52 protein-coding genes and 2 tRNA genes (1 of these 54 running past the window's edge) are annotated in these 57,671 nt (G+C 44.9%); 43 read left to right on the forward strand and 11 right to left on the reverse strand.

What is annotated here, in order from left to right:
- Positions 1-150: 150 nt before the first annotated feature.
- From R7D93_RS16495 to R7D93_RS16515, 5 genes are all read left to right on the forward strand, one after another.
- Positions 151-227 (forward strand) — tRNA-Asp (locus tag R7D93_RS16495).
- Positions 228-262: 35 nt separating this feature from the next.
- Positions 263-339, forward strand: a tRNA-Trp gene (locus R7D93_RS16500).
- A gap of 475 nt (positions 340-814) precedes the next feature.
- A complete protein-coding gene (locus R7D93_RS16505) occupies positions 815-1,147 on the forward strand; it encodes a DUF1904 domain-containing protein (protein WP_005381768.1) in 333 nt (110 codons plus the stop codon).
- 12 nt (positions 1,148-1,159) lie between these two features.
- Positions 1,160-1,996 carry a penicillin-insensitive murein endopeptidase gene (gene mepA / locus R7D93_RS16510; RefSeq protein WP_017633932.1) on the forward strand — a complete coding sequence of 279 codons (837 nt, stop codon included), beginning with the start codon at positions 1,160-1,162 and terminating at the stop codon, positions 1,994-1,996.
- 323 nt (positions 1,997-2,319) lie between these two features.
- The gene (locus R7D93_RS16515) at positions 2,320-2,628 is read left to right on the forward strand and encodes a hypothetical protein (RefSeq protein ID WP_005381765.1); all 309 of its coding nucleotides are present in this window, start codon (positions 2,320-2,322) and stop codon (positions 2,626-2,628) included.
- A 42-nt stretch (positions 2,629-2,670) separates the two neighbouring features.
- Here R7D93_RS16515 and R7D93_RS16520 read toward each other — a convergent pair whose 3' ends face one another.
- The 3 genes from R7D93_RS16520 to rdgC all read right to left on the reverse strand — a co-directional run bounded on the left by R7D93_RS16520 (position 2,671) and on the right by rdgC (position 5,408).
- Positions 2,671-2,925 (reverse strand): YfhL family 4Fe-4S dicluster ferredoxin, encoded by a 255-nt coding sequence (locus tag R7D93_RS16520; RefSeq protein WP_005381763.1) that lies wholly within the window; start codon positions 2,923-2,925, stop codon positions 2,671-2,673.
- Positions 2,926-2,927: 2 nt separating this feature from the next.
- Complete coding sequence (gene yegQ, locus R7D93_RS16525; RefSeq protein WP_005381754.1) at positions 2,928-4,328, reverse strand: tRNA 5-hydroxyuridine modification protein YegQ; 1,401 nt, start codon at positions 4,326-4,328, stop codon at positions 2,928-2,930.
- 165 nt (positions 4,329-4,493) lie between these two features.
- On the reverse strand, positions 4,494-5,408 hold the full coding sequence (gene rdgC / locus R7D93_RS16530) for a recombination-associated protein RdgC (RefSeq protein WP_005381753.1): 915 nt from the start codon (positions 5,406-5,408) through the stop codon (positions 4,494-4,496).
- Positions 5,409-5,632: 224 nt separating this feature from the next.
- Here rdgC and phoB point away from each other — a divergent pair, with 224 nt between their 5' ends.
- From phoB to R7D93_RS16545, 3 genes are read left to right on the forward strand one after another with little or no spacing between them, the layout of a single operon-like run.
- On the forward strand, positions 5,633-6,322 hold the full coding sequence (gene phoB, locus R7D93_RS16535) for a phosphate regulon transcriptional regulator PhoB (protein ID WP_005381752.1): 690 nt from the start codon (positions 5,633-5,635) through the stop codon (positions 6,320-6,322).
- A 40-nt stretch (positions 6,323-6,362) separates the two neighbouring features.
- On the forward strand, positions 6,363-7,661 hold the full coding sequence (gene phoR / locus R7D93_RS16540; protein WP_005383667.1) for a phosphate regulon sensor histidine kinase PhoR: 1,299 nt from the start codon (positions 6,363-6,365) through the stop codon (positions 7,659-7,661).
- A complete protein-coding gene (locus R7D93_RS16545; protein WP_017821959.1) occupies positions 7,661-8,620 on the forward strand; it encodes a PstS family phosphate ABC transporter substrate-binding protein in 960 nt (319 codons plus the stop codon). Before phoR ends, R7D93_RS16545 begins: the two co-directional genes overlap by 1 nt.
- Before the next feature lie 34 nt (positions 8,621-8,654).
- Here the strand turns inward: R7D93_RS16545 and ppx are convergent, their stop codons facing one another.
- Both ppx and ppk1 read right to left on the reverse strand, forming a co-directional pair.
- Positions 8,655-10,160, reverse strand: a complete 1,506-nt coding sequence (gene ppx / locus R7D93_RS16550) for an exopolyphosphatase (protein WP_213868845.1) — start codon at positions 10,158-10,160, stop codon at positions 8,655-8,657.
- Entirely contained in the window at positions 10,144-12,234 is a 2,091-nt protein-coding gene (ppk1, locus tag R7D93_RS16555) for a polyphosphate kinase 1 (RefSeq protein WP_005381748.1), read from the reverse strand. Before ppk1 ends, ppx begins: the two co-directional genes overlap by 17 nt.
- A gap of 207 nt (positions 12,235-12,441) precedes the next feature.
- Between ppk1 and R7D93_RS16560 the strand changes: the two genes are divergently transcribed.
- The 4 genes from R7D93_RS16560 to phoU are packed head-to-tail and all read left to right on the forward strand — an operon-like array spanning position 12,442 to position 17,900.
- A complete protein-coding gene (locus R7D93_RS16560) occupies positions 12,442-14,646 on the forward strand; it encodes an ABC transporter permease subunit (protein ID WP_213868843.1) in 2,205 nt (734 codons plus the stop codon).
- Between the two features lie 30 nt (positions 14,647-14,676).
- Positions 14,677-16,350: a phosphate ABC transporter permease PstA gene (gene pstA, locus R7D93_RS16565; protein WP_025768855.1), complete on the forward strand. Its 1,674-nt coding sequence runs from the start codon at positions 14,677-14,679 to the stop codon at positions 16,348-16,350.
- 2 nt (positions 16,351-16,352) lie between these two features.
- Positions 16,353-17,171 carry a phosphate ABC transporter ATP-binding protein PstB gene (gene pstB, locus R7D93_RS16570; RefSeq protein WP_005381745.1) on the forward strand — a complete coding sequence of 273 codons (819 nt, stop codon included), beginning with the start codon at positions 16,353-16,355 and terminating at the stop codon, positions 17,169-17,171.
- Between the two features lie 30 nt (positions 17,172-17,201).
- Positions 17,202-17,900, forward strand: coding sequence for a phosphate signaling complex protein PhoU (gene phoU, locus R7D93_RS16575; RefSeq protein ID WP_005381744.1), 699 nt, complete (start codon positions 17,202-17,204; stop codon positions 17,898-17,900).
- 62 nt (positions 17,901-17,962) lie between these two features.
- Here phoU and ppk2 read toward each other — a convergent pair whose 3' ends face one another.
- From ppk2 to R7D93_RS16590, 3 genes are all read right to left on the reverse strand, one after another.
- On the reverse strand, positions 17,963-18,739 hold the full coding sequence (gene ppk2, locus R7D93_RS16580) for a polyphosphate kinase 2 (protein ID WP_170890783.1): 777 nt from the start codon (positions 18,737-18,739) through the stop codon (positions 17,963-17,965).
- Between the two features lie 70 nt (positions 18,740-18,809).
- On the reverse strand, positions 18,810-19,553 hold the full coding sequence (locus R7D93_RS16585; RefSeq protein WP_148299889.1) for a copper homeostasis protein CutC: 744 nt from the start codon (positions 19,551-19,553) through the stop codon (positions 18,810-18,812).
- A 283-nt stretch (positions 19,554-19,836) separates the two neighbouring features.
- Complete coding sequence (locus R7D93_RS16590; RefSeq protein ID WP_005381738.1) at positions 19,837-20,448, reverse strand: peroxiredoxin C; 612 nt, start codon at positions 20,446-20,448, stop codon at positions 19,837-19,839.
- Positions 20,449-20,647: 199 nt separating this feature from the next.
- Between R7D93_RS16590 and R7D93_RS16595 the strand changes: the two genes are divergently transcribed.
- The 3 genes from R7D93_RS16595 to aceA all read left to right on the forward strand — a co-directional run bounded on the left by R7D93_RS16595 (position 20,648) and on the right by aceA (position 25,222).
- Positions 20,648-21,553 carry a hydrogen peroxide-inducible genes activator gene (locus R7D93_RS16595; protein ID WP_005383681.1) on the forward strand — a complete coding sequence of 302 codons (906 nt, stop codon included), beginning with the start codon at positions 20,648-20,650 and terminating at the stop codon, positions 21,551-21,553.
- A 606-nt stretch (positions 21,554-22,159) separates the two neighbouring features.
- A complete protein-coding gene (gene aceB, locus R7D93_RS16600; protein WP_225496926.1) occupies positions 22,160-23,788 on the forward strand; it encodes a malate synthase A in 1,629 nt (542 codons plus the stop codon).
- A gap of 120 nt (positions 23,789-23,908) precedes the next feature.
- Positions 23,909-25,222: an isocitrate lyase gene (aceA, locus tag R7D93_RS16605; RefSeq protein ID WP_005381733.1), complete on the forward strand. Its 1,314-nt coding sequence runs from the start codon at positions 23,909-23,911 to the stop codon at positions 25,220-25,222.
- A gap of 123 nt (positions 25,223-25,345) precedes the next feature.
- Here the strand turns inward: aceA and R7D93_RS16610 are convergent, their stop codons facing one another.
- The gene (locus tag R7D93_RS16610; protein WP_017820562.1) at positions 25,346-25,795 is read right to left on the reverse strand and encodes a CBS domain-containing protein; all 450 of its coding nucleotides are present in this window, start codon (positions 25,793-25,795) and stop codon (positions 25,346-25,348) included.
- A gap of 325 nt (positions 25,796-26,120) precedes the next feature.
- Here R7D93_RS16610 and R7D93_RS16615 point away from each other — a divergent pair, with 325 nt between their 5' ends.
- From R7D93_RS16615 to secF, 6 genes are all read left to right on the forward strand, one after another.
- Positions 26,121-27,287 (forward strand): trypsin-like serine protease, encoded by a 1,167-nt coding sequence (locus R7D93_RS16615; protein ID WP_225496924.1) that lies wholly within the window; start codon positions 26,121-26,123, stop codon positions 27,285-27,287.
- A gap of 268 nt (positions 27,288-27,555) precedes the next feature.
- Entirely contained in the window at positions 27,556-28,608 is a 1,053-nt protein-coding gene (gene queA, locus R7D93_RS16620) for a tRNA preQ1(34) S-adenosylmethionine ribosyltransferase-isomerase QueA (protein WP_005381728.1), read from the forward strand.
- 147 nt (positions 28,609-28,755) lie between these two features.
- Complete coding sequence (gene tgt / locus R7D93_RS16625; RefSeq protein WP_005381727.1) at positions 28,756-29,892, forward strand: tRNA guanosine(34) transglycosylase Tgt; 1,137 nt, start codon at positions 28,756-28,758, stop codon at positions 29,890-29,892.
- 177 nt (positions 29,893-30,069) lie between these two features.
- Positions 30,070-30,399, forward strand: coding sequence for a preprotein translocase subunit YajC (yajC, locus tag R7D93_RS16630; RefSeq protein ID WP_005381725.1), 330 nt, complete (start codon positions 30,070-30,072; stop codon positions 30,397-30,399).
- Between the two features lie 21 nt (positions 30,400-30,420).
- Positions 30,421-32,277: a protein translocase subunit SecD gene (gene secD / locus R7D93_RS16635; RefSeq protein ID WP_005381724.1), complete on the forward strand. Its 1,857-nt coding sequence runs from the start codon at positions 30,421-30,423 to the stop codon at positions 32,275-32,277.
- A gap of 14 nt (positions 32,278-32,291) precedes the next feature.
- Positions 32,292-33,239: a protein translocase subunit SecF gene (gene secF, locus R7D93_RS16640; RefSeq protein WP_005383689.1), complete on the forward strand. Its 948-nt coding sequence runs from the start codon at positions 32,292-32,294 to the stop codon at positions 33,237-33,239.
- Between the two features lie 209 nt (positions 33,240-33,448).
- Here the strand turns inward: secF and suhB are convergent, their stop codons facing one another.
- The gene (suhB, locus tag R7D93_RS16645) at positions 33,449-34,252 is read right to left on the reverse strand and encodes an inositol-1-monophosphatase (RefSeq protein ID WP_005381722.1); all 804 of its coding nucleotides are present in this window, start codon (positions 34,250-34,252) and stop codon (positions 33,449-33,451) included.
- 231 nt (positions 34,253-34,483) lie between these two features.
- Here suhB and trmJ point away from each other — a divergent pair, with 231 nt between their 5' ends.
- From trmJ to R7D93_RS16745, 20 genes are all read left to right on the forward strand, one after another.
- Positions 34,484-35,203, forward strand: a complete 720-nt coding sequence (gene trmJ, locus R7D93_RS16650) for a tRNA (cytosine(32)/uridine(32)-2'-O)-methyltransferase TrmJ (protein ID WP_005383693.1) — start codon at positions 34,484-34,486, stop codon at positions 35,201-35,203.
- A gap of 125 nt (positions 35,204-35,328) precedes the next feature.
- Positions 35,329-35,835, forward strand: coding sequence for a Fe-S cluster assembly transcriptional regulator IscR (gene iscR, locus R7D93_RS16655; protein ID WP_005381720.1), 507 nt, complete (start codon positions 35,329-35,331; stop codon positions 35,833-35,835).
- A 28-nt stretch (positions 35,836-35,863) separates the two neighbouring features.
- Positions 35,864-37,078: an IscS subfamily cysteine desulfurase gene (locus R7D93_RS16660; RefSeq protein ID WP_005381719.1), complete on the forward strand. Its 1,215-nt coding sequence runs from the start codon at positions 35,864-35,866 to the stop codon at positions 37,076-37,078.
- 38 nt (positions 37,079-37,116) lie between these two features.
- On the forward strand, positions 37,117-37,500 hold the full coding sequence (gene iscU, locus R7D93_RS16665) for a Fe-S cluster assembly scaffold IscU (RefSeq protein WP_005381718.1): 384 nt from the start codon (positions 37,117-37,119) through the stop codon (positions 37,498-37,500).
- A gap of 70 nt (positions 37,501-37,570) precedes the next feature.
- Positions 37,571-37,894 (forward strand): iron-sulfur cluster assembly protein IscA, encoded by a 324-nt coding sequence (iscA, locus tag R7D93_RS16670; protein ID WP_005381717.1) that lies wholly within the window; start codon positions 37,571-37,573, stop codon positions 37,892-37,894.
- Positions 37,895-37,949: 55 nt separating this feature from the next.
- Positions 37,950-38,465, forward strand: a complete 516-nt coding sequence (hscB, locus tag R7D93_RS16675) for a co-chaperone HscB (RefSeq protein WP_005381716.1) — start codon at positions 37,950-37,952, stop codon at positions 38,463-38,465.
- A gap of 21 nt (positions 38,466-38,486) precedes the next feature.
- Positions 38,487-40,340, forward strand: coding sequence for a Fe-S protein assembly chaperone HscA (gene hscA, locus R7D93_RS16680; RefSeq protein ID WP_213868839.1), 1,854 nt, complete (start codon positions 38,487-38,489; stop codon positions 40,338-40,340).
- Between the two features lie 13 nt (positions 40,341-40,353).
- Positions 40,354-40,692 (forward strand): ISC system 2Fe-2S type ferredoxin, encoded by a 339-nt coding sequence (fdx, locus tag R7D93_RS16685; RefSeq protein WP_005381713.1) that lies wholly within the window; start codon positions 40,354-40,356, stop codon positions 40,690-40,692.
- 44 nt (positions 40,693-40,736) lie between these two features.
- Complete coding sequence (iscX, locus tag R7D93_RS16690) at positions 40,737-40,931, forward strand: Fe-S cluster assembly protein IscX (RefSeq protein ID WP_005381711.1); 195 nt, start codon at positions 40,737-40,739, stop codon at positions 40,929-40,931.
- Positions 40,932-41,092: 161 nt separating this feature from the next.
- Positions 41,093-42,391 carry an aminopeptidase PepB gene (gene pepB / locus R7D93_RS16695; RefSeq protein ID WP_005381709.1) on the forward strand — a complete coding sequence of 433 codons (1,299 nt, stop codon included), beginning with the start codon at positions 41,093-41,095 and terminating at the stop codon, positions 42,389-42,391.
- A 95-nt stretch (positions 42,392-42,486) separates the two neighbouring features.
- A complete protein-coding gene (gene ndk, locus R7D93_RS16700) occupies positions 42,487-42,912 on the forward strand; it encodes a nucleoside-diphosphate kinase (protein ID WP_005381702.1) in 426 nt (141 codons plus the stop codon).
- A 373-nt stretch (positions 42,913-43,285) separates the two neighbouring features.
- Complete coding sequence (locus R7D93_RS16705) at positions 43,286-44,413, forward strand: bifunctional tRNA (adenosine(37)-C2)-methyltransferase TrmG/ribosomal RNA large subunit methyltransferase RlmN (protein WP_017633913.1); 1,128 nt, start codon at positions 43,286-43,288, stop codon at positions 44,411-44,413.
- Between the two features lie 435 nt (positions 44,414-44,848).
- Complete coding sequence (gene rodZ / locus R7D93_RS16710) at positions 44,849-45,799, forward strand: cytoskeleton protein RodZ (protein WP_005383707.1); 951 nt, start codon at positions 44,849-44,851, stop codon at positions 45,797-45,799.
- Between the two features lie 6 nt (positions 45,800-45,805).
- Positions 45,806-46,924, forward strand: coding sequence for a flavodoxin-dependent (E)-4-hydroxy-3-methylbut-2-enyl-diphosphate synthase (gene ispG, locus R7D93_RS16715; RefSeq protein ID WP_005381699.1), 1,119 nt, complete (start codon positions 45,806-45,808; stop codon positions 46,922-46,924).
- A 26-nt stretch (positions 46,925-46,950) separates the two neighbouring features.
- Positions 46,951-48,219 carry a histidine--tRNA ligase gene (hisS, locus tag R7D93_RS16720; RefSeq protein ID WP_005381698.1) on the forward strand — a complete coding sequence of 423 codons (1,269 nt, stop codon included), beginning with the start codon at positions 46,951-46,953 and terminating at the stop codon, positions 48,217-48,219.
- A gap of 126 nt (positions 48,220-48,345) precedes the next feature.
- Positions 48,346-48,960: a YfgM family protein gene (locus R7D93_RS16725; protein WP_005381697.1), complete on the forward strand. Its 615-nt coding sequence runs from the start codon at positions 48,346-48,348 to the stop codon at positions 48,958-48,960.
- A 12-nt stretch (positions 48,961-48,972) separates the two neighbouring features.
- Positions 48,973-50,133, forward strand: a complete 1,161-nt coding sequence (gene bamB, locus R7D93_RS16730; protein WP_151514538.1) for an outer membrane protein assembly factor BamB — start codon at positions 48,973-48,975, stop codon at positions 50,131-50,133.
- Positions 50,134-50,300: 167 nt separating this feature from the next.
- Entirely contained in the window at positions 50,301-51,797 is a 1,497-nt protein-coding gene (gene der / locus R7D93_RS16735; RefSeq protein ID WP_017820569.1) for a ribosome biogenesis GTPase Der, read from the forward strand.
- A 59-nt stretch (positions 51,798-51,856) separates the two neighbouring features.
- The gene (locus R7D93_RS16740; protein ID WP_213868849.1) at positions 51,857-52,732 is read left to right on the forward strand and encodes an alanyl-tRNA editing protein; all 876 of its coding nucleotides are present in this window, start codon (positions 51,857-51,859) and stop codon (positions 52,730-52,732) included.
- Between the two features lie 309 nt (positions 52,733-53,041).
- Complete coding sequence (locus R7D93_RS16745) at positions 53,042-53,266, forward strand: zinc ribbon domain-containing protein (protein WP_031780210.1); 225 nt, start codon at positions 53,042-53,044, stop codon at positions 53,264-53,266.
- Positions 53,267-53,279: 13 nt separating this feature from the next.
- Here the strand turns inward: R7D93_RS16745 and xseA are convergent, their stop codons facing one another.
- Positions 53,280-54,611, reverse strand: a complete 1,332-nt coding sequence (gene xseA / locus R7D93_RS16750) for an exodeoxyribonuclease VII large subunit (protein ID WP_213868837.1) — start codon at positions 54,609-54,611, stop codon at positions 53,280-53,282.
- A gap of 231 nt (positions 54,612-54,842) precedes the next feature.
- Here xseA and guaB point away from each other — a divergent pair, with 231 nt between their 5' ends.
- A complete protein-coding gene (gene guaB / locus R7D93_RS16755) occupies positions 54,843-56,309 on the forward strand; it encodes an IMP dehydrogenase (RefSeq protein ID WP_017633908.1) in 1,467 nt (488 codons plus the stop codon).
- Positions 56,310-56,408: 99 nt separating this feature from the next.
- A protein-coding gene (guaA, locus tag R7D93_RS16760; protein ID WP_005381685.1) for a glutamine-hydrolyzing GMP synthase crosses the window boundary here: on the forward strand, positions 56,409-57,671 show its 5' portion. It continues 291 nt past the right edge of the window; 1,263 of the gene's 1,554 nt are visible here — the first part of the coding sequence; the start codon lies at positions 56,409-56,411; its stop codon lies off the right edge, out of view.

Below are 57,671 nucleotides of genomic sequence, written 5' to 3' on the forward strand. Positions count from 1 at the left end.
ACTCAGAAGTGAAACGAAATAGCGCCGATGGTAGTGTGGGGCTTCCCCATGTGAGAGTAGGACATCGCCAGGCTTTATTTTTATTTTCACTTTTTTGAAAAGTGAAGACAAAAGCGGACGCTTGCTTATTAAAGCGAGTGATACCACTGCGGAGTGGTAGTTCAGTTGGTTAGAATACCGGCCTGTCACGCCGGGGGTCGCGGGTTCGAGTCCCGTCCACTCCGCCACTTATTTGAGCGTCGTCTCAATAAACACGAATTACAGGGGTGTAGCTCCAATTGGCAGAGCAGCGGATTCCAAATCCGCGTGTTGGGAGTTCGAATCTCTCCACCCCTGCCATAATCTAAAGCCTCAGCAGTAATGCTGGGGCTTTTTTGCATCTGAAGAAAAGAGAAGCTGACTAGTTGGAAGAGTTGTCGATTCCTCTGATACCAAAGTATCGGGGGATTGAAAGTTCATATCTCCGGGATATTGGTCCACTTCACCTATCCCCCATGTTCATAAGCTCTGGCTTAGGTCAGGGGCTCTTTTATTCCTAACGTATAGTTTCGACGTCAGGTGTATGTTTATCCAACGAATATGGCATACCTTTGCTTCAGATAGTTTTATTTTTTAGTAATGTAATTATTAAATGTTGATGTATCGCTTTGCTCTTTCTGTTTTACCTTCGAATTTTCATAACGCTTTTTCTTCGTTATCGAGCACATCTGATTCACAATCTATTGAAAGGTCAGTGGTTACATTGGCTTGGATGATTACTGACTTGGTTCCTGTTATCATCATGCATTGATGCTAATAATTAGGAAGTAAGTTTATGCCACATTTTCGATTCCGTGCTGTAGAGCCACAAGCTGTTCAGGCATTATCAAAACCTCTTACGGATGAACTTCAGCCTCTAATGGACTGTCCGCGTGAGGATTTTACTTTTGAGTATATCTACACTACGTTTTTCAATGAGGGTGAGGTGAGTGCTGCATATCCTTTTGTCGAAGTGCTTTGGTTCGACCGTGGCCAGGAAGTGCAAGATGAAGTTGCCAAGCTTATTACGCAACAAGTGCGCGGTATCGCTGGTGCCGACATTGATGTTGCAGTTATCTTTTCCGCCTTATCTCCTAAAGCTTATTACGATAATGGCGAACACTACTAAAGGTTAAAGGCTATGAGGCTGAGTTTCATTGTAACTTTGGGTTTATGTTTCTCAGCTTCAGTATGTTCTACTCCTTGGGAGTCTGCGGTTAATCCTACCCGAAACTCTTCCTCCTCTATTGGTAGTTATGCTAACGGTTGTTTAGATGGTGCATTACCCTTGCCTCTCGATGGCGTTGGTTATCAAGTCTTACGTAGTAAAACGAAGCGCTACTATGGGCACCCTAAAACGATAGAGTTTATTGAAAATCTGGCGCTTAAAGCTCATCAAAATCTCAACACCACTCTGTTGATTGGTGATTTGTCTTTACCTAGAGGTGGAAGGTTCTCCTCTGGTCATTCTAGTCATCAAACCGGGTTAGATATCGATATCTGGTTAAGACTTGCTGACCAACCGCTTTCTTATAACGAATTACAACTTCCTAAGCCCATGAGTGTGGTGGATTTAAAAGGTTATTCCATACTTAATCATCGCTGGGAAGAACGGCACTTTAAGCTAATTCGGTACGCTTCAAAAAGTAAGGATGTTGCACGAATTTTTGTACATCCTGTTATTAAGGAGCAACTTTGCTTGCAAGAAAACGGCAAAGATCGTTCTTGGTTACGTAAAGTACGTCCATGGTGGGGGCATCATTACCACTTTCACGTCAGGTTGTCTTGTCCTGATTCGAGCGACTATTGTGTTGATCAAGCACCACCTCCAGTAGGCGATGGCTGCGGTGTGGAGCTTGCAAGTTGGGCCCCGAAAGCAAAACCTATTGATACCCCTCCACGGGTAAAAACAACCTCTAAGCCCAAACGAAAAAAAGTCGTTCCACCTCAATGCTTGCCGCTTATCAATCCTAATTAGTGTTACTCTTCAGGTTTATCTGTACTTGGTGATCTCTTTTATGAAACTGGAGAAACATCATACTTTTGTCTACATTGAATAGTACCAATACAAAAACTAACCCAATTAGTTTTGGGGACATATTATAGAAATCTAAATTAAACAAAGAGTTGTAGTATGGGTAAGTTGTAACTTCTCTGTTTAGAAAAAGATCTTTCGTCACGATACTCTGGTTTCTTAGCAATATGTCTGTCAGTTGGCTAAAAAGCGATAACAACGCAGACAAGTGTGTAAGGCAGGGATATGCCCTTTTCCTGTTAGAAGAGTAAATCAAGGACAAAACCATGACTATGATTTGTGCAAAAGAATTTGCAGAGTGGTTAAGACACAGATTTAGCAGTGATACTAAAGGAGTCTCTTTGACTCGAGAGGATGTGAATCATCTGACTGGGCGTCAACGCCTTGATCCGGGTTTTGTTAATGATGTGCATTATGAGCTGATGCAATATGGGATGGCTTTCGTTACTGATACGAGCCGAGAAAACTTTTATTTAATACCTGTTTCTCAAGCGGAGAATTGGCGTGAGAGACTAGAGTATCATTTTGAAAAAGAGCTATTCTGCAATATTATCCCTATTGAAAAATCAGGTTGAGAAAAGGTTCAACTTTGATGTCAAAGTTGAACCTAATTGCTCTTATGCTAACCCTTGAATAATCACGAATTTTTCAAGCAACTGCTCTTCAGTTTCGACATGGTTCGGATCAGTGATTATGCATTTTGTAATTGGACACACTGACTGACAGGTCGGCTTTTCGTAATGCCCCTTACACTCTGTACATAGCGCTGGATCAATTTCGAAAATGCTCTCTCCCATACTGATTGCCCCATTGGGGCATTCGGGATCACACATGTCGCAGTTAATGCATTTATCAGTAATGAGCAAGGCCATGGTTACTTACCAGTCGGGTTACGGGTGTCCTGCCCTGAGTTTAGATTACGCATTAATAGGCCATATTCTAAATCTAGCTCTGCTGGTACTGGAATGAATACAAAGTGACCGTTTCCTTTCGCGTCTTCAATAGACTCTGATTTGCGGTTTTCCATTGCCTCTAGCGTGAAAACAATATTGCCTTTTGGCGTCATTAGTTCAAGGCTATCACCGACAAGAAACTTATTTTTTACTTCTACTTCAGCCATGTCACCACGACGTTTGCCAGTGAATTCACCAACAAACTGTTGAGCATCAGAGACTGAGTAACCGTAATCGTAGTTTTGGTAAGTATCGTGTGTGTGACGGCGTAGGAAGCCTTCAGTGTAGCCACGGTGAGCTAGGCTTTCTAGTGTACCCATTAGGCTTTCATCGAATGGCCGACCTGCTACAGCATCATCAATTGCTTTACGATAAACTTGAGCGGTACGTGCGCAGTAGTAGAAAGATTTAGTACGACCTTCAATTTTCAATGAGTGAACACCCATCTTAGTTAAGCGTTCAACGTGCTGAACCGCTCGTAGGTCTTTAGAGTTCATGATGTAAGTACCATGCTCATCTTCGTAAGCCGCCATTTTTTCTTCTGGACGGTGCGCTTCAGAAAGCAGAACGACTTCATCTGTTGGTTTGCCGCGACCAATTGTGGTTTCAGGACGCTCGTCTTGTACTTCGACAGGCTGTGCTTCCGTCGGGTCGAATTTCTCTACGATGTCACCAGCGTCGTTTTCTTTACCCTCTTCAACTTTGTATTCCCAGCGGCATGCGTTAGTGCAAGTGCCTTGGTTAGGGTCACGTTTGTTGATATAGCCAGAAAGTAGGCAACGACCAGAATAAGCCATGCATAATGCACCGTGAACGAATACTTCAAGTTCAGTTTCAGGGCAATGCTCACGAATTTCTTCGATTTCTTCTAGAGATAGCTCGCGAGAAACGATCACACGTTCCACGCCATTCGCTGCCCAGAACTTAACGGTCGCCCAGTTTACAGCGTTCGCTTGTACAGAAAGGTGAATTGGCATTTCTGGGAAAGCTTCACGAACCATCATAATTAGGCCTGGATCTGACATGATCAATGCGTCAGGACCCATCTCTACGATTGGCTTAAGATCACGGATGAAGGTTTTTAGCTTCGAGTTGTGTGGTTGAATGTTACATACCACATAAAGCTTTTTGCCTAGGGCGTGGGCTTCATCGATACCGATTTTTAGGTTCTCGTGGTTGAACTCGTTGTTACGTACGCGAAGGCTGTAGCGAGGTTGGCCAGCGTAAACTGCATCTGCCCCGTAGGCGAATGCGTAACGCATGTTTTTCAGGCTGCCCGCTGGAGATAGTAGCTCAGGCACGAATGCTTTCTCAGTTGTCATTGCTCAATTCTCTTTTATCTGATCACAAGTCAGGCCAATTCCACCTAATGGAAATGGGGCGCAAATTTTACGTCAAAATGTGAACTGTGACTAGGGTAATTGTGCTTCAGATAGAAAAACGCCCTCAAAAAAAGTGAGGGCGTTATGGTTAACCTTTATACAATATTATGCGTTAGGATTCGGTAAGCCGCCTAGCGCATCGTATAGGTTGGGAAGGAAAGCACTGAACTCTCCACACATTAGAGAGAAGTCTGCATCAAATCGAGCTGCTTGATCTTCACGTGGAATATCATCGTTTTGATCTTTCAATTCATCAGAGAATTTTAGACGTTTGATGCCCGCATCTTCCGTCATAATGAACTCAATACGATCTTGCCAATTAAGCGCAAGTTTCGTCACGACTTTATCCGCAGCGATGTGGTTGCGGATTTCATCAGTGGTTAGCTCTTGCTTCTTACAGCGAATCACACCACCTTCTTCAAGTACGGATTTTAGCTCAGCTTCGTCCATCATGCTGATACCTTGAGGTGTGTCACCGCTTTTCACCCACTCGGTTAGCGTAGTTTCAATCGCCACTTCTGGAATAGCAGGAACAACAGGTAGACTACCCATGGTTTTACGAAGCAATGCTAATACATCTTCTGCTTTTTTATAGCTGCTTGCATCAACAAGGATAAAACCTTCTTTTGGCATGATGAGCACGTGAGTGTGGCTGCTGCGGCTGAATGCGCGCGGCAGTAAATCCATTACGATGTCATCTTTCAGGTTGTCTTTCTCTTTCTTCTTCAGAGGACGACCTTCTTGCGCTTCCATTGCTTCTACTTTTGCATTCAATGATTCTTTGATCACAGAGGCAGGTAGCATTTTCTCTTCTTTCTTGGCGCAAATCAGAATGCGGTTTTCTGACACGTGAGTCATCATATCGCCATGTCTACCCATTGCACTGACCCAGCCAAATTTCTGTTTGTCTTGACTGCCACACGGGGTGAATCGGAATTCAGACAGCTGAGTTTCTAGTTGTTCGGCGTTAAAAGTAACCTCGCGGTTAACGCGGTATACCAGACAGTTTTTAAACCACATAAATCTTCTCTAGGCTTGATGACAAGGGACTAATCATAGGGAATTTTTGTGCTGATGTCTTAATAGAAATGAAAAATATCCGAATGAACCTCAAAAGAAAGTTATATGAAAATTTGTTTTCAAAGGTCACAAAAGTGTCATAATTGGTAGTGATAATGCTTATGCAAAGAGAGGCGCTTTGTCTCTTAAATTCATTAGCTCAACGAACATAAGGTTACTCAATTATGTCTAGAAGGATTCTGGTTGTTGAAGACGAAGCTCCTATTCGCGAAATGCTGTGCTTCGTACTTGAGCAGAAAGGTTACCAAGCGGTAGAAGCGGAAGATTACGATACTGCAGTAACCAAACTGGCTGAACCCTTCCCTGATTTAGTTTTACTGGATTGGATGTTACCAGGCGGTAGTGGCATTAACTTCATCAAACATATGAAGCGAGAGGAATTAACGCGCAACATTCCAGTTGTGATGCTTACCGCTCGTGGTGAAGAAGAAGATAAAGTGCGCGGTTTAGAAGTCGGTGCGGATGACTACATTACTAAGCCATTCTCTCCTAAAGAGTTGGTTGCACGCCTAAAAGCGGTGATTCGTCGCGTTACCCCTACTGCACTAGAAGATGTAATTGATGTACAGGGATTGAAGCTTGACCCTGTATCGCACCGTGTTACGGCTAATGATGCGCCATTAGACATGGGTCCAACAGAATTTAAGATGCTTCATTTTTTCATGACGCATCAAGAACGCGTATACAGCCGTGAGCAGCTATTAAACAATGTTTGGGGCACTAACGTGTATGTCGAAGACCGTACGGTCGATGTTCACATTCGCCGCCTGCGTAAAGCATTGGAAGCTGCAGGGCATGATAAGCTGATCCAAACTGTTCGTGGTGCTGGATACCGCTTCTCGACGAAGGCATAAATTAACACGCAGCTTATCGGTACCATTTCTGGAGTTATGAGTGGTTGAAAGATTAACGTGGAAAAAGCTGGCTTGGGAGCTGGCTTTTTTTTACACCCCATGGGTGATAGTAGGTTGGATATTCGGTTATATGCCGTGGTTGCTTTTGGCTGCTACGGCATTGCAGCTTGTGTGGCATTTGCATAACCAAGTACGTTTATCTTCTTGGTTATGGGATGAAAAACGCCTCACGCCACCGTCAGGTAGCGGTAACTGGGAATCTTTGTTCAATGGGTTGTATCGCTTACAACAGCGCCAACGCCGCAAACGAAAAGAACTTACTAATCTTATTCGTCGATTCCGAAATGGTGCAGAATCGCTACCCGATGCGGTAGTGGTATTCCGTGCTGAAGGAAATATTGTTTGGTGCAACAAGCTGGCTCAGCACTTACTGGGCTTCCATTGGCCAGAAGATTCAGGTCAACCTATCTCCAATCTCATTCGTACACCTGATTTTATCAAGTACCTCAACAAGAAAGACTTCTCAGAGCCATTAGAAATGCGTTCACCACTCAACGTCGAACGCATGCTGGAATTGCGTATCGTACCGTATACCGAGGGTGAGCACTTGATGGTAGTGCGTGATGTGAGCCAATTAAAACAACTTGAGGGAATGCGTCGCAACTTCTTTGCCAACGTATCTCATGAACTGCGTACACCAATGACGGTGCTACAAGGTTATTTGGAGATGACTGAAGACCCTGATATGGTCGTGGGTCCAATGTGGAGCAAAGCTCATGGTGTCATGACGGAGCAGCTTAACCGCATGAACAGTTTGGTGAACCAACTACTGACACTATCTAAAATTGAAGCGGCACCTATGCATGAGCTTGAGGAAGTCGTGAATGTGCCCGCGATGCTTGAAGTGTTAGAAAAAGAGGCGGTTAGCCTTAGTGGGGACAACCAACATAAATTGAAATTTGATGTTGATGCTAGCCTACGCGTGCTGGGCGATGATGACCAGTTACGTAGTGCTATCTCTAACCTCGTTTATAATGCCGTCAAATACACACCGCCTGGTGCGAACATTAATGTTCGTTGGTTCCAGACCTCTCAAGGCGCATGCTTAGAGGTGGAAGATAGTGGTGATGGTATTGAACCTCAGCACCTCCATCGACTTACTGAGCGTTTTTATCGAGTGGATAAAGCAAGATCACGTGATACTGGAGGAAGTGGTTTAGGGCTTGCCATTGTAAAACACGCGCTGAGTCACCATGACTCTCATTTAGAAATTCACAGTGAAGTAGGCGTGGGCAGTAAGTTTTCTTTCGTATTGCCTGAGCGTTTGGTGGTGAAATAATGGCTTTACGATTGGCAAAAACATTCAGTTTATTCGCGCTTGTTTGTTCCTGTATGGCTGGCGCTCAAGATAAACCATTGCCGAGTTATCATAAAACGACGGGGATTGTCGGGAACTTGCTCTCTGTTGGCTCCGATACACTTGCGGGTATGACAACGCTTTGGGTTGAAGAGTTTAAATCCATTTACCCGAATATTAATGCGCAAGTCCAAGCGTCTGGCTCTTCTACTGCCCCCCCAGCATTGACCGAACAAACAGCTCAGTTTGGTCCCATGAGCCGCCCTATGCGTTTAAGAGAGGTTGAAGCGTTTGAACGTGAACATGGCTACAAGCCAACTGCGCTCAGGGTCGCCATCGATGCAATCGGTATTTTTGTTCATCAAGATAATCCAATTCAAGGGCTTAACTTTAGTCAGTTAGATGCTTTGTTTTCTGCCACGCTACGCTGTGGTGAAAGTCAATTTGTCACAAACTGGCAGCAACTCGGTCTTGAATCACAGTGGGCAAAGCGAAACGTCCAGTTGTTTGGTCGTAACTCCGTTTCTGGAACTTACGGTTACTTCAAAAGCAATGCCTTGTGTGGCGGCGATTTCAAGACCCGAGTTAACGAGCAGCCAGGCTCCGCGTCAGTTGTGCAAGCTGTAGCGTCAACCATCAGTGGAATTGGTTATTCCGGTGTCGGTTATCGAGTGGCAGGCGTGCGCTTAGTCCCTGTGGCTAAAATGGGAAATGATTACGTGACTCCAACGCGAGAACATATTGTTAGTGGTAAGTACCCACTATCACGTTACTTATATGTTTACGTGAATAAGCACCCTGATTACCCATTAACACCAATTGAAGCTGAGTTTATTCGCTTTATCTTTTCTGCTCAGGGACAAGCGTTGGTTGAGAAAGATGGTTATGTGCCCATTACGGCAGACTTTGCAGAAGAAGAGTTAAAAAAAGTCGGCCTGTAAGCCGACTTTTTATTTAGGTATGGACAGTACGAGATCAGAAAGTGAGTGTCCACTTCGCGCTGTCCCAACGTTCTTGTTCTTCCTGTAAATCCGCGTGAAGTAATTTATTGTTTTCTAGCCATACTTCATCTGTGCAGGTGAGAATCCATTCGTCATTTTTGATAGATAAGGTGATATCAGGCAATGGATCTTCATTACGCTGCCCATTTAATACGATAGAAAGTCGTAATATTTTGATAAGGCTTATAACGTCACTCTGTTTATAGAGGTTGAAATCTGGTAGTTCTTGCAATTTGAGCGCTTTACGCTGGAAGCGAGCTAATGTTGCAAGCACTAATTGCTGCTCACGGTTGAAGCCTTGTAGGGTGGAGTGCAACAGAATATAAAAAGAGTGGCGATGGAAACTACGCAAGTTGATACTTAATCCGACTTCATGAAGCAACGCTGCCCACTCTAGTAAGTCAAATAACTCACTCTTTTTCTTAATGCCTAGTTCAGAGCGTACCTGACATAACATCTCACGTGCATGCCCCTTAACACGAGCGGCATGCTCTAAGTCGACTCGGTGCTTGTTGGCTAAATTTTCTGTGGTGCGCATGCGAATATCGGAGCGTGCGAAACGTTCTTCCATTTCGTACAACAGGCCTTCGCGTAGAGCACCATCGGAGAAAAACATTTGCTCAATGCGAAGCGCTTTGAAAATCGCGGACAAAATCGCTACGCCTGCTGCGAATACGGGTTTACGTTCTTCTGTTAGACCAGTCAGTTCAATATCTTCAATTGAATCAAATTTACACAGAGTTTCGATAAGTGTATCCAATCGACTCGCTGTGATCAGGCCATCTTCAAAACCTAATCCTACTAGCACTTCTTGAATCGCTTTGATGGTTCCTGATGAGCCGAGAGCAATATCCCAGCCCTTTTTACGATATGTTGAAGCGATGGACTCGAGTTTTTGTTCGGCCGCTAACATCGCCTTGCTGAAGTTTTTTCCTGACAGTTTGCCGTTTTTAAAGTATTGCTCTGTAAAACTGACGCATCCCATCTGTTTACTGTTGAGAAGCTCAGGCTCAAATTCTTGTCCAATAATCATCTCGGTACTGCCGCCTCCGATATCGATGACTAGTTTGGAGTTGGATTCTACTTGAGTGTGCGCGACGCCTAAGTAAATCAGGCGGGCTTCTTCTTCTCCAGGGATAATTTCTATTGGGAAAGGCATCACTTCTTTCGCACGCTCGATGAAAAGGTGGGCATTTTTAGCGCGTCTTAGTGTGTGTGTGGCGGCGATACGTACATTTGACTCATCAAGCCCTTGCAACCTTTCAGCGAACATGGCTAAGCATTCTAGCGCACGCTCCATTGCGGCGTGACTTAAGTTCAATTCACTGTCGAGTCCTGATGCTAAGCGAACACGTTGTTTATGACGACTAACCAGTTGTAGGTCACTGCCGACAACTTTGGCCACCACCATATGGAAACTGTTTGAGCCGAGGTCTATCGCGGCAATGTAGCGAGTATCTTGTTCAAGTATTTGAGGCATCTGAATTTTGTTTTCTAGTTTGCTTTTCTATATTTTTAAGATAGTCATAGATAGCGATTTGAGAGCGAACTTTTTTGCGATTACCTCGTGGTACGTAAGCGTTACTCATTTCTTTATCTATTAAACGAGCCTTTACTGTATCGGTAAAATGGATATTCGTTATATCAATAATTCTCTGTTTCAAACGTGGATCACGGACTGGTACTGCTACCTCGATACGGTGATCAATATTTCTTGTCATCCAGTCTGCGGAGGAGATATAAACTTGCGGATCGCCATCATTGTGGGTGATTACCACGCGAGGGTGCTCAAGAAAGCGGTCAACAATACTGATGATGCGAATATTGTCGCTGATCCCCTCAATGCCCGGTACTAATGAGCACATGCCTCGAATGATCATGTTTATTTTTACACCGGAAGTACTTGCTCCATAAAGCTTATTGACGATGCCTTTATCGACTAGGTTATTGACCTTGATCGTAAGAGCGGCTTTTTTCCCTAGCTTGGCATTCGCAATTTCATTATCGATTAAGCGGTAGATTTGGGTTCGAGAATTCCGAGGAGATACCATAAGGTGATTGAACTTCACTGGTCGGTATGGGTTCTCAATGTAACCGAAGACATTACGGACTTCATTAGTGATTTCTTGATCTGCCGTAAGCAGGGAGAAGTCGGTATAAATTCGTGCCGTCTTCTCATGGAAGTTGCCTGTGCCGATGTGTGCGTAGCGAATAATTTCTTCACCTTCGCGGCGGCTAATCATCAGTAGCTTTGAGTGAATCTTAAGACCAGGCGCACCAAAGATGACGTGCACACCCGCTTCGGTTAATACTTTTGACCATTCGATATTGGCTTCTTCATCAAAGCGAGCTTGCAGTTCGACGACCACAGTGACATTTTTGCCGTTATGCACCGCATCAATTAAAGAGTTCATCAAGCGAGAATCTTTCGCGACGCGATAAATGTTAATCTTGATACTAAGTACTTTGGGATCGAAGGAGGCTTGGCGCACTAACTCACTAATGTGGTCAAAAGTGTGATAGGGATAATAGAGCAGAATATCTTTCGCTTTAATCGCGTCAAAGCTGTTGGCATAACCTTCGAAATCGGCACATTTCATTGGCGGGAGAGGTTTATTTTCAAGATATTCTCGTCCAACATTTGGAAACCCGATGAAGTCTTTAAAGTTGTGATAGCGTCCGCCGGGGATAAGATTATCGTAGTTAGAGATATTAAGTTTGTTACACAGAAACTCTAACATTTGAGGCGGCATATCGCGTTCGTAGACGAAGCGAACGGGCTTTGCTGTCAGTCGCTGATTGACACCCTCTGACATTTGTTCAAGCAAGCTGTACTCGATTTCATTGCGTAAATCGTATTCAGCGTCACGCGTCATTTTCATCGCATAGCCGCTAAGCTCATCATAATCAAAAAAGCCTTTGAACAGCTCGTCCAAACAGTGGCGGATAATATTATCAAGTAAGATGATGGTTTTTCGACGCTTTCCTTTCTGTTCTGGTACCATCACAAAGCGGGGAAGGTGATCGGTCGGAATTTCGATCAGAGCGTACTGGTAATGTTCTTCTTTACGCAGTTCTACGGCGATGTAAGCGTACTCGTCTTTGAGAAATTGCAGAACATCGATCTCGTCTTTCATTAGGAGGGGAGTGATATGCGGCATTACCTCTCTACGGAAGTATTTCGCGATCCACTTTTGTTGCGATTCATCCAGTTGTTGCTCGTTGACCAAGAAAATGCGACGTCGCGCCATTTCTCGAATCAACTCGCTGTAAAGCTCATCAAATTGTTCGTTAAGCTTTAGTGCTTTCGACTGCATTTTGGTTAACAGTCGTTTAGGGCTATCACTGCCACCGCGCTCTTGGCTGATTAGGATTCTGCGCTTCACGTCCGCAAAGCGTACTTTGTAAAATTCATCTAAATTGTTGGAAAAGATCCCAAGAAAGCGAATACGTTCGATCAAAGGGACGGTTTTATCGGCAGCTTCTTGTAATACTCGTTCGTTGAAAGACAACCAACTCAGCTCTTTTTCTATATATAGTTTTTCTGCGCTCATAACCTTACCTAGCCAAAAGTGAAGTAACACGTACTCATCTTGGAAAAATGGATGAGTGAGAACATTATGAGATTTTCATTACAGATTTATTTCATACCACGCATTGCATAAGAGTTGTATTCTTTTCAGGTGTTTAATGTGATCTGTAATATAATTGTCATCTTAACGACATATTCTAGTACTAAGTCAAAAAAGGTAGAGATTTAAATGGCACAAGCCGAGTTTTCATTGCAGGAAAAAGATAAGAAACGACTGATAAAAGATCGTTTAGTTCGACTTGCAGTGACATCCGGTGGTGTCGGCGTACTCGCGGCGCTTATTTTGATCTTTGTCTACCTCGCTATGGTGATCATTCCGCTTTTTTCTGATGCGGAGATCAAAACCAACCAAGCCATTCGAGCCACTCATATTGAAACACCACTTGCGATTTCAGTGGATGATTACGCTCAGCTCGCGTTCGTTCTAACCCAAAGTGGTGAGATTCAATATTTGTCGATGGACGATCCTACGAAACCTGCGGTGTATTCACAGCAAATCGTCCAGAAACCCGTCGCTTTCTCTCAATCTGCTCCTGGGCTAGGTTGGTATGGATTTGTTGATGGGCAGGGTAAAGCGAACCTTTTCAAGCCAGAATTTAATGCCACATTGAGAGAAAATACACGTCCTCCGGAAGTGATTGAGCTAGACACCAGCATGGATCTGACACTAAGTACGCCTCAAGATCCTGTGACTCAGTTTGTATTTGCAGCTTCGACGCCCTTACCAACGGTTGTTTGGCAGACACAAAGCGGTGAAGTGAAAGCTCGCTGGCAAGTGGCTTCGTCTTTGGGTACGCCTCCTACAACGATTGATTTTACGTTCTCTTCAGGTTTTGATACGCCTCAGCAAATGTTATTGACACCTGACGGTGAAACGCTTTATTTGCGCGATGGCTCTGAGTTGATCGTGTTAAAGAAAACCGCACGTAAATTTGCTGTGCGAGAGGTGGTCGATCTCACTCAAGGTGATAAGAAGCATTCCGTTCGTACGATAGACTTATTGGCTGGTGCTTACTCGCTTTTGGTGACGCACAACGATGGTCGGGTGTCGCAATGGTTTGATACGCTGCAAGAAGAAAAACGCACGTTAACGCATATTCGTGATTTTAAATTGGCGTCAGAGCTTAAGTATTTGTTGCCGGATTCTCATCGAAAAGGATTTTATAGCTTTTACACCAACGGCACGTTGCAAAGCCATTATACAACCAGTGAAAAACTGGTGTTGTTTAAGCGTGCGTACAATCAAGCGCCCGCAATCGCAGCAATGTCTAACAATGAACGCTACTTAATCACTTGGCAAAATAATGCGTTAAATGTTGCGGAAGTGGACAATGCCTATCCGGAAATTTCATTGTCTTCATTATGGCAAGAAGTGTGGTACGAAGGGTATCCTGAGCCTGAATTTGTGTGGCAATCGACTTCGGCGAGCGATAACTTTGAGGCTAAGTTCAGCCTAGTACCTATTGCGTTTGGAACGATAAAAGCGGCGATGTTTGCGATGCTGTTTTCAGTACCGCTCGCAGTGCTAGGTGCTATTTATACGGCTTACTTTATGTCGCCACGCATGCGTCGTGTAGTAAAACCGTCGATTGAGCTAATGGAAGCACTGCCAACGGTGATCATAGGTTTCCTCGCGGGATTGTGGTTCGCGCCTATTGTCGAAGATCATTTGATTACGATCGTCGTTATGCTGTTTGTTTTGCCCTTGAGCACCATGATTATGGGCGGGCTATGGGCATTAATACCGCAACCTTTGCGGAATCGTCTGCCTAATGGTTGGCATGCTTTAGTGCTCATGCCTGTCATATTGGTACTGATTGGGCTTGGAGTGTGGATTTCGCCTACGATTGAGCAGACGTTCTTTGGTGGCGATATGCGCTTATTCTTAACCGAGCATGGTATTGGTTACGATCAACGCAATGCATTGGTGGTGGGGTTAGCGATGGGGTTTGCTGTTATCCCGACGATTTTTACCATTGCCGAAGATGCCATTTTCTCTGTACCGAAGCATTTATCGGATGGCTCTTTGGCATTAGGGGCCACGCCTTGGCAAACTTTAATCTATGTTGTCTTGCTTACTGCAAGCCCAGGTATTTTTTCTGCCATTATGATGGGCCTGGGACGCGCTGTTGGCGAAACCATGATTGTATTAATGGCAACGGGCAATACGCCATTAATGGATTGGAATATTTTGGAAGGATTGCGCAGCCTGTCGGCGACCATCGCCGTTGAGTTGCCAGAGTCGGAAGTTGGAAGTTCGCATTATCGCCTGCTGTTCCTAGCTGCATTGATTTTATTTGTGTTTACGTTTGCAGTAAACGCGCTTGCGGAGTGGGTTCGTCAGAGACTGAGAGATAAGTACCGTGCGTTGTAATAATGGTTTGAATAAAGAGCGAGTAATAACGTGTTAAATTGGATTCGTTCTGGCGCACCGTGGATATGGCTAACAGGCGGTGCAGTCAGCATCAGTTTGTTGTCGGTATTAGGGTTGTTACTCCTTATCGGCTGGAAAGGCCTGACTTACTTTTGGCCAGCGCCTTTGTATCAGTGGAATGTTGCAGCGCTGACTCCTGTACAAGGTGAAGTGCTACATGAAAATACTATTCTGATTGGTCAAGTGTATGAGCGCAGCTTTGTACCGAAGAGTTATTTGCCTGAAAGCGCAGCACAACAGTTAGAAGACGATGAAGATTTTGCCACGCGACTCAACATCAAAATCGCTAACCGAGAGTTGTATCCCGCCGATTTTATCTCCGTATTGCAAATGCAGTTGGATGAGCCCACGACGCCAAAAGAGTGGGCGGTGATAGAGCGCAGTAGCGGTGGTTATTTCTTTGGTAAGCTGGTGGCGTTTCAAGATGGCGATAATATATACACCAGTGATATTCAATCGATACTAAATAAAAAGCTTGATGATGCAGAAACTCTGCGCCATGAGATTGATTCTTTGGTGGTCGATCAGCTTAAAGAGCTTGGTTGGAAGCTAGAGCAGTTGCGATTAGAAAAGCGCAAGCATGAATTGAATGACACGCTGACAGAAAGCTTCTTAAAGGAAAATCAGACGAAAAAAGAGCAGATAGAAAAAGCGCTTGCGACGTTAGATTTGCAACTTGATGGTTTACGACTTCAGCTCTCTGACTATGCCTTGATTGCCGAGGATATGACGGGGTCACAAGTATCGATTCCGCTCGAAGACATTTTGGACTACTGGTATCCAAACCAAATGTCACTGCCTGATAAAGTCATGCATTGGGGAAAACAGGTTTGGAAGTTTTTATCTGAAGATCCAAGAGAGTCTAACTCCGAAGGAGGCGTGTTCCCTGCGATATTTGGTACGGTTTTCTTAGTACTCATCATGTCGATCATTGTGATGCCACTCGGGGTGATCGCCGCTATCTATCTACATGAATACGCTAAGAATAACGCTCTAACCAGAGTTATTCGTATTGCGGTTATAAACCTAGCGGGTGTTCCATCGATTGTTTATGGCGTGTTTGGTTTAGGTTTCTTCGTTTATACGATTGGTGCCTCTATCGACAACGTATTCTATGCGGAGAAGCTACCGGCACCAACCTTTGGTACGCCGGGTTTGTTATGGTCTGCACTAACTCTTGCCGTGCTGACGCTTCCAGTTGTGATTGTGACTACTGAAGAAGGTTTAACTCGTATTCCGAGCTCAGTACGACATGGTTCTCTGGCGCTTGGTGCAACTCAGTTCGAAACACTATGGCGTGTGGTTTTACCTATGGCGACGCCAGCTATTATCACAGGTTTGATCCTTGCGATTGCACGTGCAGCTGGCGAAGTAGCGCCACTGATGCTGGTGGGGGTCGTGAAATTGGCATCCAGTTTACCGGTTGACGGACAATTCCCTTATGTGCATTTGGATAGAAAGTTCATGCATTTAGGTTTTCACATTTACGATGTTGGCTTTCAAACCTCCAACATCGAAGCGGCGCGACCATTAGTTTATGCTACCTCTTTCTTACTCGTGACAGTGATTGTCGGGCTAAACTTAACAGCAATCAGTATTCGCAATAATTTACGAGAAAAATACAGAACGTTAGGACAAGATTAAGTATGTTTAATTTTGATAGTACATTAGGTTATGAGCCACCATTGGATGTTCATAATTTAACGGATGAACAAACAGCCATCTCAATCGAGAACCTTAATCTGTTCTATGGTCAAACTCAGGCGCTGCATGATATTTCGATGCGAATTCCCAAAGGGCGAGTCACCGCTTTTATCGGTCCTTCAGGGTGTGGAAAGTCGACGTTATTACGTTGCATCAATCGCATGAACGACTTAGTGGAAGGGTGTCGAGTCACAGGCAAAGTGCGTCTCCATGGCAAGAATGTTTATCATCCTAATGTCGATGTTGCGACACTTCGACGCCGAGTGGGGATGGTGTTTCAAAGACCCAATCCATTTCCTAAGTCTATTTATGAAAATGTAGTTTATGGCTTACGCTTACAAGGTGTAAAAAACAGCCGCAGTTTAGATGACGCAGTGGAGCGATCCTTGCGCTCGGCGGCGTTGTGGGATGAGGTAAAAGACCGCTTGCATGAGAACGCATTTGGTTTATCTGGTGGTCAGCAACAGCGCTTGGTCATTGCGCGTGCGGTGGCGATTGAGCCGGAAGTCCTGTTATTGGACGAGCCAACATCAGCGTTGGATCCAATCTCAACTTTAACTATTGAAGAGCTTATCAATGAGCTGAAGACTCAATATACTGTCGTTATCGTTACCCATAACATGCAACAAGCGGCGAGAGTGAGCGATCATACTGCATTCATTCATATGGGTAAGTTAATTGAATACTCTGACGCGGACTCGATCTTCACTTCGCCAATGAAGAAACAGACCGAAGATTACATTACGGGTCGCTACGGTTAAGTCGCGACTCTATACGGAATAAGGAACATCATGCACTTTGGACGTCATATTTCAGGACAATTTAACGTAGAGCTAGAATCGATTCGTACTCATGTATTAACCATGGGTGGCTTGGTAGAACAGCAGCTTTCGTATGCTATTCAAGCCTTGCATAAAGAAGACATCGAACTGGCGCGTAAGGTTGTGCGTGACGATCATAAAGTGAATGCGATGGAAGTCTCGATCGATGACGCTTGCACACGCATTATTGCTAAGCGTCAGCCAACGGCAAAAGACTTGCGCTTAATTATGGCTATCATCAAAACGATCACTGATTTAGAACGTATCGGTGACGTGGCGACACGTATTGCTTACGTTGCCATTGAAAGCCCATCATCAAAAGAACGACAATTCCAAGTGTCGTTAGAGCCTCTCTGCCGTCAGGCAATTAATATGCTGCATCAGGTTTTAGACGCGTTTGCCCGTATGGATGTAGAAGCGGCAGCAGAGGTGCACAAACAAGATGACAAACTAGACGCCGAGTATGAAGCGGTGATTCGTCAGTTGATGACATACATGATGGAAGATCCAAAAAATATCCCTAATATTCTGCAAGTGATGTGGTCTGCACGCGCGATTGAACGCGTGGGGGACCGCTGCCAGAACATCTGTGAATACATTATTTACTTTGTGAAAGGGAAAGATGTACGCCACCTAGGTGATCAAAGTATTGATGACGTACTGAAGTAACTGACTTCAACAAATAGACCAGCTTTTAGGCTGGCCTATTTATTAGAGAGAAGGAAAGCACGTCAATATTTATCAGGAACGAAGGTCTGATCATCAATGGGCGCTCTGACGTAACCTTCTTTATTGAGTTCAGGTAATTCGATGGGTGAGTACTCAAGTGCTTTGTAGTCAACCTGGCTTAGTAAATGACTGATACAGTTCAAGCGCGCTTTCTTTTTGTCATCAGAAGGGACGACCCACCAAGGGCAGTTTTTCGTGTCTGTATAGGCAAACATCTTATCTTTTGCTTCCGAATACTCCGCCCAGCGATGACGTGACTCTAAATCCATTGGGCTGAATTTCCAACGTTTGATCGGCGTATTAATTCGACCTAGAAAACGTTTTTCCTGCTCTTCGTCTGAAACCGAAAACCAATACTTAATCAGAATAATCCCAGATCGTTGCAACATTCTCTCGAATTCAGGGCAAGAGCGTAAAAACTCCTCGTATTCGTCTGGAGTACAGAACCCCATGACTTTTTCGACACCTGCTCGGTTATACCAACTTCGGTCAAATAAAACGATTTCACCAGCAGATGGTAAATGAGCGACGTAACGTTGGAAGTACCATTGCGTTTTTTCTTTTTCTGTCGGTGCAGGCAGAGCCACTACGCGACAAACACGCGGGTTTAGCTTTTCTGTAATTCGCTTTATCACTCCGCCTTTGCCCGCAGCATCACGTCCTTCAAACAGAACCACCACTTTTAACCCTTTGTGTTTGACCCACTCTTGAAGTTTTACGAGCTCAACTTGAAGGTTTTTGAGCTCCTTTTCGTATTCCTTTTTCTTCAATTTAGACATACACATTTCCTCACTCCTTGATAAACAATATGTTAGCACTCAAAAGCTATGCGCGTGAGGTTACGGTGGTCTATTTGAGAGCTGCTACGACATCGGTAATGGCTTGTGTACTTGTGATGGGGATTAAAAAATCATCGACATCGGATGCGCCCATTTTGCTTTGTTCAGCAACAAAGGTCATTTGGCTAGGGCGTGTGGTTTTGCCTGACAGATGGATTTCAGGAACTTGAGTGTCTTCTACTAGCTCACGTACGTTACTCGCATTAACGCCAGCACCCGCCATGATTGCTATGCGTCCTTGGGCTTGCTTAACCAAAGCTCTAAGCACATCGATCCCTTGTGGTGCTGAAGGCGCAAGACCGGAGGTTAAAATACGTTCACAACCTAAGCTGATCACTTCTTCCAAAGCTTTTTCAGCGTCACGACACTGGTCAAAGGAACGATGGAAGGTCACGCCTAAGCCAAGCGCTTGAGCAAATTCACACAGCGCAGCCGCGTAAGGCATATGAATATCACCGTCTTGAGTGAGCACGCCGAACACGACACCGCTCAAGCCTGATTGGTGAGCTGCTTCAATATCCCAACGCATCATTTCGATCTCTTCTTCATTGTAGAAGAAGTCACCTTGGCGTGGGCGGATCATGGCATAAACTGGAACACTAGAAAGCTTAGCCGCTTGCTGCATAAAGCCATAACTGGGTGTTAGTCCGCCTAAAGCCAAAGAGGAGCAAAGTTCAATCCGAGTGGCGCCGCCAGCAATGGCGTAGTGCAGAGATTCAATATTATCAATACAGACTTCTAGGTGAGTAACCACGTTCATTCATCCTGCTAACGTTACAAATAAGTGTTGTGGCTAAGATATTAACAGGGCCAGTAAGCAGAATCTGTATGGAGGGGATGATAAATAGAGGTAAAGTTTACGCTAAAGCGTTACCTCATTTTGGCGGTTTATCTGAAGGAAAAAGAAAGCCCAGAGCAGAGGCTCTGGGCTTTGATAGGACTTTACTTAGACTGATTGGCGTTTGCGGTTTTCCGCATTAGCTTATTGCTTTATATACATCCAACCATCACACCCGTTGAGCTAGGGTGAAGGTCTATTATTTTTTGCCTAGGTCAGCTGCGTGCTCAGATAGGAACGCTGCAACACCTTTTGGAGATGCGTCCATACCTGCTTTACCTTCTTCCCATTGTGCAGGACATACTTCGCCGTGCTTCTGGTGGAAGTTAAGAGCGTCAACCATGCGTAGCATTTCGTCGATGTTACGGCCTAGTGGTAGGTCGTTAACTACTTGGTGACGTACAACGCCTTCTTCGTCGATTAGGAAAGAACCACGGAAAGCAACGCCTGCTTCTGGGTGCTCAACGTCGTAAGCTTTACAGATTTCGTGCTTAACGTCAGCAACTAGTGGGTACTTAACTTGACCGATACCGCCATCTTCGATAGCAGTGTTACGCCATGCGTTGTGAGAGAACTGAGAATCGATAGAAACACCGATTACTTCAACACCTTTAGCTTGGAAGTCAGCTAGACGGTTGTCGAATGCGATTAGCTCTGATGGGCAAACGAAAGTGAAATCTAGTGGGTAGAAGAATACTACTGCTTTCTTACCTTTAGTGAACTCTGCAAAGTTGAAGTTTTCAACGATTTCACCGTTACCTAGAACAGCTGCTGCAGTAAAATCAGGGGCTTGACGACCTACTAGTACCATTTTTTTGCTCCTAAAAAGTATGGTTAGCTCCAAACCGAATTCAGTTGTGTCGGTTTGGTTCGTGTTTGTACGAGACAAACTATAGTACAGATTGTAGTATTGAAAAAAGCGAAATAAATAGATTGAGTTAATCGAAAAAAACGATAATAACAAAACTCTTAACTCGATCACTGGAACGGCGGTAGATACAAATACAGTTATGAATAAATGGCCCAGTTTGAAGCAGTTACACTATTTAGTCACACTGCATGAAACAAGACATTTTAGTGACGCTGCAGAGCGTTGTTTTGTCAGTCAGTCGACTTTAAGTAAGGGTATTCAAAACTTAGAGGAATTGATTGGTTGTCCCTTATATGAAAAGAAAGATAAGAAAAGTCCACTGGTTTTTACCCAAACAGGAGAAATGGTAGTAAAGCAGGGGCGAGAGCTGTTAGCAAAAGGGCAAGATTTGGTCGAGCTTGGACGTATGTGCCAAGGCGACGATATGCAAGGCCAGCTAAAAGTAGGATGTATACCAACAATTGCTCCGTTTTTACTGTGTGATTTGGTACAAGAGGTGAACTACCGTTTTCCACAACTGAATCTTTTATTAAGAGAAGACACGACGACAAACTTACTCCAAGCGCTCAGACATGGTGAGCTGGATGTGCTTATTTTAGCGTTACCAGTCGAAATTGATGGGATGGAAAGCCGAGTAGTGGGTAAGGATCCGTTTCGAATGGTTATAAGCGCTAATCAAGCCCAATCGGTCCCTGTGCCGATTCGTTACGCGGATTTACCTGACGAATCCGTCTTTCTACTAGAGAAAGAACATTGCTTAACGGAACATGCGGTATCAGCGTGTAAATTAACAGACAAAGAAAAAATCAATCCGTTTACGGCAACCAGCCTCCATACACTGGTGCAAATGGTTGCGAATGGTTTGGGAACAACGTTCATTCCTCAAATGGCTATCGACCATGGCTTGCTGCATAACCAGAATTTAGTCGTGATCGATCCTCCAGGTAAACAAGCTTATCGCGAAATCGGCTTAGTTTGGCGTCCGAGCTCGTCAAGAACGAAAACATTTAATCAACTTGCAGAAGTCGTTTCAGAGCTGCTTTAGCTATTAGTATTAGCCCTTACTTCTCCATTATTTATCTAAAAGCGCACTGGAAACAGTGCGCTTTCTAGTATTTTATTCTGTTGGTAAACTTTGACTTGTAAAATTTTACAGCTCTTCTTTGATGAAGCTTTCATAAAATAGTGAAATTTCACAATGTTAATTTTACACAAAGCCCTGCATACCTTGTTTGACCCCTGTTTAAATACATCTCTTCAGCCCTTGTGAATACAAGGTGTTTGTTTACCAGTCTATATTCATACGCTTGTTTGAAATGATAAAACGACTTTAAATTTAATGTAATTTTATTACGTAATAACTTACAAAATAAGGCGCTTGATAGATGGTTTTTACCTTGCGGAATAAAACTTTGAATTTTCTCTTTTGTTTATATTGGGGGTTTAACTAAACCCCTTGTTGATATAGCTTATTTAAAGGCCGATACGACTTATGTCTAGATTGAAAATACACGTAGCATTACGCAATCTATCGACATGGCTAGACGAGTTGAACACAAAGTTAAAGGATGTAATTTGTTGTTCATAACTTACAAATGTAGCTTTACGCTGACTGCCCAAGATTGATAAAGCACGTTAAGGATGAATGATTATGCTTGCTCAGACAGAACAAAAAACACAACAACTAAAGCAAACCCAAGGCATGCTTGAGGTGAATGGAGTCGTTGCTCCAGAACATCAAGCAATTTTCCCTGTTGAAGCCCAAACCTTTTTATCTCTACTGTGTGAAAAATTTGCCGGACGTGTTGAACAGTTGCTAGAAGCAAGAGAAGAGAAGCAAGCACGTATTGATGCTGGTGAGCTACCAGATTTTCTACCAGAGACACAAGACATCCGTGAAGGAAGTTGGAAGATCCTAGGAATCCCACAAGATCTGCAAGATCGCCGTGTGGAGATTACCGGACCAACTGACCGCAAGATGGTGATTAACGCACTGAATGCGAATGTAAAAGTGTTCATGGCAGACTTCGAAGATTCAATGTCTCCTGCATGGAGTAAAGTGCTGGATGGTCAAATTAACTTGCGCGATGCTGTTAATGGCACCATCAGTTACACCAATCCTGGCAATGGCAAACATTATCAGCTGGAAGATGACCCAGCGGTGTTGATCTGCCGTGTTCGCGGCCTTCATTTAAAAGAAAAACACGTTACGTGGCACGGTCAGATCATTCCAGGTGCGCTATTCGATTTCGCTCTGTATTTCTATAACAACTACAAAGCGTTACTTCAAAAAGGCAGCGGTCCTTATTTCTACCTTCCAAAACTGCAATCGCATCACGAAGCGAAGTGGTGGAGCGAAGTGTTCCATTTCACGGAAGACTATTTCGGTTTGGATACAGGCACCATCAAAGCGACTGTGCTGATTGAAACCTTACCAGCGGTATTTGAAATGGACGAGATTCTGTTCTCGCTTAAAGAACACATCGTTGGTTTGAACTGTGGTCGCTGGGATTACATCTTTAGCTACATCAAAACATTGAAAAAACACTCAGACCGAGTACTGCCAGATCGCCAAGTGGTAACGATGGACAAGCCATTCTTAAACGCTTACTCGCGATTATTGGTACGTACTTGCCATAAACGAGGTGCTTTCGCGATGGGAGGAATGGCCGCATTTATCCCAGCTAAAGACCCGAAACAGAATCAAAAAGTATTAGACAAGATCCAGACTGACAAATCGTTAGAAGCTAACAACGGCCACGACGGTACTTGGGTGGCTCATCCAGGTTTGGCTGACACTGCTATGGAAGTCTTTAGTGCTGTGCTGGGTGAACGCACCAACCAGTTGGATGTGAGCCGTGCAGAGGATGCGCCTATTACAGCAGCTGAACTGCTTGAGCCTTGTGAAGGCGAGCGCACTGAAGGCGGAATGCGCCACAATATTCGCGTTGCGCTGCAATACATCGAAGCTTGGATTTCTGGCAATGGTTGTGTGCCGATTTACGGACTGATGGAAGACGCAGCAACGGCAGAAATCTCACGCGCCTCTATCTGGCAATGGATTCAACACGGCAAGTCGCTAGACAACGGATTAAAGGTCACTAAAGAGCTGTTCGAGCTCTATCTCAAAGAGGAGATTGAAGTCGTGAAGCAAGAAATTGGCGAGCAGCGCTACCATGCGGGTCGATTTGAAGAAGCAGCAGACTTAATGGCAAGGCTCACGACGAGCGATGAACTGACCAACTTTTTGACAGTTCCTGGTTATGACTACCTGGATTAATAAAGAATAACTGTAACACCAATAACGTGAAGGATTTTCAAGGCAGATAGGGAAGTACTGCCTGAGAACGGAAACTCAACGCACACGCATAAAGTGCAAATTATAAAGAGGGATAGACCAATGACTAACTTAACTCGCCGCCAACAAATTGAAGCTCTTGAAAAAGACTGGGCAACTAATCCACGCTGGAAAAATGTGAAGCGTACTTACACTGCCGAGGAAGTGGTGGAACTGCGTGGCTCTATGGTGCCTGCAAACACAATTGCACAACGTGGTGCAGACAAACTTTGGTCACTGGTCAACGGTAGTGCGAAAAAAGGTTACGTAAACTGTCTTGGTGCGCTAACGGGTGGTCAAGCGGTTCAACAAGCTAAAGCAGGTATTGAAGCGATTTACTTGTCAGGCTGGCAGGTAGCGGCGGATAACAACACCGCCTCGACGATGTATCCAGACCAATCTCTTTACCCAGTAGATTCTGTACCGTCAGTAGTAAAACGCATCAACAACTCATTCCGTCGTGCAGACCAAATTCAGTGGGCTGCTGGTAAGACGCCTGAAGATGAAGGTGGTATTGATTACTTCCTACCTATCGTAGCGGATGCTGAAGCGGGCTTTGGTGGTGTGCTTAACGCTTACGAACTAATGAAATCGATGATCGAAGCCGGTGCCGCGGGCGTTCACTTTGAAGACCAGTTAGCATCGGTGAAAAAGTGTGGTCATATGGGTGGTAAGGTATTAGTTCCTACGCAAGAAGCGGTACAAAAGCTCGTTGCAGCTCGTTTGGCTGCTGACGTAGCGGGTACAACAACATTAGTTATTGCTCGTACTGATGCGAATGCGGCGGATCTCATTACTTCAGATTGCGACCCATATGATAAAGACTTTATTGAAGGTGAGCGTACTCAAGAAGGTTTCTACCGCGTTCGCGCGGGTATCGACCAAGCGATTTCTCGCGGTCTGGCTTACGCACCATATGCAGACTTGATTTGGTGTGAAACGGCTACGCCATGTTTGGAAGAAGCACGTAAGTTTGCAGAAGCAATTCACGCTGAATACCCAGATCAATTGTTGGCGTACAACTGCTCGCCTTCATTCAACTGGGAGAAAAACCTAGATGCAGAAACTATTGCTAAGTTCCAACAAGAGCTTGCAGACATGGGCTACAAGTACCAATTCATCACGCTAGCAGGCATTCACAACATGTGGTTCAACATGTTTGAACTGGCGCACGCTTACGCTCAAGGTGAAGGTATGCGTCATTATGTTGAGAAAGTTCAGCGTCCTGAATTCCAAGCAGCTGAAAAAGGCTATACGTTTGTTGCGCACCAACAAGAAGTAGGTACAGGTTACTTCGATAGAATGACCAATACTATCCAAGGTGGTAACTCTTCAGTGACAGCATTGACAGGTTCGACCGAAGAAGACCAATTCTAATTGGCAGAGAAACACTTCCTTAATCAGCGTCAGTAATGGCATTTTGAGCGGCAACCCTGCCGCTCTTTTTTCGTTTAACCGGTGTAAAAACGAAACTTACACCAAAGAGAATACGCTTGCGTACTACTCTTCCTGCTCGATTTCTTCAGGTTCCACTTCTTCTTGTAGTTCCAATAAGTTAATCGCAATCGTCACGAAGTCACTATCAGTAATAATGCCGACCAATCGACCTTTGGTGACAACAGGTAGACAGCCAACTTTATGCTTTTGCATATAGATAGCGCTCTCTTTGAGCCCCGCGATAGGCTCTGCCGTCATGATATTGGTGTGCATCATTTCGTAGAGCGGTGTGTCTAAAGTAAAAGATTGTTCAGCCTCATCTGGGTGCAAGCTCGATTCTTGAGCAGCAAGAATGTCGCGTTGAGTCACCAAGCCTTGTAAGTGGTTATTGGCATCAACAACCGGAATATGTCGAATATCAAGCGCATCCATCATGCTTTTTGCATCACGCAAGGTGTGCGTGCGCAGTAAGGTATGAGGATTACGAGTCATCATGTCTTCAACCTTGATCATAGAGACCTCCAGCGGCATTGTCCTTCTCCATTGTCCTTCTCTTAAATATAGAGAATATTTTTCTGTATATCTGGGAGCTAACTCGTTTTTCATCAATTAAATAGCACAATGCTGATGGGCTGCGTAATCTGTGTTTTATTGGTGTTTTTATTAATTTGAATAAGTCGGTTTGTGTGCGAGTCAGTTGGCATTTTTAGTTGATATTGAATGTGTCCCCAAGGTAATCCAATGAATTGAATCGCACATTTTTATTCGCTGGATTTTCCAAGATTCTTCTCTCGAAGAAGATACGTCCAGGCTTACCAAATTGAAGACAGCAACCTAGATGAAACGAACAACGTGTAACAAACTTATTGCGCTGGCAGTGGCGGCATTCAGTGTGCCATCAACACAGGCGATTGTGTTAGGAGATGAACAAACCGATCCTGTTGACCGCGTTACTTTGCGAGCAAGTAATATGGCAGAGTTTCCGCTGTGTGGGGGAACGATGCTGACAGAGCAATGGGTACTGACTGCGGCGCACTGTGTGGTGATGGGACAAGGAACCAATGAAGCAACCTATTATGTGACCCCGCCGGGTGAGCTGTCGGTGAATGCGAATGTGTATGAACTTAATTCTGCAGGGCTTGATAACTTCTATCCGGTGTCTCACGTTGTGGTTCATCCGGATTACACCCGGATTTCAAAAGCTGAGACCGACAGTAATGGCAACGTGAAACCTATCCAAACCGGTTTAGATTCAGACATCGCGTTGCTGTATCTCACGCGCCCAGTGGCAAACGCGAGCTTTGCTGACCTAGCGAGTAAAGTTGACATGGAGAGTATCGAAGCACGTTTGGCGGCGGACTGGAACGATAATTACCTGACCAATCAACGTGTCGAAAATGTGCAAGTGTTTGGATGGGGGTCTACTCAGCCGGATGCTTCTGAACCTTCTAATACGCTCAAAACCACCATTAGCACATTTTTACCCATCGACAAATGTTATGAGCGTTTAGAAATTGGCAGCAGTTTTCCGGGGGTCATTGATTCAAGAGACAACCAAACCAAAATTTGTACGCTACCAACACAAAACCATGTATTGGAGCCAGATAGCCATACTCAATATGGCAACTCTGCATGTAAAGGTGACAGTGGTGGCCCGTTGGTCGATGTGGCGACCGGCAAACAAATTGGTATTGTTAGTGGCGGCCCCCTTATTCTACCAACGTGTGGCTCTTTGACGATCCCAAGTTTCTACACCAAGGTGAGCCACTATTACGACTGGGTACAGTCTTACATCACTGCCGATGCGCCACCAAGTCGTTACATCATTGCGCCGAATTTTATCAAAAGTGCTAACAATGAAAGTGGTGACAATAAAGAGTGTCACGATGGCATTGCGACCAATAACTGTGATTTCAAAGGCTCAGATGATGAAGGTGGCAGTCTAGGGTTTTGGTTATTGGGTTTATTCGTGCCGTTATTCTTGTGGCGAAAGCGTGAGGTTTGATAGGGCGATTGGAATGCCAAACTAATAAGCAGCGGTATACGTTGCTTTGCTTTTTTCATGTTCTCTCTTTGGGGCTCAAATTAAAAATAGTGCCAAGTCATCGAGGCTTTTCACGTTTTATTACACTCTTCACCATGGCTTTTACTGCTATATTCTGGTGATTTGCTTGCTATTGCAGCATGTAAACATATACTAGTCTGCTGCGAAAAACTCGTCGCAATTTTATCGTCGCCTAGACGTGATTTGACCAATAGATAAGACAAGTAACATGCAAGTATCAGATTTCCATTTCGACCTTCCAGATGAACTCATCGCTCGCTACCCTCAACCAGAGCGTACCGCTAGCCGACTGCTGCAAATGGACGGCAATACCGGAGAGCTCATTGATGGCACATTTACTGATGTATTGGGCCAAGTTCAACCCGGTGACTTAGTGGTGTTTAATAATACACGTGTTATTCCTGCTCGTCTTTTTGGCCGCAAGGAATCGGGCGGTAAATTAGAAGTGCTAGTGGAGCGCATGTTGGATGAGAAAAGCATCCTCGCGCACGTTCGTTGCTCTAAATCACCAAAACCAGGTACAACCATTATTGTTGGCGAGAATGATGAATATTCAGCAGAGATGGTTGCACGCCATGATGCTTTATTTGAACTGAAATTTAGTTCTGATAAGACGGTACTAGAAATTCTGGAAGAAATCGGCCATATGCCGCTTCCTCCTTACATCGACCGTCCAGACGAAGATGCAGATAAAGAGCGTTACCAAACGGTATATAATCAAAAGCCAGGTGCGGTTGCGGCACCTACAGCGGGCCTTCACTTTGATGATGTTCTCTTGGAGAAAATCAAAGCGAAAGGTGCAGAGTTTGCTTACGTTACTTTGCACGTTGGGGCGGGTACATTCCAGCCGGTAAAAGTGGAAAATATCAACGATCACCACATGCATGCCGAGTACGTAGAAGTACCACAAGAAGTCGTCGAAGCAATTAAAGCGACGAAAGCGCGCGGCGGACGAATTATTGCTGTTGGTACCACATCTGTGCGTTCACTTGAAAGTGCAGCGCAAGACGCATTGCAAAAAGGGACTGAGCTGGCCCCATTCTTTGGCGATACAGAAATCTTTATTTTCCCTGGTTACGAATATCAGTTGGTGGATTGCTTGATCACAAACTTCCACTTGCCTGAATCAACACTGATCATGTTGGTGAGTGCATTTGCTGGATACGAGAACACCATGAATGCTTACAAACATGCGGTGGAAAACAAATACCGTTTCTTCTCGTATGGCGATTCAATGTTCATCAAGAAGAAAACGGCGTAGTTAAAAATAGATTTACGAGTGCTAGCAGTAAGCTAGGAAATAAAGCATCCATTGCTTTATCTCTCGCAAGGAAAAGCGACCGCTCCTTAAAGTAGGGTAGAGCCCTAAACACTCAGTCAGACTGTTTCTCTGACACCCGGAGGCATCGTGAAATTAAAATTCGATCTTAAGAAGAAAAACGGCAATGCACGTCGTGGTCAACTGACTTTCGAACGCGGCACTGTTCAAACTCCTGCGTTCATGCCAGTAGGTACTTACGGTACCGTTAAAGGTATGACACCAGAAGAAGTAAAAGGTACTGGTGCAGAAATTCTGCTAGGTAATACGTTCCACCTGTGGCTACGTCCTGGTCAAGAAGTGATGAAAATGCACGGTGACCTGCACGATTTTATGAACTGGCACGGTCCTATTCTTACTGATTCAGGCGGCTTCCAAGTATTCAGCCTTGGTAAGATGCGTACGATCACTGAAGAAGGTGTTCACTTTCGTAACCCAGTAAACGGTGACAAAATTTTCATGGACGCAGAAAAGTCGATGGAAATTCAAAAAGACCTAGGCTCTGACATCGTTATGATTTTTGACGAGTGTACGCCTTACCCAGCGACACACGATGAAGCGAAGAAATCGATGGAAATGTCATTACGCTGGGCACAGCGTTCACGTGACCACTTCGAGAAGCTAGAAAACCCAAACAACCTATTTGGTATTGTTCAAGGTGGTGTTTACGAAGATTTACGTGATGTGTCGGTAAAAGGTCTAACGGAAATCGGTTTTGATGGTTATGCGGTTGGTGGTTTGGCAGTAGGTGAGCCTAAAGAAGACATGCACCGTATTCTTGAGCATACTTGTCCTCAACTTCCTGAAGACAAACCTCGCTACTTGATGGGCGTTGGTAAGCCAGAAGATTTGGTTGAAGGTGTTCGTCGTGGTATCGACATGTTTGACTGTGTAATGCCAACGCGTAACGCACGTAATGGTCACTTATTTGTGACTGGTGGTGTGATCAAGATCCGTAATGCGAAACATAAAACGGATACAACACCATTGGATCCGCATTGTGACTGTTACACTTGTCAAAACTACAGCAAGTCGTACCTTCACCATTTAGAGCGTTGTAATGAAATCTTAGGCGCTCGCTTGAATACAATCCATAACCTGCGTTACTACCAGCGTCTGATGGAAAGCATTCGTAAAGCAATTGATGAAGATCGCTTCGATGAATTTGTTACTGAGTTCTATGAGCGTCGTGGCCGTGAAGTGCCACCACTAGCAAAAGAGCAGTAATTGAAAAACTAAAAGAATTAAAGCCTTTGGCATGTCGCCAGAGGCTTTTGCTAATAAAGTAGGCTAACGCACGTTATTTTTGAGAGAGCGATCTCTATTAGTTACTCTCAGACTTGAATCTAAAATGCGAAAGCCCAATTTGTTTGATTATCAATAAAATATAATGAGGATGTTTTAATGTTTATTTCTCAGGCTCACGCAGCAGCAGAAGGCGCGCCAGCAGGCGGTGGTTTTGAAATGCTAATCATGCTTGGCATGTTCGCAGTGATCTTTTACTTCATGATTTATCGCCCACAAGCGAAACGCGTAAAAGAACACAAAAACCTAATGGCTTCTATGGGCAAAGGCGACGAAGTTTTAACTAGCGGTGGCCTAGTGGGTAAAATCACTAAGATTGCTGAAGACAATGACTACATTTCAATTGAGCTTAACGCGAACAATGAAGTAGTAATCAAGAAAGACTTCATCACTGCAGTGCTACCAAAAGGTACGCTTAAGTCTCTATAAAACAGCTAAAGGATCCTCGCTGTGCTAAACCGTTATCCATTATGGAAGTACTTGATGGTGCTTTTTGCCATCATCACCGCTGCGTTATACGCACTTCCAAATATCTACGGTGAAGATCCGGCTATTCAAGTTACAGGGGCGCGTGGCGCCTCTGTAGATATGTCAACGCTGGATGCTGTCACTACTGCTCTTAACAAAGAGCAACTTTCTCATAAATCCATTGCTCTCGAAGATGGATCAATTCTTGTTCGTTTTAACGACACTGACACACAAATCAGTGCTCGTGATGTCATCAGCGAAGCGCTAGGCAAAGACACAATTGTTGCACTTAACCTTGCACCTTCTACACCCGATTGGCTAGAAGCGATTGGCGCGTCACCATTGAAGCTAGGTCTTGACCTTCGCGGTGGTGTTCACTTCTTAATGGAAGTGGATATGGATGCAGCGATGGAAAAGCTTGTTGGTCAACAAGAAGAAGCTTTCCGTAGCGAACTTCGTGACGCCAAGATTCGTTACCGTGCAATCCGCCCTTCTGGAAAAGAAGCGGTAGAAGTGTTGTTACGTAACGAAGAGCAATTAGCAGAAGCGAAAGCAACGCTAGAAAAGAATCACCCGGACATGATTTTTGTCGATTCTGATTCAAATGGCCGTTACGCTCTTACTGCCACCTTTACTGAGCAACGTTTACAAGAGATCCGTAACTATGCTGTTGAGCAAAACATTACGATTTTACGTAATCGTGTCAACGAACTAGGTGTTGCGGAACCATTGGTTCAACGTCAAGGTGCTAGTCGCATTGTAGTTGAACTGCCTGGTGTTCAAGACACTGCTCGTGCAAAAGAAATTCTCGGAGCTACGGCAACGCTTGAATTCCGTGAAGTTGATGATAAAGCTGACCTATCGGCAGCGGCAAATGGTCGTGCGCCAGCAGGTAGTGAAATCAAGATGGACCGTGATGGTCGCCCAGTTGTGCTTAAGAAGCGCGTTATTCTTGGCGGTCAAAGCATCACAGATGCAAGCTCAAGTGTTGATGAATATGGTCGTCCACAAGTTAACATCTCGCTAGACAGCGAAGGTGGTAATAAGATGTCTGCGTTCTCTAAGAAGAACATTGGTAAGCTAATGGCTACCGTGTTTGCAGAATACAAAGACAGTGGCCGTCGTACGCCTGAAGGCAAAGTTATTCTGGATAAGCATGAAGAAGTCATCAACCAAGCAACGATTCAATCGGCTCTTGGTCGTAACTTCCGTATTACAGGTATCGACTCTGCTGCAGAAGCACACAACCTAGCACTTCTACTACGTGCTGGTGCACTGATTGCACCTATCTCTATCGTTGAAGAACGTACCATTGGTCCATCAATGGGCCAGCAAAACATCGATATGGGTATCCAAGCATGTATCTGGGGTATGGTTGCCGTAATGCTATTTACGCTGCTTTACTACCGCGGCTTTGGTTTGATTGCAAACATCGCTCTAATGGCAAACTTGGTGCTTATCATTGGTGTTATGTCGATGATTCCAGGCGCTACCATGACGCTTCCAGGGATAGCCGGTATCGTGTTAACAGTCGGTATGGCGGTTGATGCGAACGTACTGATCTTCGAGCGTATCCGTGAAGAAATTCGTGATGGACGCAGTCCACAACAAGCAATTCACCAAGGTTACGCGAATGCATTCAGCACGATTGCTGATGCGAACATCACAACACTAATTACTGCAATCATTCTATTTGCGGTCGGTACAGGTGCGGTGAAAGGTTTCGCAGTTACTCTATCTATCGGTATCTTAACTTCAATGTTCACCGCCATTATTGGTACACGTTGTATCGTGAACCTGATCTACGGTGGCAAACGCGTTGATAAATTGTCGATCTAAGGCTGGGAATTAATATGTTTCAAATTCTAAAAGCAGAGAAGACGATCGGCTTTATGCGTTGGTCGAAAGTAGCATTCGTTTTTTCAATTATAATGATTGCTGCTTCTATCTTCACTTTGTCAACCAAGTGGCTTAATTGGGGTCTAGATTTCACTGGCGGTACGCTTATCGAGGTAGGTTTTGAACAGCCAGCAAACCTTGAAGAGATTCGTGCAGCACTAGATTCCAAAGGCTTTGGTGATGCGACAGTACAAAACTTCGGTAGTGCTCGTGAAGTCATGGTCCGTCTTCGTCCACGTGATGACGTTTCTGGTGAAACGCTAGGTAACCAAATCATTGGTGCTATCAAAGATGGTACTGGCGAAAGCGTAGAAATGCGTCGTATTGAGTTCGTAGGTCCCAACGTTGGTGATGAGCTAACAGAAGCTGGTGGTCTAGCGATCTTGGTATCGCTGATCTGTATCCTGCTTTATGTATCGATGCGATTTGAATGGCGTCTAGCGGCTGGTGCGGTAATGGCATTGGCTCACGATATAATTATCACGCTAGGTGTCTTCTCGTTTCTACAAATTGAAGTTGACCTGACCATCGTAGCTGCGCTACTGACGGTTGTGGGCTACTCACTCAACGATACCATAGTTGTATTTGACCGGATTCGTGAAAACTTCCGTAAGATGCGTAAGGGTGAACCTTCAGACATTATGGACGCCTCAATCACTCAAACGTTGAGCCGTACATTGATTACATCTGGTACGACGCTGTTCGTGGTAATTGCACTGTTCATGCAGGGTGGTGCGATGATTCACGGCTTCGCAACCGCACTTTTACTCGGTATCACTGTAGGTACTTACTCTTCTATCTACGTAGCATCAGCACTGGCTCTAAAACTGGGTATCCAGAAAGAGCACTTGATGCCACCTCAAGTAGAAAAAGAAGGTGCAGAGTTCGACGAAATGCCATAAGGCAGATTGAGAACCGAAAACAAAAACCGCTGAACAATCAGCGGTTTTTTTGTATCTGAATAGAGTCGTGAGTTTGCCGAACCTCATTGTATGGAGAGCCTTACATTGCAGCTAAGTAGATACGGTTCGGTAGATACAAAAAAGCCCAGCTCAATGAGCGGGGCTTTCTAAAGTCATCAGCGTGACGGGCTATATATGACTTTCAAATCTTACTTAAGGATCGCGCTGTTACCGTTTTCGCGAATGTGCTTAAGGATAGATTTTACGCCACGAGCGCTTGAAGCAACGATGTTACCAGACTTCATGTAGTCAGTGCCGCCAGCAAAGTCAGTTAGGATTGCGCCAGCTTCACGAGCAATAAGCTCACCTGCTGCCATATCCCAAGGTTTTAGGCCTAGCTCGAAGTAACCATCAACACGGCCAGCAGCCACGTAACAAAGGTCAAGAGCAGCAGAGCCGCTACGACGGAAATCAGCACATTCAGTGAATAGCGCACCAACGATCTTGATGTAAGACTCAGCGTGTTGTTTCTGCTTGAATGGGAAGCCTGTTGCTAGAACAGTGCCTTGAAGGTCTTTTAGTTGAGCAACACGAATACGTGCACTGTTTAGTTGAGCGCCGGCACCGCGTTGTGCAGTGAATAGCTCGTTTTGCATTGGATCGTAAACACAAGCAACTTCAGTTTTGCCCTTAATACGAACAGCGATAGAAACCGCGAAAGTTGGGTAACCTTTTACAAAGTTAGTGGTGCCATCCAGTGGGTCGATGATCCATTGTACGTCTTTATCTTTACCTTCGATAAGACCTTGTTCTTCAGCAACGATACAGTGCTCAGGGTAAGACTGCTTGATAGTATCGATGATGATGTATTCTGCTTCTTTGTCTACGTTAGTGACAAAGTCATTAGTGCCTTTAAGAGTAGATTCTACTTTATCAGTGTTTTCTAATGATTTAGCAATATGATTGCCTGCCTTTCGCGCAGCGCGAATAGCAATGTTTAGCATTGGATGCATACGAATTTCCCAACGGATGTTAAAGAACAAATGAAAGCGGCGGCGAGTATACCAGAGATAATTAAAAAGGGAAGTGGTTATTTTTTGTTCTAAATGCGGCTGGTTGAGTGTACAGAGCATACTGCGGACGAGAACAATAACCAAGAATGAGAAGAGAGGTCTGCTTGCCTCTAGGGTGTCTTAAAAAACTATGATAACATTCTGCGGTTTTAATTTAGGTAGCAAACACAGATGTTGGATCAAGTAAAAATTGTACTCGTAGGTACCTCTCATTCAGGCAATATTGGCTCAGCAGCTCGAGCAATGAAAGTGATGGGTTTAAACCAACTAGTATTAGTCGATCCACAATGTGAAGTGGATGAACAAACTCTTGCTTTAGCTGCGGGTGCTGGTGATATTGCTCAAAATGCAAAGATTGTCGGCACATTAGAAGAAGCGGTTGAAGATTGTGGCCTTGTTGTGGGTTCTAGCGCCCGCTCTCGTACATTAGAATGGCCAATGCTCGAGCCACGTGAATGCGGTGAGAAATTTGCAGTTGAAGGCCGAAAGCATCCGGTTGCGCTCGTGTTTGGCCGAGAAAGAACTGGTTTGACAAACGAAGAGCTACAAAAGTGCCACTACCATGTTTGTATTCCCGCTAATCCTGAGTACAGCTCGCTTAACCTAGCTATGGCTGTACAAACTCTCAGTTACGAAGTGCGAGTTGCACACTTGAACTTAGAGCAAAGCCAGTTTTCCCCAAATGAATCGGAAGAATACCCGCGTCATCGAGAACTCGAAATGTTCTTCGAGCATCTTGAAAAGGTGATGGTTGAGACCCAGTTTATTAACAAAGAGCAACCTGGACAGGTGATGAATAAGTTGCGCCGTTTGTTCTCTCGTGCTCGACCAGAAACCCAAGAACTTAATATTCTACGAGGCGTTTTGACTTCGATAGAAAAGAAGTTCTGAGTAAATAATAACCACTTTAGGTGTAAGGATGAATACCTGAGTAAAATGGTCAAATAAATACTTGACCAAATTACTCAGGTATGGAAAAATCTTAACCATTACAAACCATGTGGATACGGTGTGGTATGAAACTTACATCTAAAGGAAGATATGCGGTGACAGCCATGCTGGATGTGGCACTGCATTCGCAACAAAACCCTGTACCTCTGGCTGATATTTCAGAGCGTCAAGGGATCTCGCTCTCTTACTTAGAGCAGCTATTTTCAAAATTGCGTAAAGCAGGTCTCGTTGCCAGCGTTCGTGGTCCTGGTGGTGGTTACCGACTTGGTGCCGACGCTCACAGTATCGCTATTGGTACCGTGATTGCTGCCGTTGATGAGTCAGTAGATGCAACCAAATGCCAAGGTAAAGGAGATTGCCAAGGTGGAACACGTTGCCTTACTCACACGCTGTGGCGTGACCTAAGCTCTCGCATTAGTGACTTTTTGAATAACATCACTCTTGGTGAGTTGATGACAGACAATGAAGTACTCGAAATTTCTGATCGTCAGGACATTGATCTGGCGGTAACCCATGGGCTATCAAACAAAAATACAACCGCCGCGCCCATCGGTGTAAACGTCCGCTCTTAGCGGTCAGCTTTTTACATTGGAGTAGAGAATGAAACTGCCGATTTATCTTGATTATTCCGCTACATGTCCAGTTGATCCACGTGTTGCTGAAAAAATGGTTCAGTACATGACAATGGATGGCACATTTGGCAACCCAGCGTCACGTTCGCACCGTTACGGCTGGCAGGCAGAAGAAGCGGTCGATACTGCTCGTGAGCAAATTGCTGACCTTCTAAATGCAGATCCTCGCGAAATCGTATTTACATCTGGTGCGACAGAATCAGACAACCTTGCGATTAAAGGTGCAGCGCACTTTTACTCGAAGAAAGGCAAGCACGTAATCACTTGTAAAACAGAGCACAAAGCCGTTCTTGACCCATGTCGTCAACTTGAGCGTGAAGGCTTTGAAGTGACTTACCTTGAGCCAGAATCAAATGGCTTGATCGATCTAGAGAAGCTTAGAGCAGCCATGCGTGATGACACCGTGCTTGTGTCTATTATGCATGTAAACAACGAGATTGGTGTGGTTCAAGACATTACAGCGATCGGCGAACTGTGCCGTGAGCGTAAAATTGTTTTCCACGTGGACGCTGCGCAATCTGCTGGTAAATTACCAATCGACGTTCAAGAGATGAAAGTTGATCTAATTTCACTTTCTGCTCACAAAGTTTACGGTCCTAAAGGTATCGGTGCACTTTATGTACGTCGTAAGCCTCGTATTCGTCTTGAAGCGCAAATGCACGGTGGCGGTCATGAGCGTGGTTTCCGCTCTGGTACACTACCTACTCACCAAATCGTAGGTATGGGTGAAGCATTCCGCATTGCAAAAGAAGACATGCAAAAAGATTACGATCATGCTTTAGCGCTTCGTAACCGTCTTTTTGATGGCGTGAAAGACTTAGAAGCAGTGACGGTAAACGGTGACTTTGAGCAGCGTGTACCACACAACCTAAACATCAGTTTCGCATTCGTAGAAGGTGAATCACTACTAATGTCGCTTAAAGATCTAGCGGTATCTTCTGGTAGTGCTTGTACGTCTGCAAGCCTTGAGCCTTCTTACGTTCTTCGTGCCCTAGGCATGGATGACGAATTGGCTCACAGCTCGGTTCGTTTCTCGTTTGGTCGTTTCACGACTGAAGAAGAAATTGATTACGCAATTGAACAAATCCGCGTTGCAGTGACTAAGCTACGCGACATGTCTCCTCTATGGGATATGTACAAAGAAGGGATTGATTTGAGCACTGTTGAATGGGCTCACCATTAATCTCAGGGATTGAAATAGAGGATTCGAGGTAATTTATCATGGCATACAGCGAAAAAGTAATTGATCACTACGAGAACCCACGTAATGTTGGTTCATTCGATAAAGAAGATCCATCAGTAGGTAGCGGCATGGTTGGCGCTCCTGCGTGTGGTGACGTAATGAAGCTTCAAATCAAAGTGACACCTGAAGGTATCATCGAAGATGCGAAGTTCAAAACATACGGTTGTGGTAGTGCAATCGCATCAAGCTCACTAGTAACTGAGTGGGTAAAAGGTAAGTCAGTTGATGAAGCGGCAGCAATTAAAAACTCTGAGATTGCTGAAGAGCTAGAGCTTCCACCAGTGAAAGTTCACTGTTCTATTCTTGCTGAAGATGCAATCAAAGCAGCGGTTGCTGACTACAAGAAAAAACACCAAGAATAATTATTCCGTAATATAATGGGAGCTTTGACGCTCCCATTCCAATCGAAATTTAGACAGACTAAGGTGCAGTATGGCCATCACAATGACAGAATCAGCGGCAAGTCGCGTAAGAGCATTCCTAGATAACCGAGGCAAGGGTATCGGTTTACGTCTTGGAGTGAAGACGACTGGTTGTTCCGGCATGGCATACGTACTTGAGTTTGTTGATGAGCTCAATGAAGAAGACGAAGTATTTGAACTCTCTGGAGTGAAAATTATCATCGATCAAAAGAGCTTAGTGTACCTAGATGGTACTGAATTGGATTACGTGAAAGAAGGGTTGAATGAAGGTTTTGAATTCAACAACCCTAACGCGAAAAGTGAATGTGGTTGTGGTGAAAGCTTCAACGTCTAATTGATTGTCCTTCTGGGCAAACGAGTCCGGAAGGCTTTACTAGGACCCGAACTTAATGAATCACTTTGAATTATTTGGGCTACCAAGTCAGTTTAAGCTGGATGGTAGCCTTCTTTCTTCTCAGTTCCGAGAACTACAAAAACGCTTCCACCCGGATAACTTTGCAACGGGCTCAGAACGTGACCGTTTGATGGCGGTGCAAAAGGCGGCGCAAATCAACGATGCCTATCAAGTTCTGAAAAATCCTATTTCTCGCGCCGAGTATATCCTCGCAGAGCAAGGTGTTGAGATCCGAGGTGAACAGCAAACAATGCAAGATCCGATGTTCTTAATGGAGCAAATGGAACTGCGCGAAGAACTGGAAGAGATTGCTGACAAGTCCGATCCTGAATCGGCGCTTTTTGACTTCGACTCTAAGGTCAGCAAAATGTACAAACAGCATCTGGCAAGCGTCGAGCAAGAGCTTGATGATGGTCTATGGACTGAAGCCGCAGACCGAGTTCGTAAGCTAAAATTCATTGCCAAACTAAAGAACGAAATTGAGCTAGTCGAAGACAAACTCCTCGGCTAGTAAGCGTGACAAGGACCTATCATGGCACTACTTCAAATCGCAGAACCGGGCCAAAGCTCGGCACCTCATGAGCATAAGTTAGCAGCGGGTATCGACTTAGGTACTACCAACTCTTTGGTTGCTTCTGTACGTAGCGGCGATGCAACTCCACTTGCGGACGAGCAGGGCCGTACTATTTTACCTTCAGTCGTTAATTACGCTGAGGAAACGTTAACGGTCGGCCACGAAGCCAAAGCCAAAGCAGAGTTTGAACCAGAGAACACGATTATCTCTGTAAAACGTTTGATCGGTCGTTCATTAAAGGACATTAAGTCCCGTTACTCTTCACTTCCTTATCGTTTTAAAGAGAGTGAAAATGGCCTGCCAATTCTGCAAACACCTCAAGGTGACAAAAACCCGATTGAAGTATCTGCGGACATCCTAAAAGTATTGGGTAAGCGAGCTGAAGATACGTTAGGTGGTGAGTTAGCTGGTGTCGTTATTACCGTTCCTGCTTACTTTGATGACGCGCAACGTGCAGGTACAAAAGATGCGGCGAAATTAGCTGGTCTTCATGTTCTCCGTCTACTTAATGAACCAACCGCTGCGGCAATTGCTTATGGCCTAGACTCTGGTCAAGAAGGTGTGATTGCGGTTTACGATCTAGGTGGCGGTACTTTTGATATCTCTATCCTACGTTTATCGAAAGGCGTATTTGAAGTATTAGCAACAGGTGGCGACTCTGCATTAGGCGGTGACGACTTCGACCATCTATTTGCCGATTATTTAATGGAGCAAGCGGGTCTAGAAGCTCCGCTTTCTGCAGAAAAGAACCGTACACTGTTGAACATTGCTACTGAAGCTAAGATTGCTTTCTCTGAGCAAGACAGTGTTGACGTTGAAGTTTTTGGTTGGAAAGGCACCGTGACTCGCGAGCAGTTCGAAGATCTGATTCGTCCGCTAGTGAAGAAAACCCTGATGTCTTGCCGCCGTGCGCTGAAAGATGCGGATGTAGATGCGGAAGATGTACTTGAAGTAGTCATGGTCGGTGGCTCAACACGCACATTGCTTGTACGAGAAATGGTTGGCGAATTCTTTGGCCGTACACCACTGACAAGCATTAACCCAGATGAAGTCGTCGCAATCGGTGCGGGTATTCAAGCTGATATTCTCGCGGGTAACAAACCTGACTCTGAAATGTTGCTTCTTGATGTGATTCCACTGTCGCTCGGTATTGAAACCATGGGTGGTTTGGTCGAGAAGATCATCCCCCGCAACACTACGATTCCCGTTGCGCGTGCGCAAGAATTTACCACATTCAAAGATGGCCAAACGGCGATGAGTGTTCATGTGGTACAAGGTGAACGTGAAATGGTTGATGACTGTCGTTCACTTGCTCGCTTCTCGTTAAAAGGTATTCCTCCGATGGCAGCGGGTGCGGCACATATTCGCGTGACTTACCAAGTTGACGCTGATGGCCTTCTTTCTGTTACGGCAATGGAGAAGAGCACTGGTGTTCAATCAGAGATTCAAGTAAAACCTTCTTACGGCTTAAGTGACAATGAAGTGGCGGATATGTTGCGTGATTCAATGACGCACGCAAAAGAAGACATGCAAGCTCGTGCCTTAGCTGAACAGCGTGTTGAAGCCGACCGAGTGATAGAAGGTTTGATTGCAGCGATGCAAGCTGATGGTGATGACTTACTATCAGAACAAGAGAAACAAAACTTGATTAAAGCCATCGAAGCCTTGATTGAGCTGCGTAATGGTGATGATGCAGATGCGATAGAGCAGGGCATTAAAGATACCGATAAAGCGAGCCAAGATTTCGCATCACGCCGTATGGATAAATCGATTCGAGCTGCGTTGTCAGGTCAATCAGTAGACGATATATAAGAGATAAGTAGTTATGCCTAAGATTATTGTATTACCACACGACGATTTGTGCCCAGAAGGTGCAGTGTTGGAAGCAAACTCTGGTGACACCGTTCTAGACGTAGCGCTAAAAAACGGTATCGGTATTGAACATGCGTGTGAGAAGTCATGTGCGTGTACTACCTGCCACGTAATCATCCGTGAAGGTTTTGATTCACTCGAAGAAAGTGAAGAACTAGAAGACGACATGCTAGATAAAGCGTGGGGTCTAGAGCCTGAGTCACGCCTAGGGTGTCAGGCGAGAATTGCTGATGAAGACTTGGTGGTAGAAATTCCTAAATACACACTAAACCACGCTTCAGAAGATCACTAAAACTATCTTCCCAATATAGGGAAGAAGCAAAAGGAAGATGAGCAATGAAATGGACAGATTCTCGCGATATCGCGATTGAACTTTGTGACAAGTTTCCAGATGTCGATCCAAAAACAGTGCGTTTTACCGATCTTCATCAATGGATCATGGAGTTAGATGAGTTTGACGATGAGCCAAACCGTTCTAATGAAAAGATTCTAGAAGCCGTTATCATGTGCTGGATGGACGAAGCAGACTAAGTCTGTAAAACACAGCCTAGTTAACAATTCTTACTAAAAAAAGCGGACCTTTAGGTCCGTTTTTTTATCCAATTGACATTTTTGCCCTACATAATGCTAACATCCGTGAGTTATTAAAAAGAAGCAGCGTAGGCAACGCTGCTATAAGACAAGGAGAAACCATGTCTACACAGATGTCTGTATTTTTAAGTCAAGAGTCGGCAGCACCACATTGGGGTGAAAAAGCACTGCTTTCATTCGCTGAAAACGGCGCAACTATTCACTTAGGTGAAGGTCATGATCTCGGCGCAATTCAACGTGCAGCTCGTCAGCTAGATGGCCAAGGAATTCGTTCTATTTTTCTTTCTGGTGATAACTGGGATCTAGAGAGCGTATGGGCTTTCCACCAAGGGTTCCGTAACCCTAAAAAACATGGCTCAGTTGAGTGGGCAGCATTGTCTGATGAAGATCAAGCAGAGCTTCAAGCTCGTATTACTTCGACTGATTTTACCCGCGATATTATCAACAAAACGGCAGAAGAAGTTGCTCCTCGTCAGCTAGCGACAATGGCTGCTGAATTCATCAAATCTGTTGCGCCGAAAGGCACTGTGACAGCACGTATCGTCAAAGACAAAGACTTGTTGGCAGAAGGTTGGGAAGGTATTTACGCAGTAGGCCGTGGTTCTGAGCGTACTTCTGCGATGCTTCAGTTAGACTACAACCCAACTGGTGACGAAAACGCACCTGTATTCGCATGTCTTGTGGGTAAAGGCATCACCTTTGATTCCGGTGGTTACAGCTTGAAGCCTTCTACCTTCATGAGTGCAATGAAAGCAGATATGGGTGGCTCGGGTACTATAACTGGTGGCCTAGGATTAGCTATCTTGCGCGGTTTAAACAAGCGCGTAAAACTGATCTTGTGTTGTGCTGAGAACATGGTTTCTGGCCGTGCCCTTAAGCTTGGCGACATCATCACTTACAAAAACGGCAAAACCGTTGAGATTATGAATACCGACGCGGAAGGTCGCTTGGTGCTTGCAGACGGTCTTATCTACGCCAGTGAGCAAAAGCCTGAGTTAATCATTGACTGCGCGACGCTAACAGGCGCAGCGAAGAATGCGTTAGGTAACGATTACCATGCGCTAATGAGCTTTGATGATGAGCTATCGCATCAAGCGCTTACGGCGGCAAACCAGGAAAAAGAAGGCTTGTGGCCGCTACCACTTGCTGATTTCCATCGAGAAATGCTGCCATCTAATTTTGCCGATTTATCGAATATCAGCTCTGGTGATTATTCTCCAGGTGCAAGTACTGCAGCTGCATTCTTGTCTTACTTCGTTGAGGACTACAAAAAAGGCTGGTTACATTTCGACTGTGCGGGTACGTATCGTAAAGCCGCTTCTGATAAATGGGCTGCGGGAGCAACGGGTATGGGTGTTCGTACACTTGCTCGTTTCCTCAATGAGCAAGCTGGAAAATAAGATTGATTGCAGCACTCTCTTGTTTGAGTGCTGCTCTTACCCAGTAAGTCACTTTAAAAGCACAACTATTATTACAAGTACAGAAAGGAAATTTTATGGCTCTAGAAAGAACATTTTCAATCATTAAGCCTGATGCTGTAGAGCGAAACCTAATTGGTGAAATCTACAATCGTATTGAAAAGGCTGGCCTACGTATCATCGCTGCCAAAATGGTTCACCTGACAGAAGATCAGGCAAGCGGCTTTTATGCAGAGCATGAAGGTAAAGAGTTTTTCCCTCCTCTAAAAGAGTTCATGACATCTGGTCCTATTATGGTTCAGGTATTGGAAGGCGAAAATGCGATTGCACGTTACCGCGAGCTAATGGGTAAAACCAACCCAGAGGACGCGGCATGTGGCACTTTGCGTGCTGATTACGCACTCAGCATGCGTCACAATTCAGTTCATGGTTCCGATAGCCCTGAGTCTGCCGCTCGTGAAATTGAGTTTTTCTTCCCTGAATCAGAAGTTTTCTCTCGCTAACTCGTTCATGCATCACTTTTGCGTGATGATCTAGTTCGTAATAACCTCGGAATTGTCCGAGGTTTTTTATTCCGCGTTCTCCATTTCACCTGCGAGTTCATTCGTAATTATTCGCGAAGACGTTGGCTAATCTGAGCATCTTACAGGTGGGAAAGCTTAGTTAAGTGTGTTTGTTCTCACTGTTTTCTCTGTATCACTTCTACGCTTTTGCTGTCGGTTGTCTAATCATTATTCTCACCGTAAAGTCTGATTAAAATTTAAACGTTTTTATTTTAATGCCTTAGCAAACTCAGGGTCTTACACCCCTTGTTGTAGCTGCATAAAGGCTGTACAATTCGCGCCCTTATTCTTGTTTCAGTCATTGAGAGGCAACATGACCACTGAAAAAATCAATCTACTCGACTTTGATCGCAAAGGCATGCGTCAGTTTTTCGCGGAAGAACTTGGCGAGAAAGCGTTTCGTGCCGATCAGGTTATGAAGTGGATCTACCATTTCGGTGTAGATGACTTCGAAAAAATGACAAACATCAACAAGAAGCTGCGCGAAAAGCTTTTACACAAGTGTGAAATTAAAGCACCAACTGTAGCAGAAGCTCAGCATTCTTCAGACGGCACGATCAAGTGGGCAATGAAGGTTGGTGATCAGGATGTAGAAACGGTTTACATTCCAGAAGATGATCGCGCAACGCTTTGTGTATCTTCTCAAGTAGGTTGTGCATTGGAATGTAAGTTCTGCTCAACAGCACAGCAGGGCTTTAACCGTAACTTGAAAGTTTCAGAGATCATCGGTCAGGTGTGGCGTGCTGCACGTGAAATTGGTCTTGAGAAAGAAACAGGCCGTCGCCCAATTACGAACGTCGTGATGATGGGTATGGGTGAGCCGCTTCTTAATATGAAGAACTTGATTCCAGCACTGGAGTTAATGTTGGATGACCTTGGCTTTGGTTTGTCGAAGCGTCGCGTAACCGTATCAACATCAGGTGTGGTTTCTGGTCTTGATCAGATGACGGGCAAAATCGACGTTGCGTTGGCGATCTCTCTTCATGCGCCAAACGATAAGCTGCGTAGTGAAATCATGCCAATTAACGATCGTTGGGATATTCAAGATTTCCTAGCATCCGTTCGTCGTTACATTGCTTCATCTAATGCAAACCGTGGCAAAGTAACAGTCGAGTACGTGTTGCTTGATCATGTGAACGATGACATGGACCATGCACGCGAGCTGGCTGAATTGATGAAAGACACACCATGTAAGATTAACTTGATTCCGTTTAACCCGTACCCAGGTTCACCTTACAAGAAACCAAGTAACTCACGTATTGATCGCTTCCAAAAAACATTGATGCAATACGAGCACACAGTTACGGTTCGTAAAACGCGCGGTGATGACATTGATGCCGCATGTGGTCAGTTGGTCGGTGATGTAATTGACCGAACTAAACGTACGGCAATGCTGAAAGCGTCACGCGGTGCCGATACCATTGAAGTGAAAGCTGTATAAACGACCGGAATTCAAAAATAGCCAGAGCCATTCGCTCTGGCTATTTTGTTTATTGTTTAGGACATTTTCGCCAAGATTTGGGACTATCACTCTTCAACCTAAGGTTATTTGGGTATAATTTCGAATTCCTTTGTCAAAGTTTGGACAAAAGCTTGAGCTATCTGTTAGTTTGAGTGTAAAGAGTTTTTGTCTTCGTTGCGCATTCGCTTATCATGATATGTAACACTAACGATGACACCGATAATTCTCAGCATTTTCTCACATACGTTTTGCTGATTTTTGCAAAACGGGTATTCGCACTCAGATCGCTGAGAGTTTCTTAAAATTATTATTTTTGGTTAACGCGTTTAGGCTAGCTATCTTTAAAGAGGCTTAAGAACAATAACGAAAATACATGACCACGTTAGCCACTAAAACAGATTAAATACCGCCATTATGACAGAACACGAAAATACGAATGAAGTGCCACTCTCTATTGAAGCTGGCACATTACTGAAAAACAAACGTGAATCCTTGGGAATGAGCCAAAAGCAAGTTGCCGATCGCCTGAGGCTTCGCATTTCTGTGATTGAAGATATTGAAAATAACCGATTTGAATCTCAACAAGTCGCGACATTTACGCGTGGTTACTTACGCTCTTACGCTAAATTCGTAGGTCTTGATGAGAAGGTGGTTTTGACGGCGTTAGAGCAGACTGCCGATGCTCAGCCTCAAGAGCAAGAAATTGAAATGCAAAGCTTCTCTCGTAAAACAAAAGACGAGAAGCACAATAGCCGTATTATGCTCCTTACTTGGGTTATCGGGCTAGTCATTATTGGCATTTCAGCTGCATGGTGGTGGCAAAACCAACAAGAGAATAGCCTAACTAAGGAAGTAACGGATTCAAGTGTTGAAGCGCCGCAGCCCACTGCTCAAGAATTAGCTGATATCGATTTGATGACGGCTGAAGAGTTAATCGCAAGCACTCCTGAAGAAGTTGCTTCAACTAATGAAGGTGTTGCTGAATTGACTGAAGCACCCGTTGAGCAAGGGGCGGATCCTTTGCTGACTGAAACTGAAAATACAACAAGCGTAGATTCTGAAGAACCTGTTGCCGTGATTGAAGCGGCGGAAGAGGAACAGCCTGCGCCAGTAGTACCTGAAGGCATGACACTTCTTACTATGAAGTTTAAAGCGGACTGTTGGATTCAAGTAAAAGACACCAATGGTAAAACGCTGGTAAGTGGTACTCATAAGCCAGGACAAGATGTAGAACTTACCGGAAAAGCGCCATTTAAAGTGATATTAGGCGCACCGGAAGGGGTTACAATGACATTTGCAAGTGAACCTGTCGACCTTTCTGGGTATACTTCAGGCAAAGTAGCTAGATTCACTCTACCGTTATAAAAAATTATGCAACACGAATCTCCAATTATTCGTCGTAAATCGACGCGTATTTATGTGGGTGATGTGCCAATTGGTGATGGTGCGCCAATTGCAGTACAGTCAATGACTAACACTCGCACGACTGACGTAGAAGCGACAGTCGCTCAAATCCGAGCACTAGAAAAAGTCGGCGCAGATATCGTTCGAGTTTCTGTACCTACGATGGACGCAGCAGAAGCTTTCAAACTGATTAAACAGCAAGTTTCTGTACCATTAGTGGCTGATATTCATTTCGACTATCGTATCGCGCTGAAAGTTGCGGAGTACGGAGTTGACTGTTTACGTATCAACCCTGGTAACATCGGCAATGAAGAGCGCATTCGCGCTGTTGTTGATTGCGCTCGCGATAAAAACATCCCGATCCGTATTGGTGTCAATGGTGGATCTTTGGAAAAAGATCTACAGATGAAATACGGTGAGCCTACGCCAGAAGCCTTGGTTGAATCGGCGATGCGTCACGTAGATCATCTCGATCGTCTTAACTTTGACCAATTTAAAGTTAGCGTGAAAGCTTCAGACGTTTTTCTTGCGGTGGATTCATATCGTCTGCTGGCGAAGAAAATCGATCAGCCTCTTCATTTAGGTATCACAGAGGCGGGTGGTGCTCGAGCTGGCGCTGTTAAGTCATCTGTTGGCTTAGGTATGCTGTTATCTGAAGGGATAGGCGATACGCTGCGTATCTCTTTGGCTGCCGATCCAGTTGAAGAAATCAAAGTCGGTTTCGACATCCTTAAATCTCTGCGCATTCGCTCTCGAGGCATCAACTTTATTGCGTGCCCAAGCTGCTCACGCCAAGAATTCGATGTGATTGGTACGGTGAATGCACTGGAGCAACGTTTAGAAGACATCATCACGCCAATGGATGTGTCTATCATCGGTTGTGTGGTAAACGGCCCTGGTGAAGCAGAAGTTTCTCACTTAGGTCTAGCAGGTAGTAACAAGAAGAGCGCATTCTACGAAGATGGTAAACGCCAGAAAGAGCGCTTTGATAACGATGACCTTGTGAATAAGCTAGAAGCTAAGATCCGTGCGAAAGCAGCTATGATGAATGGCGAAAACCGCATCGAAGTTAAAGTACAAGATTAATCTCAACGAGAATTACGGTAAGTATTGTGGCAAAAACAATTCAAGCAATTCGAGGCATGAACGATTGCCTCCCAACTCAGTCGCCACTGTGGCAAAAATTAGAAAACACAGTGAAAAATGTAATTAGCGCATACGGTTATAACGAAGTGCGCATGCCAATCGTTGAAGAAACAAACCTATTCAGCCGCGCTGTTGGTGAAGAAACAGACGTCGTTTCAAAGGAAATGTACACTTTTGATGACCGTAACGGCGACAGCCTAACACTTCGCCCAGAAGGTACGGCGGGTTGTGTACGTTCATGTATCCAAAACAGCCTGATCAACCGTGATGAACAGCGTCTGTGGTACATGGGGCCTATGTTCCGCCATGAACGTCCGCAGAAAGGTCGTTACCGTCAATTCCACCAGTGTGGTGTTGAGGTGTTTGGTCTAAATGGTCCAGATGTTGATGCAGAGCTTATCATGATGACGGCGCGTCTATGGCGTGAGCTAGGTATCAATGAGCATGTCCGTCTTGAGCTGAACTCTATCGGTTCTCAAGAAGACCGCGCAGACTACCGTACTGCACTGGTTGCATTCCTTGAGCAACATATTGATGTGCTAGATGAAGATTGTAAGCGTCGCATGCACACGAACCCATTGCGTGTTCTGGATACGAAGAACCCAGACGTTCAAGCTATTTTAGGTGATGCGCCTCGCCTTTCAGATTACTTGGGTGAAGAATCTAAAGCACACTTCGCAGGTCTATGTGAACTTTTAGACGCCGCAGGTATCAAATACACAGTTAACGAACGTCTAGTTCGTGGTCTGGATTACTACAATCGCACGGTATTTGAGTGGATCACTGAGAGCCTAGGTGCTCAAGGCACTGTATGTGGCGGTGGTCGTTACGATGGCCTTGTAGAGCAATTAGGTGGTAAACCAACACCAGCGGTTGGCTTTGCAATGGGCCTAGAGCGTCTAGTACTGATGCTAGAAACGTTGGAACTGACAGACGTTCGTCGCAGTGTTGACGTGTACGTAGTCACAGCGGGTGAAGGCACCATGATGGCAGGAATGAAGCTAGCAGAACAGCTTCGCGAGTCTGTTCCAGGCGTTCGTGTGATGAATCACTTCGGTGGCGGTAACTTCAAGAAACAGTTTAAACGCGCAGACAAAGTTGGTGCTGTTGTAGCATTGGTTCTGGGCGAAAACGAAGTTGCGGATAATACCGTAGTACTGAAAGACTTAGCTGGTGGTGAGCAAGAGACTTACAACCAAGCAGAAGTTGCAGAAAAGATCGCAGCACTGATTTAAGTCTTTTAGTAATCTAACAAAATTACATCCTAGTTCGTAAGCTAAGGCTCCCAAATGTGGAGCCTTTAAACGAAATAGGAACAATGGCAGCTAAGCTGCCATTTACATGTTTTAAGAGGACAGGAAGTGGAACTTTACGATACTGAAGAGCAACAAGTTGAAGCCATTAAAGACTGGTGGAAGGAAAACGGCAAAGCCGTCATCATCGGTGCGGTTGTTGGCTTAGGTGGTCTATTTGGCTGGCGTTACTACCAGGATTCTGTGATTCAGGCGAGTGAAGCAGCTTCTCAAAGCTACACGACAGCAATGAATGCTTTGCAAGACAAAGGCACTGATGCTCAAGCTGACGTGAAAGCTTTCATTGAGTCAAATGAAGTAAAAGAATATTCAGTATTGGCTGCGCTACAACTTGCTAAAGCACAAGTTGAAGCTCAAGACCTTTCTGCTGCATTGGAGCAACTGAAGTGGGCGCAAAGCAACACTCAAGATGCTGCGTTGTTACCATTGATTAGTTACCGCATTGCGCGTATTGAGACGGAAATGGGTAACTTCGACGCTGCAACGGCAGAGCTGAGTAACGTCACTGATACAGCATGGACAGGTCGTATTGCTGAACTTCGTGGCGATATTGCGATTCGCCAAGGTGACAAAGATGCTGCGTACGCTGCGTATACTGAAGCTCAGCAAGCGGCAGATGCAAGCCCGACACTACAAATGAAATTGGACGATCTGGCGAAATAAGGACCGCATTGGATGAAAAGAGTCTTTAAGAAAGCCTTGCTAGGGGCGTTAACAATGGGAGTACTTGCCGGTTGTGCAGGTGAGAAAGACACCATTGTAATGGCGCCACTACCTCAGGTAAACAGTCAGTTTACAACCAGTAGTGAGTGGAGCACATCGGTTGGCGATGGTGTTGGTCATTACTTTTCAAAACTATCCCCTGTATTTGCGAATGATACATTGTTCGTGGCAAGTCGTGATGGCTTAGTAAAAGCGCTGGATCCTGAGAATGGTAAACAACGTTGGCAAACGGACCTAGAAGAAGATGTCATTGCTCGTCTCTCTGGTGGTATCACAGCGGCATACGGAAACCTTTACATTGGCTCTGAGAATGGTGAAGTCATCTCTCTTGACCAAGAAACAGGTGAAATTGTTTGGCGTGTCAAAGTTGGTGGTGAGGTACTGGCGAAGCCAGTTGCAGATTCAGGCCTTATTATCATCAATACTAGCCGAGGCATGTTGATTGCCCTTAATGAGAGTACAGGTGAGCAACGCTGGGCATTGAGTACAGAAGTGCCGAACTTAACTTTACGTGGCGACAGTACTCCGACTGCAATTGGCGGCGGTGTATTTTGGGGAACGGCAAATGGCCGACTCGCAGCTGCTATCGTTGAGCGTGGTCAGTTGATTTGGCAACAGCCTGTTGGTACGCCAAAAGGCGCGACAGAAATTGATCGTTTGGTTGACGTTGATTCATCGCCAATTGTGCTAGGCGGTACTCTTTTCACCATTGGATACAATGGTCAACTTATCGCCATTGACTTGCGTTCAGCGAACCCGATTTGGAAGCGTAATTACTCATCTGCGACAGACATTTCTACAGATGGTAGTCGCATCTTTGTGATAACGGAAAAAGATCATGTTGTTGCCGTTGATTCACGAAGCGGAACTGAGTTGTGGGAAAACAGCTTGCTTGAGCACCGACAACTTACAGCGCCAGTTATTGTTGGCAATTATCTCGTTGTCGGTGACACGCTTGGTTACCTTCACTGGATGGATCGTTCAACGGGCGAATTTGTTGCGCAGCAGTTTGTCGATGATAGTGGCTTGGCAGTTGGCCCGACGTTATTGTCGGATGGTTATGTGATTACAACTCGCAACGGCGATGTAAAGAAACTAACCATTAACGAATAATATCGTGATATAATTCACATTCGGCTCCTGGCTGGTGACAGCTAGGAGCCGTTTTGTTGTTTGAATTTATTAACCCTGACGTGGTTATAGGTAAAAATCTGGTTTGATTTGGCATCGAGCAAGTCGTTACCTATAACTACAGAAGAAAGATTATTGTAGAGGTTGTTATGGTACCTGTTGTAGCTCTAGTAGGGCGTCCGAACGTAGGTAAATCTACACTATTTAACCGATTGACTCGCACTCGTGACGCGTTGGTTGCGGACTTTCCAGGCCTAACGCGAGACCGTAAATATGGCCAGGCGAGACTTGGTGAAGAGCACGAATTCATTGTGATTGATACCGGTGGTATCGATGGCACAGAAGAAGGCGTGGAAACAAAGATGGCAGAACAGTCATTAGCCGCGATTGATGAGGCTGATGTTGTGTTGTTCCTTGTTGACGGTCGTGCTGGTCTGACACCTTCAGATGAAGCAATTGCTGCGCATCTGCGTAAAATTGAAAAGCCAGCGATGCTGGTAGTAAACAAAATCGATGGTATTGATGCCGATGCGGCGTGTGCTGATTTTTGGCAGCTCGGAGTGGATGATATGTACCAGATTGCGGCTGCTCATGGCCGTGGTGTGACCGCTTTGCTTGAGCGTGCTTTATCTCCATTCTTTGATGATCTATTAACAAGTGAATCTGAAGAAGGTGAGATTGAAGACCTGACTGGATTCGAAGACGAAGAGCCTCTTGTTGAAGATTACACTGAAGAAGACGCAGAAGCTGAATTCAAGCGCCTTCAAGAGCAGCCGATTAAGTTGGCGATCATCGGTCGTCCGAATGTAGGTAAATCGACACTGACTAACCGTATTCTGGGTGAAGAACGTGTAGTTGTATACGATATGCCAGGTACAACGCGCGATTCTATCTACATCCCGATGGAACGTGATGGACGCGAATACGTACTAATTGACACCGCAGGTGTTCGTCGTCGTGGTCGTATCAATGAAACGGTTGAAAAGTTCTCTGTTGTTAAGACGCTGAAAGCGGTAGAAGATGCAAACGTCGTTCTACTGGTGATTGATGCACGTGAAAATATTTCAGACCAAGACCTAAGCTTGCTTGGTTTTGCACTGAATGCTGGCCGCTCAATTGTCATCGCCGTTAACAAGTGGGATGGTCTAGACAGTGACGTGAAAGAAAGCGTGAAGAAAGAACTGGACCGCCGTCTAGGATTCGTCGATTTCGCGCGTATCCACTTTATCTCTGCGCTGCACGGTACTGGCGTTGGTCACTTATTTGAATCTATTCAAGAAGCATATAACTCGGCGACAACGCGTGTGGGTACGTCAGTACTGACGCGTATCATGAAGATGGCTGTGGATGATCACCAACCGCCAATGGTTCGTGGTCGTCGTATCAAACTCAAATACGCACACGCAGGTGGTTACAACCCACCGATCGTTGTTATCCACGGTAACATGGTTCGTGAATTGCCAGATTCGTATAAACGTTATCTGATGAACTACTTCCGTAAGTCTCTGGAAATTATGGGAACACCGATTCGCATTAACTTCCACAACAGTGATAACCCATACGAGAACCGTACGAATAAGCTTACGCTATCACAAGAGCGTAAACGCAAACGTATGATGTCGATGGTGAAAAACCGCAATAAATAATGAAATTCGAATACCCAAGTTTCTACTTGGGTATTTTTTTATCAAAAGTAATCGTAAAAATGACTATCACAGCAACAAAGACTCGTTTTTGTCATCAAACATGGCAATTAGAAGCACAAATACAGCTCGTTCAATCTACAGAAAAAGTGACTTACGTTATTACAGATGTCACGCCGTTCCATCCCGTTAGTCACATATGGCCGGATCACCCTGCAGACAAAGGAACGTTGAAGGTGGATGGGGCTGAGCATGACGTGGTAGATTGCCAAGTTGGGGCAGTGGAGCAGGAAAGTGGTGCTCTGTATGTGGGTAGTGACATCCCTGTAAAGCGTGATGCTGAAGGTTGGGTGTTTGTCGTCGTGCATGTTTTATCACGTACGGAATCATTTGCAATTAATGACTTGGTAACATTAGCGGTAGATAAAGACTATCAAAATGCTTTGAGTCGAGGCCACACTGCAGGACACTTAGCGTATTTGGCGTTGAATAAAGTACTATCGGAAGACTATTGGCGAAAAGACGCAGACCGCAAAGACCCACATGGTTATTATGACTTTAATAGCTATGCGCAAGTTACTAGTTATGTCACTCCAGACAAGTGCCTCGATACGTACCGTTTAGGCAAAACACTCCGTAAAAGAGGATTAAACAGTGCAGATATGCTGAATGACCTCCAGGCGATTGCAGAAAAAGTGAATGGCCAACTGGTTGAATGGCTTCAAAGAGATGCGATGATCACCATGGAATGCCACGGCGATAGATTAACGGATTCTCGCTATTGGAAGTGCGATTTAGGGGAAGGTCAATTAGCGGTAATCCCTTGTGGTGGAACGCATGCGAGCCATTTAAATGAGTTTGCTTTTATCCAAGTTAAACTCGTTAAGCTCGACGCTCAAACTATCGAAATGCACACCAATGTAAACACTGCTTTTTGAATAAGATCTTTTTATTAAATTCTGATTTTTCGTTTAATTAAATCTCTCTAGGGTTTTTTATTCTGCCTTAAATTGGAATGCAGAATATGTAACTTATGCTTTCGGTGTGTGGTTATATAAATATTCTTTTAAGGGGTGATCGCTGATCAAGGAGTAAATATCAGACGATCAGTATAAGATCCTACGTATCAAGTATGGTTAACGCCTCGTGAAACTTGTTGGGGCGGTGATGAAGATCAGCATACTTGTTCGTTATTTTGAGTAGCATGCGTTACTCGAAATTGCTTAGTTTAGAGAGAGGAACGGGATATGCAGCAGAACATTTGCCCGACTTGCAATGTCGAACTGGAATGGACAGGACAATACCATTGTGAACAGTGTGAATCGGATTTTAAAAAAGTAGGTTTTTGCCCTGATTGTGAGGCGGAGCTGGAGAAGCTGCAAGCATGCGGTGCTGCGAGTTACTTTTGCAATGTGTGTAATGAACTCAAGTCAAAATCACGTGTCCGATTTGAGTTCCAGAAAATCAGTTAACCAGAGTTTGTATTCAGTTAACGGTAGAGCGAACGTCGCCTTCGGCTAATCGAGTAATCAATACATCTCCCGATTTTACATCTGAAGATTGAGTAATCACTTTACCTTGCTCAGTTTGAGTAATTGAGTAACCTCGTTTCAATGTCGCTAGTGGGCTGACGGTGTCTAACTTCTCTGCAGCAATCGCGAGTTGATGGCGCATAGTCAGTAACTTGCGATCCATTGCATCCATGAGCTTTTGCTCAACACGTTCTAGCTTCGACTTCTGCTCGCTAAGGCGTGTTACAGGAGAATTCAATTGCAGCCGATAATGTTGACGCTCGATTCGCTGTTGACGCAAGGCAATAGAACGACTCATCGCTCGCTGTAAGCGCATGTCCAACTCATCTAACTGTTGCGTTTGACGTTGCAAGCGATAGCTTGGGTGCTGTCTCTCTAGACAGTGCACTAATTGAGCAGATTGCTGCTTTTGTTGTGCTAGGTAGTAACGCATCGCGCTCGCTAACTTATGCTGGCGGGTAACTAAAGCTTGATCTTTGTGGCTGTTATCACGGCTTACTAGCTCAGCGGCTGCTGATGGAGTAGGCGCGCGTACGTCGGCGACAAAATCAGCTATTGTCACGTCAACTTCATGTCCAACGGCGCTAATAATAGGAATTTGGCTTGCTGCAATCGTGCGAGCTAATATCTCGTTGTTAAAGCACCATAAGTCTTCTAATGAACCACCACCTCGGCCCACAATTAGCACATCACATTCATCACGGCTGTTAGCGCGACCAATGGCTTGTGCAATTTGAATGGCTGCGTCCTCACCTTGTACCACTGTCGGATAAATCACAACAGGTAGGGAAGGATCACGACGTTTCAATACGTCTAAGATATCGTAAAGCGCGGCACCAGTTTTCGATGTGATGACGCCAACACGTTTAGGGTGCTCAGGCAAAGATTGCTTATTGATTTGCGCGAACAACCCTTCTGCTGCAAGCTTCATTTTCAGCTCTTCAAACTCTTGTTGAAGACGGCCATCACCTTCCGGTTGCATGCTTTCGATGATCAATTGGTAGTCACCGCGAGGCTCATAAAGAGACAGACGAGCTTTTACTAGGACTTGATTACCGTTAGCGGGTTTGAAAGTAACGCGGCGATTATTACCACGAAACATGGCACATTTAACTTGAGCGCGAGAGTCTTTAAGAGTGAGGTACCAGTGACCAGAGACAGGAGCTGAAAAGTTGGATATCTCTCCGACGAGCCAAACGATCCCCATTTCGTTTTCAAGGAGTAAACGAACTTCTGCGTTGAGACGAGAAACAGTAAAGATGTTTTGATTGGTCTTGGAGAGCACAGCTAATCTCTTAGACGTGAGTATGGAAATTAGCGGCAATATAATACATAGCAAGGGGGTAATTGCAAGAAAAAAATTAAAAAATTTGTGGTCAAGCGATTGCGTTAACCGTATAATCCCTCCGCAATATCTAATCCAAATGTAGCTAGTTGCTAACGCAGGTTACCCTCATTATGCGAAACGATGAGATTGGATTGTTCTTTTTACTCCTCTAATTGTGAGATATTGCAAATGCTAAGAATTGCCAAAGAAGCGCTGACATTCGATGACGTACTACTTGTGCCAGCACACTCCACCGTTCTCCCAAACACAGCTGATCTTCGCACTCAGCTAACTAAGAACATCACCCTAAACATCCCAATGATTTCAGCGTCTATGGACACTGTTACTGAAGCTCGTCTAGCAATTGCGCTAGCGCAAGAGGGTGGCATTGGCTTTATCCACAAGAACATGTCTATTGAGCAGCAGGCAGCCGAAGTTCGTAAAGTTAAGAAGTTCGAAGCTGGTATGGTAACTGACGCGGTTACTGTAAACCCTGACGCGACCATCGCTGATGTTGTTGCACTCACTGAAAAGCATGGTTTTGCAGGTTTCCCTGTTGTCACTGAGAGCAATGAGCTTGTTGGTATTATCACTGGTCGTGACGTTCGTTTTGTGACGGACCTTTCTAAGAAAGTATCTTCAGTAATGACGCCAAAAGAGAAGTTGGCAGCAGTTAAAGAAGGTGCAACACGAGAAGAAGTGCAAGAGAAAATGCACGAAGCTCGTGTAGAGAAAGTATTGGTTGTGAATGATGAGTTCCAACTAACCGGTATGATTACTGCGAAAGACTTCCACAAAGCAGAACGTAAACCAAACGCATGTAAAGATGAGCGTGGTCGCCTACGTGTTGGCGCAGCAGTTGGTGCTGGTGCGGGTAACGAAGAGCGTGTTGCTGCTCTAGTTGAAGCAGGCGTTGACATTCTACTTATCGACTCTTCACACGGACATTCTGAAGGTGTACTAAACCGCATCCGCGAAACTCGCGCTGCTTACCCAGATCTAGACATCATCGGTGGTAACGTAGCAACAGGTGCTGGTGCTAAAGCACTAATCGAAGCTGGCGTAAGCGCAGTGAAAGTTGGTATCGGCCCTGGTTCTATCTGTACAACTCGTATTGTAACGGGTGTGGGAGTTCCACAAATCACTGCAATCGCAGATGCGGCAGAAGTGGCTAATGATTATGGTATTCCGGTTATTGCTGACGGTGGTATCCGTTTCTCAGGTGATATCTGTAAAGCAATCGTAGCTGGCGCATCATGTGTGATGGTTGGTTCTATGTTTGCTGGTACTGAAGAAGCGCCGGGTGAAGTGATTCTATACAATGGCCGTTCTTACAAGTCTTACCGCGGCATGGGTTCTCTTGGTGCTATGTCTCAAGGTTCTTCTGACCGTTACTTCCAGTCTGACAACGCAGCGGACAAGCTAGTACCAGAAGGTATCGAAGGTCGTATCGCATACAAAGGCCGTCTAAAAGAGATCGTACACCAACAAATGGGTGGTCTACGTTCAAGCATGGGTCTAACTGGTTCTGCAACTATCGAAGATATGCGTACGAAAGCTGAATTTGTACGTATCTCTGGTGCTGGTATGCAAGAGTCTCATGTACACGATGTTCAAATTACTAAGGAAGCACCGAACTACCGTCTAGGGAACTAATTACCCAACGGAAACGTTTGCTTTTTCCTTGAAGCATTAAGAAGAGGCGAGTACACTCGCCTCGGTTTTAATCACTTAGCCTTAAAAAGACTGCTCAAAATGACTAAAAATATCCATGACCAACGTATTCTGATCTTGGACTTCGGTTCTCAGTACACTCAATTAGTAGCACGCCGCGTACGTGAAATCGGCGTTTACTGTGAACTATGGAGCTGGGATGTAGAAGAAGCGGATATTCGCGAATTCAACCCAGATGGCATTATCCTATCTGGCGGTCCAGAAAGCGTAACGGAAGAGAACTCTCCACGCGCGCCTCAATATGTGTTTGATTCTGGTGTTCCTTTGCTTGGCGTATGTTACGGCATGCAAACCATGGCGGAACAGCTAGGAGGCAAAGTAGCGGGCTCTAACGAACGTGAGTTTGGCTACGCTCAGGTTAAAGTTTCTGGTGAATGTGCTCTATTTAAAGACCTTGAAGCAACTCAAGACGTTTGGATGAGCCATGGCGACAAAGTAGTAGAGATCCCAGCCGATTTCGTAAAAGTTGGTGAGACAGACACTTGTCCTTACGCTGCGATGGCGAACGAAGAGAAGAAATACTACGGTGTTCAGTTCCACCCTGAAGTGACACACACAAAAGGTGGCCTACAAATGCTTGAGAACTTTGTTCTTGGCGTATGTGGCTGTGAGCGTCTATGGACTTCGGAATCTATCATCGAAGACGCGGTTGCTCGCATTAAAGAGCAAGTGGGTGACGACGAAGTTATCCTAGGTCTATCTGGTGGTGTTGATTCATCGGTAGTCGCGATGCTGGTTCACCGTGCAATCGGCGACAAGCTAACGTGTGTATTTGTTGATAACGGTTTACTTCGTCTAAACGAAGGTCAACAAGTAATGGATATGTTCGGCGACCAATTTGGTTTGAACATCATCAAAGTTGACGCTGAAGAACGCTTCCTAAAAGCACTTGAAGGCAAGTCTGACCCAGAAGAGAAGCGTAAGACTATCGGTCACGTATTCGTAGATGTATTCGATGAAGAGTCTAAGAAGCTGAAAAACGCGAAATGGCTAGCTCAAGGTACGATTTACCCTGATGTAATCGAGTCAGCTGCATCTAAGACTGGTAAAGCGCACGTGATCAAATCGCACCACAACGTAGGCGGTCTTCCAGATGACATGGAAATGGGTCTTGTTGAGCCACTACGTGAGCTGTTCAAAGATGAAGTACGTAAGATTGGTCTAGAGCTAGGCCTGCCTTATAACATGCTTTACCGCCACCCATTCCCAGGTCCAGGTCTAGGTGTTCGTGTTCTTGGTGAAATCAAGAAAGAATACTGTGACTTGCTACGCCGTGCTGATGCT

The organism is Vibrio sp. YT-15 (assembly GCF_033337445.1).
GTDB lineage: Bacteria > Pseudomonadota > Gammaproteobacteria > Enterobacterales > Vibrionaceae > Vibrio > Vibrio alginolyticus.

Coding starts and splice junctions, on each gene's coding strand:
- R7D93_RS16505 (WP_005381768.1), top strand. CDS start 815: ATGCCACATTTTCGATTCCGTGCTGTAGAGCCACAAGCTGTTCAGGCA.
- mepA (WP_017633932.1), top strand. CDS start 1,160: ATGAGGCTGAGTTTCATTGTAACTTTGGGTTTATGTTTCTCAGCTTCA.
- R7D93_RS16515 (WP_005381765.1), top strand. CDS start 2,320: ATGACTATGATTTGTGCAAAAGAATTTGCAGAGTGGTTAAGACACAGA.
- R7D93_RS16520 (WP_005381763.1), bottom strand. CDS start 2,925: ATGGCCTTGCTCATTACTGATAAATGCATTAACTGCGACATGTGTGAT.
- yegQ (WP_005381754.1), bottom strand. CDS start 4,328: ATGACAACTGAGAAAGCATTCGTGCCTGAGCTACTATCTCCAGCGGGC.
- rdgC (WP_005381753.1), bottom strand. CDS start 5,408: ATGTGGTTTAAAAACTGTCTGGTATACCGCGTTAACCGCGAGGTTACT.
- phoB (WP_005381752.1), top strand. CDS start 5,633: ATGTCTAGAAGGATTCTGGTTGTTGAAGACGAAGCTCCTATTCGCGAA.
- R7D93_RS16545 (WP_017821959.1), top strand. CDS start 7,661: ATGGCTTTACGATTGGCAAAAACATTCAGTTTATTCGCGCTTGTTTGT.
- ppx (WP_213868845.1), bottom strand. CDS start 10,160: ATGCCTCAAATACTTGAACAAGATACTCGCTACATTGCCGCGATAGAC.
- ppk1 (WP_005381748.1), bottom strand. CDS start 12,234: ATGAGCGCAGAAAAACTATATATAGAAAAAGAGCTGAGTTGGTTGTCT.
- R7D93_RS16560 (WP_213868843.1), top strand. CDS start 12,442: ATGGCACAAGCCGAGTTTTCATTGCAGGAAAAAGATAAGAAACGACTG.
- pstB (WP_005381745.1), top strand. CDS start 16,353: ATGTTTAATTTTGATAGTACATTAGGTTATGAGCCACCATTGGATGTT.
- phoU (WP_005381744.1), top strand. CDS start 17,202: ATGCACTTTGGACGTCATATTTCAGGACAATTTAACGTAGAGCTAGAA.
- ppk2 (WP_170890783.1), bottom strand. CDS start 18,739: ATGTCTAAATTGAAGAAAAAGGAATACGAAAAGGAGCTCAAAAACCTT.
- R7D93_RS16590 (WP_005381738.1), bottom strand. CDS start 20,448: ATGGTACTAGTAGGTCGTCAAGCCCCTGATTTTACTGCAGCAGCTGTT.
- R7D93_RS16595 (WP_005383681.1), top strand. CDS start 20,648: ATGAATAAATGGCCCAGTTTGAAGCAGTTACACTATTTAGTCACACTG.
- aceB (WP_225496926.1), top strand. CDS start 22,160: ATGCTTGCTCAGACAGAACAAAAAACACAACAACTAAAGCAAACCCAA.
- aceA (WP_005381733.1), top strand. CDS start 23,909: ATGACTAACTTAACTCGCCGCCAACAAATTGAAGCTCTTGAAAAAGAC.
- R7D93_RS16610 (WP_017820562.1), bottom strand. CDS start 25,795: ATGATCAAGGTTGAAGACATGATGACTCGTAATCCTCATACCTTACTG.
- R7D93_RS16615 (WP_225496924.1), top strand. CDS start 26,121: ATGAAACGAACAACGTGTAACAAACTTATTGCGCTGGCAGTGGCGGCA.
- queA (WP_005381728.1), top strand. CDS start 27,556: ATGCAAGTATCAGATTTCCATTTCGACCTTCCAGATGAACTCATCGCT.
- yajC (WP_005381725.1), top strand. CDS start 30,070: ATGTTTATTTCTCAGGCTCACGCAGCAGCAGAAGGCGCGCCAGCAGGC.
- secF (WP_005383689.1), top strand. CDS start 32,292: ATGTTTCAAATTCTAAAAGCAGAGAAGACGATCGGCTTTATGCGTTGG.
- suhB (WP_005381722.1), bottom strand. CDS start 34,252: ATGCATCCAATGCTAAACATTGCTATTCGCGCTGCGCGAAAGGCAGGC.
- trmJ (WP_005383693.1), top strand. CDS start 34,484: ATGTTGGATCAAGTAAAAATTGTACTCGTAGGTACCTCTCATTCAGGC.
- iscR (WP_005381720.1), top strand. CDS start 35,329: ATGAAACTTACATCTAAAGGAAGATATGCGGTGACAGCCATGCTGGAT.
- R7D93_RS16660 (WP_005381719.1), top strand. CDS start 35,864: ATGAAACTGCCGATTTATCTTGATTATTCCGCTACATGTCCAGTTGAT.
- iscU (WP_005381718.1), top strand. CDS start 37,117: ATGGCATACAGCGAAAAAGTAATTGATCACTACGAGAACCCACGTAAT.
- iscA (WP_005381717.1), top strand. CDS start 37,571: ATGGCCATCACAATGACAGAATCAGCGGCAAGTCGCGTAAGAGCATTC.
- hscB (WP_005381716.1), top strand. CDS start 37,950: ATGAATCACTTTGAATTATTTGGGCTACCAAGTCAGTTTAAGCTGGAT.
- hscA (WP_213868839.1), top strand. CDS start 38,487: ATGGCACTACTTCAAATCGCAGAACCGGGCCAAAGCTCGGCACCTCAT.
- fdx (WP_005381713.1), top strand. CDS start 40,354: ATGCCTAAGATTATTGTATTACCACACGACGATTTGTGCCCAGAAGGT.
- iscX (WP_005381711.1), top strand. CDS start 40,737: ATGAAATGGACAGATTCTCGCGATATCGCGATTGAACTTTGTGACAAG.
- pepB (WP_005381709.1), top strand. CDS start 41,093: ATGTCTACACAGATGTCTGTATTTTTAAGTCAAGAGTCGGCAGCACCA.
- ndk (WP_005381702.1), top strand. CDS start 42,487: ATGGCTCTAGAAAGAACATTTTCAATCATTAAGCCTGATGCTGTAGAG.
- R7D93_RS16705 (WP_017633913.1), top strand. CDS start 43,286: ATGACCACTGAAAAAATCAATCTACTCGACTTTGATCGCAAAGGCATG.
- rodZ (WP_005383707.1), top strand. CDS start 44,849: ATGACAGAACACGAAAATACGAATGAAGTGCCACTCTCTATTGAAGCT.
- ispG (WP_005381699.1), top strand. CDS start 45,806: ATGCAACACGAATCTCCAATTATTCGTCGTAAATCGACGCGTATTTAT.
- bamB (WP_151514538.1), top strand. CDS start 48,973: ATGAAAAGAGTCTTTAAGAAAGCCTTGCTAGGGGCGTTAACAATGGGA.
- der (WP_017820569.1), top strand. CDS start 50,301: ATGGTACCTGTTGTAGCTCTAGTAGGGCGTCCGAACGTAGGTAAATCT.
- R7D93_RS16740 (WP_213868849.1), top strand. CDS start 51,857: ATGACTATCACAGCAACAAAGACTCGTTTTTGTCATCAAACATGGCAA.
- R7D93_RS16745 (WP_031780210.1), top strand. CDS start 53,042: ATGCAGCAGAACATTTGCCCGACTTGCAATGTCGAACTGGAATGGACA.
- guaB (WP_017633908.1), top strand. CDS start 54,843: ATGCTAAGAATTGCCAAAGAAGCGCTGACATTCGATGACGTACTACTT.